Here is a 57671-nt window from a genome sequence, read left to right on the forward strand (position 1 = left end):
GAGGCGCTCGACGATGCCGGAATCGGTTACCTGGCACCGGGTTCCGGTGCGGCGGTGCTGTTCGGCGCGAGCGCGGGGACCGCGGATCGGCTCTCCGCCGCGCTGGAACTGCACGGGCCGAGCCTGACCCTCGACGGCGCGCGATCGTCGTTCCCGACCGCGCTCGGCCTGGCCGTGCGACTGCTCGACGACGCGACGGTGCCGTTCGCCGTCGTGGGTGCCGTCGCGCCGAACCCGCCCGCCCCCAACGACATTCCCGCGGACGGCGCCCGCGACACGGCCGAGCAGTGCGCGGTGTTCGTCCTGCAGCGCACCGCGGACGCGGCCCAGGACGGCAATCGGCAGTACGCGCAGATCGTCGAGGTGGCCTTCGGTTCGAACGGACACCCCGCCGGCCAGCCGCAGCAGACGCCCGCCGCGCCACCGTCGGCCACGAGCATCGGTGCGTTGGTCGAGGCGGTGCTCGGGGTCTACCACCGCGATGCGGCGGTCGAGCCCGACCCGACCGCCGAATCGGCGCTGGTCCGGGTGAGCGTCCGCGCGGACGGAAGCACCTACGCCGACGTGGTGCTGCGGCGTGCCGAGGCGACGACCACGGCGCGAGGCTGCCAGCCGCCGGTCCTGATCCCGGTGACCGGCCGGGACAATGCCGAACTCCGGGCGCAGGCCCAGCGTTTCGCGCTGCATCTCGAACGCGCGGCGGGTGGCGATGCACCGGGCTCACCCGCTCTCGTGCGTGAGTTCGCCGCGGCCACCGCGCGATTGATCCCAGAGCGGGCACGCGCGGTGGTGCTCGCGCAGGACCACGACGACGCGATGACGCAGCTGCGGGCGCTGGCGCACGGCGAGGCCAGCACCGCGGTGTTCGGCCCGACCTCGCTGCGGCGTCCGGGCGGACTGCTGTTCCTGTTCTCCGGGCGCGGCGCACAGCATCACTCGATGGGCCGCGCGCTCGCCGCCCGGCACCGGATCTTCGCGGCGGCGCTGGCCGAGACCGCCGAGGCGATCGTTGCGGCGGGCGGCCCACGCCCCTGGACACCGAAGCACGGCTTCGCACTCACCGCGGGCGGCGGCGCCGACGCCGCGTACGCGAGCGGGCTGGTCGCGGCCGCGCTGTTCACCTTCCAGGTGGCGGTGGCGAAATTGCTGGCAGCCTGGGGTGTTCGGCCCGATGCCGTCGCCGGGCACGGGCTCGGCGAGCTCGCGGCCGCCGCGGTCAGCGGCGCGCTCTCCCTCACCGATGCCGCGCTGATCGTGGTGCGGCACAGCACATTGCCCGCGCCGACCGGTGCCGCGGCGGCATTGCTGAGCGCCTCCCAGGCCGACGCGGTGAAGCTGGTCGAGCCGCTGCGCGGTCAGGTCCGGATCGCGGCGGTGGACGGTCCGCGCTCGGTGCTCGTCACCGGGAGCGCCCGCTATATCGAGACGGTGATCCGGCGGGCCAAGCGCCGCAACATGTTCGCGCGCCGGCTCACCGCCGGCACCAGCCCGTTCGGCCAGAGCGGCAGTGTGCCCGCGGGTTTCCTCGACGCGCTCGCGCAGGTGCGTCCAGCCGCGCCGCACACGCCCATGTACTCGACGGTCCGCAACGGCGCGGTGCTGACCGGGCCGAGCACCGACGCACGGTACTGGGCCGAGAACGCCTCGGGCACCGTGCAGCTTGCGGCCGCGCTGGCACACGCGGCGGTGGACGGCATGACCACGGTGGTGGAGATCGCCCCGCAGCCCGTGCTGCTTTCCGCGGTCCGGGCGTACCCCGACTTCCGGGACGCGGCGTACCCGGTGGCGACCAGCACCGACGAAGCCGGCGAGTTCCTCGCCTGCCTGGCGCGGCTGCATCTGGACGGACGGCCGATCGACTGGTCCGCGCAGGGCCCGTTCGTCGCGCCGCCGCGCCGGATCTGGCGCAGGTCGCGCGCGCTGCCCGCAGCGCGCGGCACCGAATCGGCGCCGCCCGCCGACGATCTCGTGGTCCACGGAACACCCGCCGTGCCTGCGTCCTACTGGCTGTGGTCCCTATTTCGGCACGCGGGCTCTGGCACCACAGTACTGACCGACTTCGCGGTGCACGAACCGGCCGATCCGGCGCTGCTCTCGCTCGTCGGCTACCACGGCGTCGACGGCGAGGGGAGTCTGCGGGCGGAGGTCACCGACGGCGGAGCGCTGGCTTCGGCCCGGCCGGTCGGTGACCCCACACCCGCGGATATCGTCGCATGGATGCGGGTGGTCGATGCGAACCGGGCCGGGCGACACCGGATGCGGGCCGTCGCGCCCGCCGCCTTCTATGACGAACTACGGTGCAGGCGGGTGGCCTACGGACCGCGACTGCGCGTGCTGCGCGGCATCGCGCTCGGGCCGGAGCAGGCCATCGGGCTGTTCGACGCCGCCGAATTGCACAGCCCCACAACGATCGAGGGGTGCCTGCAGCTGCTCGCCGCGACCGGGTACGCGGACGCACCCGCCGAGGCCATCGCGCTGCCGATCGGCATCGAGTCGGCCTGGCTGTCCGCCGAGCCACGCCGGACCGTGTTGGAGGCGCACGCGTTCCTGCACACCCGGACCGCGACCGCGCTGCTCGGCGACGTGATCGGCACCGACCAGCACGGCGTTCCGTGCCTGGCGCTCTCCGGCGTCCGGATCCACCTCGCGGCACCGGATGCCGCGGCGCCCATGACGAGTACGCCGCAGCCCGTCGAGCGCCCGTTCTCGTTTCGGCAGGAAACATGGGCGCCCGGCGAACTCCCCGATCTGGTCCAGGACCCACTTGTCGTGCGTGCCTTGGTCATCGGCGACTCGGAACTGGCCGTCCGGCTGGCCACCGCGCTCGAGGCTGTGGCGCCGACCGACCGCGTACCGCACGCCTCGTTGCCGCAGGTAGCGTCCGCGCTCGACCGGGATTCCCGCGGTGGGCACACGGCATTCGTGCTGGTGTGCGCCGAACTCGTCTCGACCACAGCCGAATTCGAGCAGTCCACGGCGACCGGCGAGATCGCGGCGGCGGTCGGAGGTGCGCTCTTACTGCTCCAACAGCTGCTCGCCACGCAGGCACCCGGACCCGTGTCGATCGTGCTGCCCGCACAGGCCGAACCGGCTACGGAGACAACGCGGCTCGGCGAACTCGCGACCGCGCTCGGGATCGCGGGCCTGGTGCGATCACTGCAACACGAGTGCGCCCGGACGGTGCGGCTGGTGTGGGCCGATGCCGCGGACGCGGCGACGCTGGGCAGGCTGGTCGTCGCGGGTGCGGCCGACCTGCCGACCGAGTTGCGGGTGTCCGCGGACACTTTGCGCCTGCGCCGGTTCGCGCATGCCCGCCGCCGCACGCTGCCCGCCACCGTGGACATCGGCGGAACCTATGTGGTCACCGGCGGCCTCGGCGCGCTCGGCTCGATCGCCGTGCGCTGGCTGCTCGATGCCGGGGCCCGCGATGTCGTGGTACTCACCAGGTCGCCGCGCCCCGTCCCCGCGCTGCTCGACGGATGGGAGGATCGGATCGTGGTCGTACGCTGCGACGCCGCCGATCGCGGCGATCTCGCCAACGCGCTCAACGACATCCGGGCCTGCGGTTCCACCATCCGCGGCGTGGTGCACGCGGCCGCCGACGGCACCGACGCGGCGTTCGACGCCGTCACCATCGCCCAGCTCACCAGGATGTTCGCGCCGAAACTGCAGGCGGCGCGCAACCTGATCGAGCTCACCGCCGCCGACCCGACGGACTTCGTCCTGCTGTGCTCGGCCACCAGCAGCGCGCTCGGCGCGGCCGGGCACGCCGCGGACGCGGCCGCCAACGCGGCGATGGACGCCCTGGCCGCGAGTTGCCCCGGGCGCGGGGTGCTCAGCATCGGCTGGGACCGGTCGACGGCCGACGGCGACGATGCCGCGCTGTCGCGCACCGGCGCCGCCCGGCGCGGCGCGGGCCTGCTCACGCAGGTACTGCGCTACAGCGACACCTACCTCCTCACCCTCGACGAGGTCGCACCGGAACCGGTCGGTGAGGCCCCGTGACCGCGAGCCCGCCGCGCAACTGTCTCGCCGTTCGGGTCGCCGAACGGGCCGCGTCGCAGCCGGACACCGTCGCGTACACCGAACTGCGCTACCGGTTGCACGAGCGGCTGCCGAACTCGATCACCTACGCCCGCTTGCACATCGCGGCGGGCGAGCTCGCCGAGCGGCTGCGCGACGCGAGCGCGCCGGGGGACCGGGTCACCATCCTCTGCGGCCACGGACTCGACTACGTCGTCGCGTTTCTCGCCTGTCTGTACAGCGATCGCATTGCGGTACCGCTGTTTCCGGCGGCGGGCACGCGCAACCGAGAACGCTTGCACGCGGTCCTCGCCGACGCCCGGCCCACGGCCGCCCTGCTCTCGCACAGCGACGTGACCAGCCCGGCGGTGCTCGGGCCCGGCCTCGGGCAGGTGGTGCGACTACCACCGGACGTCACCGCCCCGGTATCCGGCGGTGCGTCACCCGAGGAACCCCGAATCGACCCGGTGCGCGGCACACCGGCTTATCTGCAATACACCTCAGGATCGACGCAGTCGCCGACCGGGGTCCAGGTCACCCACGCCAATATGGCCGCCGCACTGGAACAGCTGTGCCACGCCCTCGCGCCAACGCCGGACAAACCCATCCTGACCTGGTTACCGTTCTTCCACGACATGGGCCTGATCCTGGGCCTGTCGCTACCGCTCTACTGCGGGGTGCCCGGCTACACGATGGCGCCCGCCGAGTTCGTCAAGCGGCCGATCCGTTGGCTGCGCGCGGTCAGCGACTATCGTGCCGGCATCACCGGCGGGCCCAATTTCGGTCTTTCCCTTACTGTTTCGGGCACGACGCCGCAGGAGCGAGCGGGCCTCGACCTGTCCGGGCTCGATCTGCTGCTCAACGGGTCCGAGCCGGTGCGCGCCGAGGCGCTCGACGAATTCAGCACGGCCTTCCTCGATTACGGTTTCCGGCACCAGGCGCACACGCCGGGCTTCGGCCTCGCCGAGGCCACGCTGACGGTCACCGTCTGCGCGCGGGACGAGCAACCGGTGGCCCAGCGCTTCGACCGGGCCGCGCTGTCGGAGGGCCGGGTGGTCGCGCTGGTGCCCGGGGACGAACCGGTCGGCGCGGCGCTGGTCGGGTGCGGTGTGCCCGCCGGGCAGGACGTGCGCATCGTGCATCCGCTCACCCGGGTCGAATTGCCCACCGGTCGAGTCGGTGAGATCTGGGTGGCGGGCGCCAACGTCTGCGACGGCTATTTCGGCAGGCCCGACGCCACCGCCGAGACCTTCCACGCCGCCCTGGTCGGCAGCGACCTGCGTTGGCTGCGCACCGGTGACCTGGGCTTCTGGTTCGACGATCAGCTCTATATCGCCGGACGCCGCAAGGATGTCGTCGTGGTCGACGGCCGCAACCACTATCCGCCCGACATCGAGGCGACGGTGGAGACGTGCGCGCCGGAGGTCAGGCCGGGGCACGTGACGGTGTTCGGGCACGACGACGGTCGCCGGGAGGATCTGGTGGTGGTCGCCGAACTCGGCACGGTCGACGCGGTCGAACCCGCCGAGTTCACCGTGCTCGCCCGGCGCATTCGAGCGGCGGTCGCGGCCGCGCACGAGGTGCTGCCCGGCGCGGTGCTGCTGGTCGAACCGGGTCGCATTCCCAAGACCACCAGCGGCAAGCTCCGGCGCGGCGAGTGCAGGGCCCGCTACCTCGCGGGCCGCCTCGACCCCGTCGCGATGATCTGACCTGCCGCAACACCGGCGAGGTCCCACCGATCGGCGCCCACGGCCGCGAAGATGTGGACATGGCTACCGAGTCCGCCGAGATCGCCGCCCTGCCATGACCTTCTCCACCCTCGCGCTGGTGCTCGCGCTCGGGCTGTGCGGGCCGCTGCTCGCGCTGCGCGGCACCTGGCACCCGCCCGTGGTACTCGGCGAGGTGACGGCCGGAATCGTGTTCGGCGCCACCGGATTCGGCGTGCTGCACAGCGCCGACCCGATCTTCACGTTTCTGGCGGATATCGGCTTCTCCGTCGTCATGTTCGTCGCGGGCACCCACGTTCCGGTGCGCGATCCGACGGTACGCGCCGCCCTCGGGGTGGGCGCGGTGCGCGCGGTGCTGGTCGGATTGCTCTCGGTGCCAGCGGGTTTCGGTATCGCCCGAGGGTTCGATACCGGGCACGGCGCGATGTACGCCGTGCTGCTCGCGTCCTCCTCGGCGGCGTTGGTGCTGCCCATCGTCGACTCGCTCGGTCTGCGCGGACAGCCGGTGCTGGCGTTGACGGCGCAGGTCGCGATCGCCGACACGGTCTGCGTGGTCGCGCTGCCGCTGGCCATCGATCCGGCGCACGCGGGGCGGGCGGCACTCGGCGCGCTCGCGGTATCCGCCTGCGCGGTAGCGCTTTTCGTAGTACTGCGCTGGGTGGAGCAGTCGGGGCTGCGTCAGCGGGCACACCGGATCTCCGAGCAGCGCGGGCTCGCCCTGGAGCTTCGCGTCAGCCTCGCCGTACTGTTCGCGCTGTGCGCGGTCGCCACCCAGACTCGCGTCTCGATCATGCTGGCCGGCTTCGCCGCCGGGCTGGCCGTGGCCGCGGTCGGCGAGCCGCGGCGGGTGGCACGCCAGCTCTTCGCGATCAGCGACGGCTTCCTCGCGCCGCTGTTCTTCGTCTGGCTCGGCGCCCGGCTCGATCTGCGCGACTTCGGCGCGAACCCGCGACTGATCGCCCTTGGCGCGGCACTCGGCGTCGGCGCGCTGGTGGTGCACCTCGCACCGCGACTGGTCGGGCAACCGGTTGGCTACGGCGCGCTCGCGGCCGCGCAGATCGGCGTGCCGGTCGCCGCGGTCACCGTCGGTACCGAGTTGCGCGTGCTGGTGACCGGGGAGGCCGCGGCGCTGATGCTCGGGGCCCTCTGCACGATCGCCATCGCCGCGACGGCCGCGAGTCGACTCGCGGCGCGCGCGCCGTGAACAGCGCCGGGCGCGCGGGGACCGTGCTCAGTCGCCGGTATCGAACCCGTCGGCACGGCCCGGAGCTTCGGTGCGGCCGAGCAGCCGGTCGGTCTCGCGCCGTTCGCGCTTGGTGGGCCGGCCCGAGCCGCGGTCGCGGCTGGGCATAGCCGCGAGCAGCTCGCGGGCGGGCGGTGGCGGGCTGCGGTCGATCAGGCACTGTGCGGCGATCGGAGCACCGACTCGTTTGGTGACGATGCGCTCGACGATCACGATGCGTTCGATGCCGCCGACGCGGATGCGCACCTCGTCGCCCGGTTTGACCGGCTGGGCCGGTTTGGCCGTGCTGCCGTTGACCCGGACGTGTCCACCGCGGCACGCTTCGGCGGCGGCGGATCTCGTCTTGAACAGGCGCACGGCCCAAGTCCATGAATCGACTCGGGCCTGCGTCGCGGTGTTCGTGTTTGCGTGGGTACGGATGCCGTTGTCGGCGCGGGGCACGCTCTAGACGATACGGCGTGCGGTGACGACCTGGTCGGCGTGCAGCGGGGTGTAGGACACCGGCTGGCCGGACTGCACCGCGTTGAGCAGCTTGCCGTCGCCGGCGTAGATGCCGACGTGGCCGCCGCCGTTGGTCACGACGATGTCGCCGGGCTGCAGGTTGTGGAAGGCCACCGGAGCGCCGACGTGCGACTGCTCGAAGCTGGTGCGGGGGAGCTCGACGCCCGCCTGACGGTAGGCCCACTGGACCAGACCCGAGCAGTCGAAGTTGGAGGGACCCGCGGCGCCCCAGGAGTACATGGCGCCGACCTTGGTCTTGGCGGCGTCGAGTGCGATATCGCTGGCGCTGGGCGCGGGGTTGAACATGCCGGGCATGTTCGGCGCGAAGTTCGGCACGCCGGGGGCGGCCTGCTGCTGGGCGCCGGGGGCCTGCGCGTTCGGCATGGCCGAGACGGCCTGCTGGATCTGCTGGTTGAGCTGCTGGACGGGCGCCTCGTATTCCTGCGGGACAGGAACATCGAAGTTCCCGACGCCGGGAATGTTGATGGTCGCGGCCATCGCCGGAATCGCGGGCATCGCCCCGGTCGTTGCGGCCAGCGCGCCCATCACGACGGCACCCTTGACGGAATTCGGCAAGCGAGAATCCCGCTGCAAGCTGTGTTTACCCACCGAGCTACGTCTCCGATCTTCGTGCTCTCCCGCCGACCGGGCAGCTGACCAGAACATGGCCGCAAGGCATCACCGTCAACCAACATTCGGGCGATCCCGGCACGACAGCCGGGTAGATGGCCCCGACAGCCGATAAGGCGGTAACTCCGTGGCGCCGCTTCTCTTTCGAAACGACAGGACTCCACTAAGTCACGAAGAGATTACGATGCCTGCGCGGTGTTGTCCAGCGCACAGACCGCCACGTTTTAAGCGGAACTGAAAGTGCCTGGATGATCGCCCGAAATCACGACACGCCCAGCCGGTCACGACACGATATCGCGCCGAGCGCCGGTGTCACGGAATGACCCGCGACAGGACGAATCGGACAGGGGCAGCTCAGGATTCGCGCGCGCCGTCGCGGCCGCCGAGCGCCTGCTCCAACTCGACGATGCGCCGCTGCGCGTCGGCGAGGCCGACCTCGAGCTGACCCAGCGCCATGACCAGCGGCCCCACCGCCAGGTCGGCGACCAGCTGCGGATCGTCATAGCCGCGTTCGATCGCGACCAGGATGTTGGACCGGATGCGCCGCGCCACCGTGGCGCCGGCCGGTACGTTCCAGGATTCGACCACCTCGGCGGTGGTCGGGGTGGGTTCGTCGGACATGCCCCTCCGATACTCGCTGGAATCGCCCTCAGCGTAGTGACTTCCGCAGTACAAGGACAATCGTGCAATACCCGCCGCTAGGCGTATCTAGGACACGCCGTAGATGTCGGCAGATTTCCAGGACCGGACGGGCTACGGTGTGCGGGTATGGACCCCGTGCGGAATCCGTATGCTCCCGGAGCCGGACAGCGCCCACCCGAATTAGCCGGGCGCGCCAAGCAACTCACCGCCTTCGACATCGTGCTCGAGCGCATCGCACGGGGCCGCCCGGAACGCAGCGTGATGCTCACCGGGCTGCGCGGTGTCGGAAAAACGGTGCTGCTCAACCAACTTCGCTCGGCCGCCATCTCGCGCGGCTGGGGCACCGGCAAGATCGAGGCGCGCCCGGATCAGGAACTGCGCCGCCCACTGTCCTCCGCGCTGCACATGGCGGTCCGGGCGATCGCGATGGCGCACCGCAATCCCGAGCGGGTGGACGACTTCCTCGGCATCCTCAAGGCCTTCGCGCTGCGCGCCACCGCGGACAAGGGCATGCGGGAACGCTGGCAGCCCGGCATCGACGTCCCCGCGGTCACCGGCCGCGCCGATTCCGGCGACATCGAGATCGATCTGGTCGAACTGCTCGTCGAGGCCGCGGCACTGGCGAGCGAGATCGGTGTCGGCATCGCGATTTTCATCGACGAGATGCAGGATCTCGGCGCCGCCGACATCTCCGCGATCTGCGGCGCGTGCCACGAGTTGAGCCAGGACGCGGCGCCGCTCATCGTGGTCGGCGCCGGCCTACCGCACCTGCCCGCGGTGCTGTCCGCCTCGAAGAGCTACTCGGAGCGACTGTTCAGCTATCACCGCATCGATCGGCTCGATCGCGAGGCCGCCGACCTGGCCCTGATCGCGCCCGCGCAGCGCGAAGCGGTGAAGTTCACCGACGAGGCCTTGGACGCGCTGTATCAGCGGGCCGACGGCTACCCGTACTTCGTCCAGGCCTATGGCAAGGCGGCGTGGGACCAGGCGCCGGAGAGTCCCATCACCGCCGAGGACGTGGCGGTGGCCTCGCCGAGCGCGGAGGAGGAGCTCGCGGTCGGATTCTTCGGATCCCGCTACGAACGGGCGACACCGGCCGAGCGAGAGTACATGCGCGCCATGGCCGATCTGGCCGGCGACGACGGCCCGGTCGCCACCGCGGCGGTGGCCAGCGAACTAGGCCGCAAGCCCGCCTCGCTCTCGCCTGCCAGGGACGGGTTGATCAAGAAGGGGCTGATCTATTCGGCCGAGCGCGGCACGATCGGTTTCACGGTCCCGCACTTCGGCCGCTACCTGCGCAGCGTGTGAGGTCGGCGGTGAGCGCCGAATCAGGCTGTCTATCAAGATCATTAGAGATCGGTAGACACCAATCGACGCGAAGGCCTACCGGCGGGTAACTAAAGTTCTTACACTCGAATGTGATCCTGATCACGTCCGAGGAGGACATCATGGCGACTGCCGCGAAAGTCGACGCCACCGAAGAACAGGCCCGCGCCCTGGTCGAGGAATCCCGCGAAACCACCTGGGCCAAACCATCGTTCGCCAAGGAGATGTTTCTCGGCCGGTTCCGGCTCGACCTGATCCACCCCTACCCGCGGCCCAGCGCGGAGGACACCGCGCGTACCGACGCCTACCTGGCCCGGCTGCGGCCGTTCTGCGAGTCCATCGACGGCCGGGTGATCGAAACCGAGGGGCGGATCCCGGACGAATACGTCAAGGGGCTGGCCGAACTCGGTTGCTTCGGCCTCAAAATCCCGCAATCCCATGGTGGACAAGGGCTTTCCCAGTTCGGCTACAACCGCGCGTTGATGCTCGTCGGCTCCGCGCACCCCAGCCTCGGCGTGTTGCTCTCGGCGCACCAATCGATCGGCGTCCCCGAACCGCTCAAGCTCGCGGGCACCGCCGAGCAGAAGGCCGAATTCCTGCCCCGCTGCGCCGCGGGCGCGGTGAGCGCGTTCCTGCTCACCGAACCCGACGTCGGATCCGACCCCGCCAGAATGGCCAGCACCGCGGTGCCGACCGATGACGGCGAGGCGTACCTGCTCAACGGCGTGAAACTGTGGACGACCAATGGTGTTGTCGCCGAACTGCTCGTGGTGATGGCGCGGGTGCCCAAGAGCGAGGGCCACCGCGGCGGCATCTCCGCCTTCGTCGTCGAGGCCGACTCGCCGGGCATCACGGTGGAGCGGCGCAACGCCTTCATGGGTCTGCGCGGCATCGAGAACGGCGTCACCAGGATGCACGACGTGCGGGTGCCTAAGGCCAACCTGATCGGCCGCGAGGGCGAGGGCCTCAAGATCGCGCTCACCACCCTGAACGCGGGCCGCCTTGCCATTCCCGCGCTGTGCACCGCCTCGGCGAAATGGTCGCTGAAGATCGCCAGGGAGTGGAGCGCGGCGCGGGTGCAATGGGGCAAGCCGGTCGGCGAGCACGAGGCGGTCGGACAGAAGATATCCTTCATCGCCGCAACGACTTACGCGCTGGAGGCGGCACTCGACCTGTCCGCGGCCATGTGCGACGAGGCGCGCAACGACATCCGGATCGAGGCGGCACTCGCCAAACTGTGGGCCAGCGAGATGAGCTGCGCCATCGCCGACGAGCTGGTGCAGATTCGGGGCGGACGCGGGTACGAGACGGCGGCCTCACTCGCGGCACGTGGCGAACGCGCCGTCGGCGCCGAACAACTCGTCCGCGATCTGCGCATCAACCGCATCTTCGAAGGCTCGAGCGAGATCATGCGGCTACTGATCGCCAGGGAAATGGCCGACGCGCACATGAGCGCCGCCGGCGCGCTGGTCGACCGCAAAGCCGAGTTCAAGGACAAGGCGAAGGCGGCGGTCGGCGCGGCGGGGTTCTACGCCAAGTGGTTCCCGCAGTTGGCGGTCGGCGCGGGCAGCACACCGGCGACGTTCTCCGAATTCGGTGTTCTGGCAAAGCATTTGCGCTTTGTCGAGCGCAGCTCGCGCAAGCAGGCGCGGTCGCTGATGTACGCCATGGGCCGCTGGCAGGCCGGGCTGGAGTACAAGCAGAACTTCCTCGGCCGCATCGTCGACATCGCGGCCGAGCTGTTCGCCATCTCGGCATCCTGCGTGCGGGCGCACGCCCTGCGCGCCGCGGCCGCCCCCGAGGCCGCGGCCGCCGAGGAACTCGCCGACGTCTTCGCCAAACAGTCCCGCGTCCGCGTGCGCAAACTGTTCGACTCCCTCTGGGACAACACCGACGCCGAAGACCACACCCTCACCCGCGCGGTCCTCGACGGCCGCTACACCTGGCTCGAAGCGGGCGTCTTCGACCCGAGCGAAGGCACCGGCCCCTGGATCGCCGAATGGCAGGTAGGCCCCTCCACCGAACAAAACCTCCTGCGCCCCTTCCTCCCCTCCACCCGCACCCCCCACCAAACCACCTGACCCCCACCCCGGGGCCGCGCTCACCACGGCGTACCCGACCGCGACCCCGGGGCAGGCGTTTCGTCGGTAGGTCGATGTGCGCGTCAGCAGGGGATTATCTGGCGATCTTTTGGAATTGCTAGAGAGCTGTAGATATTGATGGCTGGTGGAAGTAGGGGTTTCTAAGGCAATCTAGATTTGGGGGTATAGAGATGTAGATTTTGGGGAGGAGGGGGTGGGGGTGGGGGTACGTGTCGGCTTCAGTTGGACAACTTGTGCATAACGCCTGGTATGTGGGGGTAACGGGGCGGAAATATCTATCGACAACCGGGCAAGAACGATCCGCTTGGATGCACCCTCCACAGGAGGTCGTCATGTCCATGACTATTTCGCGCTGTGCGGCCGACTACGACGGCCATCGCGTCACGGTGACGGCCGCGGACGGCGTCCCACTGTCGGTCCGCGTGTTCGGCGCGGATACCGCGCCGGTGACCATCGTGTTCGCGCACGGACACTGCTTACGCACCGAATCCTGGGCGTTCCTGCGCGAGCAGCTGCTGCGTCAGTGGGGCACGGCAGGCGGCTCGGCGGTCAAGATGGTGTTCTACGACCACCGCGGGCACGGGGAGTCCGGCGAGGCCCACCCCTCGACGTACACCATCGACCAGCTCGGACACGACCTCGACACCGTGCTGCGCACGGTCGCCCCGACCGGTCCGGTCGTGCTGATCGGGCATTCGATGGGGGCGATGGTCGTGCTGGCCTACGCGCGGCTGTTCCCGGCGGCGATCGGCACCCGCATCGTCGGTGTCGGGCTGATCGCCGGCGCCGCCAACGGCCTCACCGAGGTCGGTCTCGGCCGCTTCCTCAAGCGCCGCGCGGTGCGCTCGCTGCAGGTGGCGGTGGTGCGCGCGCCCCGGGTGATGCAGGGCTCCAAGCGGATGTCGCGGCGGATCTTCGAGCCGATCATGCGCGCGGCGAATTCCGGGACGCGGCGGGTCAATCCGCGCATGGTCGCGGTCGCGACCGCCATGCTGAACGACACGCCGCTGCTGACCATGTCGAGCTTCCTCGCCTCGCTGATGACCTTCGACGAGACGGCGACCCTGCACCGGCTCGGCAGCATCCCGGCGCTGGTACTCGCGGGCACTGCGGACATCGTAGTGCCGTTCGCACACTCGGTGGTGCTGGCCTCGCAATTGGCGGGATCGCAGCTGGTTCCGCTGGAGGGCGCGGGACACAGCGTGATCTTCGAACGCGCCGAAGAGGTGGCGCTGTCCATCGTCGGGCTGGTCGATCAGGTCGTCGGCCATCTGCGCGGGCAGGGCCCGGAATACGCGGTCGCCGGCTGACACACCGGCCCGTCGGCGTTTCCCACCAGCGCCGACGGCCGGTCACGGGCAACGTTTGGGCGAACTACCGAAATTCAGCTCTCGACGAGCCAGAACCCGATTCCTTCTGTACTGTGTTAGAGATCACGTTGTGTGGTGAGTCACACGACTCGGTGTCGCGCGTTTCCTGGCAGACCATGGAACAAACCGCTACCCACCGAGTTCGCATGTGCCGCCAGGAACACAGGAGGTATCGATGACACGCAGCGAAATCGCGGAACTCCGCTATGCGGTCGGCCAGCTCCGGCAATCCATCGGCGCACTGCGGACGCACTATGGCGACGCGAACATGGTGCGCCGGTTGGAGAACGACCTCGAACGGCTCGTCATCGACGCCGACGAGATCGAGCAGGCGCCGCCGCCGGAGGTGAAGCGCCGGGCGCAGGACACCATCTACGTCCCGGACAGCAAGTCCGACGAGGCGGCCTGGATGGGCGCGCAGGACGAGGGCCTGGGCTTCCACTCCCGCCCGCGCACCAAGTAGCCGGCAGCGACTTCGCGGGCCCGTTCCGTGCCGGTGGGCCCGCGTAGTGCGGTGTGCTCAGGCCCGGTGCCTGCCGAAACGACGGTTCGGCCGCGCACCGTGGAACCTCGCGCCGCGGGGGACATCCGCCACCGGCGTCGACCCGGCCGCTTCGAACAGGGCCGCGATGCCGTGATCATGGCCGAGCGCGATCGCCTCCAGCCCGTAACTACCGTTGGTCCGGGCGAGTTCGTGCAGCATCGTGGTCATGATGCGCAGGCCGGTCGCGCCGACCGGATGCCCGAGCGCGATGGCCGAGCCGTTCACATTCAGCCGTTCCCGGTGGTCGAAATCCCACGCTCGCGCCAGGGCCAGCACCTCCACCGCGAAACCCTCGTTGACCTCGACCAGGTCGATGTCGTCGAGCCGCAGCCCGGTGCGGCCGAGCAGTTTGGCCACCGCCGGTGCGGCGCCGAGCGTCGCCGGGCCCGCGTCACTGCCCGCCGCCGCCCACCCCACCAGGTAGGCCATCGGGGTCAGGCCGAGATCGGCGAGCCGGTCCTCGGCGACCACCAGGCAGGCCGCCGCCCCGCGCCGGTGTGCGCTCATGTTGCCCGCGGTCACCACGCCGTCGGACAGCAGCGGACGCAACGCGGCCAGGGTGTAGGTGGACACCTCGTCGTCGACCCCCTCATCGCGCAGAATCCGGTGTCCCCCAGTGTCTTCCACGCCGGAGTCGACGCCGTGGCCCGGTTCGGCGCGAACCCCGACCGGGATCACCTCCGCGGCGAAGTTGCCCTGTCGCCAGGCCCGCGCCGCCTTGCGATGGCTGGCCACCGCGAACTCGTCGGCGTCGGCGCGGCCGATGCCGTAATAGCGGGCCAGGCCCTCGGCATTGCTCAGATCGGACGCGTCCACCGCTTCGCCCTGGCGGCCCGCGGCTCCCGCGGCGCACTCCACCCCGCCCGCCACCACGACATCGGCCGCCCCGGTCTGCACCATCATCGCCGCGGTGAGCACCGCCTGCAGGCCGCTGCCGCAGCGCCGATCGGTGAGCACGCCCGGCACCGCGAACGGCAAACCCGCACTGCGCGCGGCCAACCTGCTCAGTTCCGCACCGCCGGGCAGACTGCCGTCGACGCAGGCCAGCACGATGTCTTCGATGCGGGCCGGGTCGACCCCGGAGCGTTCGACCACCGCGGCGAGCACGGTCGAGGCCAGCCATCCGGCCGGCATGCCGGTCAATGCGCCCCCTTCGATCCCGCTGGGTGTGCGGACCGGCGCGACGATCGCGGCTCTTCTCACGTGGTTCTCCTTCCCCCGGCCGCGTGCGCGCCGATCGGGCGCGCTCGCGGCCGCTGTCGTGACATCAGTGCACGTCAGCGGGTACATCTCGGGGAAAGGTGACCACAGATTTGTTGCCGCCGTGTGACGATCGGCGCGTCGTGATTTCAACCCGCGGTTTTGTTCCGGCCGAGCTTGCTCGAATCCTGTTCCGTTTTAGTCGAGTTCGAAGTGTTTGCGGTCCGTTCACCGCTCAGCGCTGTCTTTTGCGGCGACATCGAATGTGGCGCAAATCACGGGCATCCCGGCGGGTCCGGAATGCCAGGACCCCGCTCGAGCGATAGCAGGGGTGTCGTATGGTGCTGGGCATCACATTCGATTGCAGAGGGAATCGATCCCCCCGCACAGCAGAGCGAGGCATCCACCTGTGAGTGCCGCACCTACCGCCACCCCGGAGACGGGGACGGGCGTCTTCAGCAAGACCAGGGCCCGAATCTCCGAACGCACACTGCGTACCGATCGATGGTGGGTACCACCGTTGATCACGGTGCTCGGGCTCGGCGCGTTCGTCATCTACGCGACGATCAGATCCTATGTGCGAACGGCATATTGGGTACCGGACTATCACTACCTGACGCCGTTCTATTCGCCGTGTCTGAGCACCTCGTGCGTCGAGGGGTCCAGTCACTTCGGCACGCCGTTCGGCGAGCTGCCCGCGATTCTGCCGCTCGGCTTCGTGGTGCTGCCGTTCCTGCTCGGCTTCCGGCTGACCTGCTACTACTACCGCAAGGCCTACTACCGGGCCGTGTGGTTCTCCCCGCCGGCCTGCGCGGTCGCCGAGCCGCACGCCAAGTACACCGGTGAAACCCGGTTGCCGCTGATCATCCAGAACGCGCACCGCTACTTCTTCTATGTGGCGCTGCTCGTTTCGGTGATCAACACCTATGACGCGGCCGTCTCGTTCCACGGTAAAGACGGCGGCTTCGGCCTCGGCCTCGGCAATTTCGTGCTGTGGGGCAACGTGCTGCTGCTGTGGGCCTACACCCTGTCCTGCCATTCGTGCCGGCATATCGCGGGCGGCCGGCTCAAGAACTTCTCGGCGCACCCGGTGCGCTACTGGTTCTGGACCCAGGTCTCCAAGCTGAACACCCGGCACATGGCGCTGGCCTGGACCACTCTCGGCACGCTCGTGCTGACCGACTTCTACGTCATGTTGGTGGCCAGCGGGACGATTTCGGACTTGCGGTTCATCAACTGATCCGCCTCAACCCCAGGAGTATTCGCGGCCATGCCAGAAGTGGAACGGCACAAGTACGACGTCGTCGTGATCGGAGCCGGTGGCGCCGGATTGCGCGCGGTCATCGAGGCCAGAGAACACGGCCATTCCGTCGCGGTGGTGTGCAAATCCTTGTTCGGCAAGGCACACACCGTGATGGCCGAAGGCGGCTGCGCCGCGTCGATGGGTAATGCCAACGAGAAGGACAACTGGCAAACCCATTTCAAGGACACGATGCGCGGCGGCAAGTTCCTGAACAACTGGCGCATGGCCGAATTGCATGCCCAGGAGGCGCCCGACCGGGTGTGGGAGCTGGAAACCTATGGGGCGCTGTTCGATCGGACCGCCGACGGCCGGATCAGCCAGCGCAACTTCGGCGGCCACACCTACCCCAGGCTCGCCCACGTCGGCGACCGCACCGGCCTCGAGATCATCCGCACCATGCAGCAGAAGATCGTCTCGCTGCAGCAGGAGGATTTCGCGGCGACCGGGGACTACGAGGCGCGGATCAAGGTCTTCTCCGAGTGCACCATCACCGAGCTGCTCAAGGACGGTGACCGGATCTCCGGCGCCTTCGGCTACTGGCGCGAATCCGGCCGCTTCATCCTGTTCGAAACGCCCGCAGTGGTTTTGGCGACCGGCGGCATCGGCAAGTCGTACAAGGTGACCTCGAACTCCTGGGAGTACACCGGCGACGGTCACGCGCTCGCGCTGCGCGCCGGGGCGACCCTGATCAACATGGAGTTCCTGCAGTTCCACCCCACCGGCATGGTCTGGCCGCCCAGCGTCAAGGGCATCCTGGTCACCGAGGGGGTGCGCGGCGACGGCGGCGTGCTCAAGAACACCGACGGCAAGCGCTTCATGTTCGACTACATCCCCCCGGTCTTCAAGGGGCAGTATGCCGAGACCGAGGAGGAGGCCGATCAGTGGTTGCGCGACAACGATTCCGCGCGACGCACACCGGACCTGCTGCCGAGGGACGAGGTCGCCCGCGCGATCAACGAGGAGGTCAAGGCCGGACGCGGCACCCCGCACGGCGGCGTCTTCCTCGATATCGCCTCGCGGATGCCCGCCGAGGAGATCGTGCGTCGGCTGCCCTCGATGCACCACCAGTTCAAAGAGCTCGCGGACGTGGACATCACGAAGGAGCCGATGGAGGTCGGCCCGACCTGTCACTACGTGATGGGCGGCATCGAGGTCGATCCCGACTCCGGCGCGGCCACCGTGCCCGGATTGTTCGCGGCCGGTGAGTGTTCCGGCGGCATGCACGGCTCCAACCGGCTCGGCGGCAACTCCCTGTCGGACCTGCTGGTGTTCGGCCGTCGGGCCGGACTCGGCGCGGCCGCCTACGTCGAGCGGCTCACCGAGCGCCCCGCGGTCTCCGACGCCGATGTCGACGCCGCCGCCAAGGTGGCGCTCGCGCCGTTCGATCCGCCTGCCGACGGCGCGGGGGAGAACCCGTACACCCTGCACACCGATCTGCAGCAGACGATGAACGACCTGGTCGGCATCATCCGCAAGGAACACGAGGTGCGCGAGGCGCTCACCAAGCTCGACGAGCTGCGCACCCGGTTCAAGCAGGTCACCGTCGAGGGGCACCGGCAGTTCAACCCGGGGTGGCACCTCGCGCTCGACCTGGAGAACATGCTGCTGGTCAGCGAGTGCGTGGCGAAGGCGGCACTGCTGCGCACCGAGAGCCGCGGCGGGCACACGCGCGACGATCATCCCTCGATGGATCCCGATTGGCGCAACAAGCTGCTGGTCTGCGCGGTGGATCCGAAGACGGCGGACCAGGCCATCCCCGACGTCACAGTGACGCCGAAGGACCAGGTGCCGATGCGGCCGGAGCTGCTCGCCCTTTTCGATCTCGGCGAGCTCGAAAAGTACTACACCCCGGCCGAACTCGCCGGGCACCCGGCCACCGCCGGGAATTCGACAGAGCGAGAGGCGTAGCGATGGGTTACGACGCCAAGTTCCGCGTATGGCGCGGCGATCTCGAGGGCGGCGAGCTGCACGACTTCACCGTGCCCGTGAACGAGGGCGAGGTGGTGCTCGACATCATCCACCGGCTGCAGGCGACGCAGGCGCCGGATCTGGCCGTGCGCTGGAACTGCAAGGCGGGCAAGTGCGGATCGTGCTCGGCCGAGGTGAACGGACGGCCGCGGCTGCTGTGTATGACCCGCATGTCCACCTTCACCGAGGCCGAGGTCATCACGGTGACCCCGATGCGCACCTTCCCGGTGATCAAGGACCTGGTCACCGACGTCTCGTTCAACTACGAGAAGGCGCGCGAGATCCCCTCGTTCACCCCACCCGCGGACCTGAAGCCGGGCGACTACCGGATGAAGCAGGTCGACGTCGAGCGCTCGCAGGAGTTCCGCAAGTGCATCGAATGCTTCCTCTGCCAGAACACCTGCCACGTGGTGCGTGACCACGAGGAGAACAAGCAGTCCTTCGCCGGTCCGCGGTTCCTGATGCGGATCGCCGAGCTGGAGATGCATCCCCTCGATGTCGCCGACCGGCGCGACCTGGCCCAGGACGAGCAGGGCCTCGGACTCTGCAATATCACCAAATGCTGTACCGAGGTCTGCCCGGAACACATCAAGATCACCGACAATGCGTTGATCCCGATGAAGGAGCGCGTCGCCGATCGCAAATACGATCCGCTGGTGTGGTTGGGCAACAAGCTCTTCCGACGCTGAAACAACCAGATGCGCACCGGCCGAGGCATTCTCGGCCGGTGCGCATTGCTATTTCCAGACCACCAATTACAAGATCGCGACCACGCCGAGGGCAACCACCCACACCAGTGCCCCGACCAGTAACGACTGCACCAGCGAACCGGTGAGGAGGAACACGCCGACCGACGTCACGGCAAAGAGCAATGCGACGATCAGCCATTCCACCCAATCGCCCGGACGCAATTTCTTGTACGGGGAGTGGGAGTTCTTCAACCCACGGTCCATAAAGGATGGGCTACCCAAATGTTATCCAAGCGAAACGCTTCGCTCCGGCGCGCCGTGGAATAGTGCCCGTGACCGGGCAGATCCGGGCTGGCTACCGCGGCCGGTCGAACTCGCCGTCCTGCACCCCCGCGGTGAACGCCGCCCACTCGGCGGGCGTGAAGACCAGCACGGGGCCGTCCGGGTTCTTGCCGTCACGTAGGCCGACGTGCCCCTGCGCCAGCAGCGCCACCTCGACGCTGGCGTTACCCGCCCCCGCACCCGCCGTGCGCCAGGTCGCGCCGGACAGGTCCACATTCGCACCACTGTTGACACTCACGAATCGAACTCCTTGATCGGCACAGCGCACTCAGGCACGGGTGAATTCGCCGTCCGCGACACCGGAGGTGAATGTGTCCCATTCCGCGGGGGTGAAAACCAGGGCCGGGCCGCCGGGATTCTTGCTGTCCCGCACGCCGACCCGTCCGCCGCCGAGGAAGGCCACCTCGACGCAATCCTTACTGCCGCTGCGGGAGCTCGTAAACCACTGAGCCCCAGCCAGATCGATACTCATGCCGCAAACTCCTTCGCTACCTGCCGAAGCAGGTGTCTACTGGTTTGAATATCCAGCGCGGCGCGCTGGAGGCACGCGTGTGCCCGATGGTACCGCTGCACATCGACCGGTCTTTCGAGGTAGAGATCCCCGGTGAAGCCTTCTACATACACAACTGGGGGCTCTACCGGATGCCCCTTGCTATCTGTGCCGAACTCGAGCACGGTGAAAGGACCCGTGGAATCTCCGAGCGGAATGCCGGCCGCGAACGGCAGGATACGCACAGCAACATTGTCGTTGGTACTCAAATCCGCAAGATGTCTTAGCTGCGCCGCCATCACTTTCGCGCCACCGACGACGCGACGCAGGACCGACTCGTGCAACACGACGGCGACCGTCGCGGGGGAGGCACGGCGCGAGATGAGCGCCTGCCGTTGTAATCGCAACTGCACCCGGCGTTCCAGCTCGGCGTCGGAATCGTCCGGATAGCCGAGGCGATGCAGGGCCTTCGCGTAGTCCGCGGTTTGCAGCAGACCCAGTACCAGTTCCGATTGGTAGGAACTGAGTTGCTGGGCCGATGCCTCCAAACCCACATAGACATCGAAGTTTTCGGGGATCAGGTCACCGTAGGCGTGCCACCAGCTTTTCACCGCGGCCTGCTGGGCCAGTCCCTTGAGGCCGTCGGCCAGGTCGTCGGGAATGCCATAGATGCGGCACAGCTCTTGGATATCTATGGTGCGGATGCGGTCGGCCTGCCCCTTCTCCAACCGCTGCAAAGTGCTTGCGCCCCACTCCATCAGGCGCGAGGCCTCGGCGATGGTCAGGCCCGCCTGAGTGCGCCAATCGCGCAGGTACCGCCCCAACTGCCGACGCGGTAGGGTAGAAGAAGCACTCTCGATACCGGACGGTCTGTCGTGATTTCCGGACACTCGCACCGAACTCGTTGACGCTCTTACCGAACTCGCTGACACAGCACGCTCCGTTCTGTGTTCGGCTGCTCACCCGCGCGCGGACAGGGGCAACCAGCAAGCTCGGTTCCCCGTCACTTCGCTTGGGCAGCGGGCTCTTTCGTCCACTATGGAGAATCCTGCCCTCCCTGCTGGTTTTCGTGCTGGGAATTCGCGCGAAATTCTTGGATATCCATCGCGGGCGTTGTTTCACACCCCCGGCAATGGTGTGCTGGAAGTATGCCCGGCACCGTCCGGGCACTCGCCAGGAGTCGCCACGCAGGAACGAGGAGTCATGGCTGTACATGTCATTGCGTCGTCCTTGATCACCAGCGATCTCACTACGCGCCGCGCACGCGGCGTCGGACCCGGAAGCTGGGTGGTGTCTTGCCTGCCGGGACACCCGCCGACGGGCGCGCAAACCGTTGCCGCGCCGCGGGTTGCCGAGCCGATGCCGACGCGACATCCGATGCCATCGCGGCAGCGCCGGCACACCACCGCAACCTCGGTGGGAGCCGCCTGATGCAACTCACCAACCTGAACATGCATGTGGCCGCGATGCTGGCCTGCGGTGCCGACCCGGGCATCATGTCCGTCGAACAGGCCCACGCGGCAATGCAATTGCACCTCGACTGCACCGTCGACCGCTGCCGGGTGCGGCGGCGCGCCAGGACCACCCTCGTCGAGGAGGGACGGTGCGTGCTGGACGAGCGCGCGCTGCCCTGCTGAGCGTCGCGGGCCTGAGCGCCGTCGTCACCTGAGCCGAACCCGCGCCGATCCGTTACCGTTGCCTGCGCGATGAGGTGTGTGTGGGAGAGGCGAACCCTGGTGGTGGCGCGGCAGTTCCGGCGTTCGTTGACAGTTCTGACAGTTTCGCTGCTGGCCGCCGTACCGGTCGCCGGGTACAGCGGTGCCGCGCCGGACACGGAGTCCGGCGGCATGGCCCGGTTCTATGCGCAGCGGCTGGACTGGAAGCCGTGCGGCATCGCAAATCTGGACAAAGCAGGCGGCGAATGCGCGGACGTGCTGGTCCCGCTCGATTACGGCAAGCTCGACGGCCGCACCATGACGGTGGCCATCTCGCGGGTCAAGGCGACCGAACCCGCTCGGCGGCAGGGGATTCTGCTGGCCAACCCGGGCGGGCCCGGCGCCGAAGGCCTGGACACCATCGATCTGCTGGGCGACGTGCTGTCCCCGCAGGTGCTGGCCACCCACGACCTGATCGGGATGGATCCCCGCGGCGTCGGCGCGTCCGGGCGCGGCGAACGTTGCGGCTGGCCGGTCGGGGAGATGATCCGATCGGCGGGCCTTGATCTCGCGGGCTTCGCGCACGACACCGTCCAGTCGGCGGGCATGGCCGTCGGCTGCCTGGTGCACGACCCGGAAAAAATGCGGCAGTTCACCACCCGCAACACCGCGCGCGACATCGACGTGGTGCGCGGCGTGCTCGGCGAGCCGACGCTCGACTATTACGGCACGTCCTACGGTACTTACCTCGGCGCGGTGTTCACCCAGCTGTTTCCGGACCGCAGCGGACGGATCGTGCTCGACAGCGCCATCGACCCGGATCGGTATTGGACAGGGCTGGTACAGGATTGGGGCCCGGCCGACGAGATCGCCCTGGACGACTGGGCCGCCTGGGCGGCGACGAAGGACGAGACATATCGGTTCGGCAGCACGCCGCAGCAGGTGCGGGCCACGATCGAGCAGCTGATTCGCACGGCGGCGCGCACACCGATCGTTATCGACGATTTCGCCGTCGACGATCACTGGCTGCCGTTCGTGCTGCACGGCATGCTGATGAACTTCCGGCTGAACGACGCTCTGGCCCAGACTCTCCGGGAGATCGCCGACGCGGCGGGCGGCCCGCCCGCCAAGGCGCGCACGCCCCGGCTCGCCGCGATCCTGACCGCGCTGCGCGACGGCGAGAATTCGACGCTGGCGCAGATCGCCTGTGGCGATGCCGGGGTGCCGCGCGATCCGGGCTGGTACTGGCGCACCATCGAGGAAAACCGCGCCACGCAACCGGTTTTCGGCGCGATGGCGAGCAATATCCAACCGTGCGCGTTCTGGCCAGGTCCGGTCGAAGCGCCGACCGTGGTGCGCAACGCGGTGCCCGCGCTGATCGTGCAGTCCACCGGTGACCCGCGCACGCCCTATCGGCACGCGCAGCGGCTGCACCAGCAGCTGAGCGCCTCGAAACTGGTGACGCTGCGAGATGTCCGGATCCACCTGACTTTTCGGCCAGATCTGAGCAGCTGCGTGAACGACGCGATCAACGCATATTTCGCCGCGGGCACGCTGCCCGACACCGACGTGGACTGCTACGCGGACAAGACCCCGGTCGAGTAGACCCCGACGGCATTCGGCCCCGATGACCCCTCAGGCATCGGGGCCGAATGTCCTCAGGCCGCGACCGTCGCCGGTTCCTCGGCGAACTGGGTCCGGTACAGCTCGGCGTACCGGCCCTCGGCGGCCAGCAACTGGGTGTGGTCGCCGCGCTCGATGATTCGGCCATCCTCCAGCACCAGGATCTGGTCGGCGGCGCGAATGGTGGACAGCCGGTGCGCGATCACCAGCGCGGTCCGGCCCGCGAGCGCCTCCGTCAGCGCCTCCTGCACAGCGGCTTCGGAGGTGGAGTCGAGCGAGGCGGTCGCCTCGTCCAGGATGACAACGCGCGGCTGCTTCAACAGCAGGCGGGCGATGGTCAACCGCTGACGCTCGCCGCCGGAGAGACGGTAGCCGCGCTCACCGACCACGGTGTCGAGCCCATCGGGCAGCGACTCGACCAGCTCGCGTAACCGGGCGCGCCGCAGGGCATCCCAGAGTTCGGCCTCGGTCGCCTCCGGGCGGGCCAGCGCCAGGTTCGCCCGGATCGTGGTGTGGAACAGGTGCCCGTCCTGGGTCACCAGGCCGACCGTGTCCCGCAGCGACGTGGTGGTCAGCTCTCTGACGTCGGTGCCGTTCAGTCGCACCGCGCCGCTGTCCACGTCGTACAGGCGCGAAACCAGCTGCGCGACCGTGGACTTGCCCGCACCCGACGAGCCGACCAGCGCGATCAGCTGACCGGGCTCGGCCCGCAGCGAGACATTGTGCAGGACCTCGACGCCGCCGCGGGTGTCGAGCGTCGCGACGTCTTCCAGCGAGGCGAGCGAGACCTTGTCGGCGGCGGGATAGCCGAAGCAGACATTGTCCAGTTCCACCGCGACCGGCCCCTCGGGCACCGCGACCGCGCCCGGAGCATCCTCGATCAGCGGCTTCAGATCCAGCACCTCGAACACCCGCTCGAAGCTCACCAGCGCGGCCATGATCTCCATCCGGGCGCTGGCCAGCGCGGTCAGCGGGGTGTAGAGCCGGGTCAGCAACAGCGACAGCGAGACGACCGCACCCGCGTCCAGCTGACCGCGCAGTGCGTACCACCCGCCGAGGCCGTAGACCAGGGCGAGCGCGAGCGCCGACACCAGGGTCAGCGAGGTGACGAAGACGGTCTGCAGCATCGCGGTCCGGACGCCGATATCGCGGACCCGGCGGGCGCGCAGCTCGAACTCCTCGGACTCCTGCCGCGGCCTGCCGAACAGCTTCACCAGCGTCGCGCCCGGTGCGGAGAACCGCTCGGTCATCTGCGTGCTCATCGCCGCGTTGAGGCCGGCCGCCTCACGCTGCAGCCCGGCCAGCCGATTGCCCATCCGACGCGCGGGCACCACGAACACCGGCAACAAGACCAGGGCCAGCACGGTGATCTGCCACGAGATCCGCACCATCACCGCCAGCGTGAGCGCCAAGGTCACCAGGTTCGTGATGACGCCGGACAGCGTGTCGCTGAACGCGCGCTGCGCGCCGATGACGTCGTTGTTCAGCCTGCTGACCAGCGCGCCCGTCCTGGTCCGCGTGAAGAACGCGACCGGCATCCGCTGCACGTGATCGAACACCGCGGTCCGCAGGTCCAGGATCAGCCCCTCGCCGATGCGCGAGGACAGCCACCGGATCAGCACGCCGAGCACGGCATCGACCACGGCGATCACGCCGATCGCGACGGCCAGGGTGACGACGACGCGGGGCGCGGCCCCGCCGACGATGTCGTTGACCACCCGCCCGGCCAGCACCGGCGTCGCCACGCCGAGCAGCGCGGCCAGCACGCTGAACAGCAGAAACGCCCCGATCCGGCGCCGATGCGGCGCGGCGAACCGCAGAATGCGGCGCGCGGTGGCGAGGCGGAACGGCCGCTGCTCCTCCGGCGCGTTGGCCCGCCGGTACATCTGGCTCCACGCCACCGATTCGATACTCACCGTCTGCTTCCTTTCACTCCCCACCCATCCAAGCCTTCGGCACCGACACTAAGACCTCAACAAAGGTTGAGAGCAAGCCCTTCCCGCCACCGTTCGCGATGGTTCGTCACCTCGGGCCGCGGCACGCGTCGCGTGCGGAACCGGGCCTAGGCTGGCGTGGTGACCGAGGATCGGATGCCGGCCGCGTTGGCGGGACGCCTCGCGGGTGAAGTCGACACGTCCGAGCGGCGGCGGGCGGAGTACTCGTCGGACGCGTCGAACTATCGCGTGCCGCCGCGGGCGGTGATCTTTCCGCGCACCGACGAGGACGTGCGGACCACGCTCGAGTTCGCTCGCGCGGAAGGCCTGCCGGTGACCGCGCGCGGCGGCGGGACCTCGGTGGCGGGCAATGCCATCGGCGCCGGGCTGGTGCTCGACTTCAGCAGGCACATGCGACAGATCATCGAGCTGGATCCGCAGGCCCGCACCGCGCGGGTGCAACCGGGCGTGGTGCTCGCGCAACTGCAAAGCGCGGCAAAGCGATACGGCCTGCGGTTCGGTCCGGACCCGTCCACCCAGAACCGGTGCACGCTCGGCGGGATGATCGGCAACAACGCCTGCGGACCGCGCGCGGTGGCCTGGGGACGCACCTCGGATACGGTGCGGGAGCTGCGCATTCTCGACGGCACCGGAACCGAGCGGCGACTGGCGAACGACCTCACCGTGCTGCCCGGTCTGCCCGAGTTCACCACGGCCAACCTCGCGGTGCTGCGCACCGACCTCGGCCGCTTCGACCGGCAGGCCTCCGGCTACGGGCTGGAACACCTACTGCCGGAACGCGGTTCGTCGATCGCGAAGGCGTTCGTCGGGTCGGAAGGCACCTGCGGCCTGCTGCTGGACGCGACGGTCGAGCTGGTCCGGCTGCCGCGCGCGAGCGTGCTCACGGTGCTCGGCTACCCCGATATCGCCACCGCCGCAGACGATGTCGCCGCGGTGATGGCCGGCAAACCGACGGCCGTCGAAGGCATCGATGCCCGGCTGGTCGACGCGGTCCGCGCGCATCGTGGCACGGTGCCCGAGCTGCCGCGTGGCGGGGGCTGGCTGTTCGTCGAGACCACCGGCGACACCGAGGACGAGGCCATGGCCGCCGCAGACCAACTGCGCCGTGGCGTCGGCGCGCTGGACGCGCGCATCGTCACCGATCCGGTTGCCGCGGCGGCGCTGTGGCAGATCCGCGCGGACGGCGCCGGGCTGGCGGGCCGTACGCCGGACGGGCGCCCGGCCTGGCCCGGCTGGGAGGACGCGGCGGTGCCGCCGGAGCGCCTCGGCGCCTACCTGCGTGAGTTCGCCGAGCTCACCGCCGCCCATGGCGTGGAAGGATTGCTGTACGGCCATATCGGCGACGGGTGCATCCATGTGCGCCTCGATCTCCCGATCGCCGAAGCCCCGCAACGCTTCCGGCGGTTCCTCTTCGACGCCGCCGAATTGGTGGTGCGCCACGGCGGCTCGCTCTCGGGCGAGCACGGCGACGGTCGCGCGCGCTCGGAGTTGCTCGCGCTCATGTACTCCCGGCCGGTGCTCGATGTATTCGCCGGGTACAAGGCGCTTTTCGACCCCGACGACGTGCTCAACCCCGGCGTGCTGGTGGCGCCGCGGCCACTGGACGCCGATCTGCGGGTGGCCGGACTCGCGCCGCTGCCCAGCGCGGGCGGGTTCGCCTTCCCGCACGACGACGGGGACCTGAGTACCGCGGTGCACCGCTGCGTCGGTGTCGGGAAGTGCCGGGCGGACACCCGCGCGAGCGGCGGCTTCATGTGCCCGTCCTACCTGGCCACCGGGGACGAGAAGGACAGCACGCGGGGCCGGGCGCGCGTGCTGCAGGAGGTGGCCCGCGGCGCGCTGGCTTGGTCTTCCGACGCGGTGGCCGAGTCCTTGGACCTGTGCCTGTCCTGCAAGGCGTGCGCATCGGACTGTCCGGCCGGAGTCGATGTCGCCACCTACAAGTCCGAGGCACTGCATCGACGTTATCGGCGCAGGCCGCGGCCGATCGATCACTACTCGCTCGGCTGGCTACCGCGCTGGCTGCGGTTGGCCACCATGGTCCCGCGCGCCGCCAACGCACTGGCCGAGATCGGGGTCCTGCGGCGCATCGGCTTGCGCGCGGCCGGGATCGATCCGCGCAGGCCGGTGCCGCGACTGGCCGCCCGTAGCTTCCGCCGGATCTGGCGCGACCACGGCGGCGAGCCCCCCGCGCTCGACCCGGCGCACCTCGACCAAGCACATTTGGACACAGCACATTTGGACACTGCGCACCACGACCAAGGCAACGCACCCGCGGCACGACCCGAGGTGATGCTGTGGGTGGACACCTTCACCGACGCGTTCGATCCCGAGATAGCCATGGCCGCAGCGCGATTGGTGCAGTCGCTCGGCTATCGGGTGCGCATTCCCGCGCGCCGGGTGTGCTGCGGGCTCACCTGGATCAGCACCGGGCAATTGGACGGTGCGCGGGCGCGGCTGCGCGCCACGCTCAACGCGCTCGACGAACATGTTCGCGGCGGCGGCGTCGTGGTGGGCCTGGAGCCGTCGTGCACCGCCGTGCTGCGGTCCGACCTGCCCGAACTGCTTCCGGACGACCCGCGCGCGGCGCCGACCGCACGGGCGGTGCGCACACTCGCGGAATTCCTGGCCGAACAACCGCGGTGGCGCCCACCGCGCCGACCGGACCTTTCGGTGGTGGTGCAGCCGCATTGTCATCACCATGCGGTGCTCGGCTTCGAGGCCGATCGCCAACTGTTAGCCGCAATGGGAATAACGGTGACCGAAATCACCGGATGTTGCGGTCTTGCCGGAAACTTCGGAATGCGGCGCGGCCATTACGACATTTCGGTCGCGGTGGCCGAGAACGGCCTGCTGCCCGCGCTGCGCAGCGCGGACGCGGAGACGATATTGCTGGCCGACGGTTTCTCCTGCCGCACCCAGGCGGGGCAACTGGCCGGTCGGCCCGCCCGTCATCTGGCGCAATTCCTGGTGCGGGAGTGAGGCTTTCGCGCCCACATCGGCGATCGTCACGACGCGGGCGCCACCCCGATCAGCTGCCGAAGGGCAGGGTGCCCGGCGGGATCTGGTAGCCCGAGCTGCCCGCGGAAACGCCACCCCAGGCGTTGAGCAACCAGTTGAGCACGTTGGTGATCATGCGATACCTCCATAAGGCGACCGGGGACGATAATCGGCGCGCCGAGCGACAGAGCACACAACTCTGCCAGCTGTTTGCCGATCGCTCGAATATCGCGACCCCCATTACTCGCGTTACAAAATACCGACACGCTGTGGTGATGCCGCATCGGCATGACCGAAACGCCGAATACCGTTGCGCACGCACGATTTCCCGAGCCGCGGCGGGCCGATCACGGGCGAGCGCGGCGATCGGGCAGAATATGGCGATGCACATCGCGACGGTCGAGGCGGGCAACGGCCGGGCCAGGACCGTCACCTCGGACCGCCCGATCGACCTGGCCGGCACCATCGCCCCGCTGCGCCGGGGCAGCGCGGATCCATGCCATCGCACGACCAAGGACGGCGCGCACTGGCACGCCTCGCGCATGGCGTCCGGACCGGTCACCTACCGGCTGACCCAGTCGGGTCCGTGCGCGGTAGCGGCCAAAGCCTGGGGCCCCGGTGCCGAGGAATTCCTGGACGGCCTCGCGCACATGCTCTGTCTGGACGAGAACTTGGACGGCTTCGCGCCGGATCATCCCAAGCTCGTCGAGGCCCATCGCCGGTTTCCCGGATTGCGCATGCTGCGCACCGGTTTGGTCTTCGAGGCGCTGGTACCGGCGGTGCTGGAACAGAAGGTGCACACCGTCGCGGCGCGCGCCTCGTGGCGAAAGCTGGTGCGCCAGTTCGGCGAACCGGCGCCGGGGCCGGCGCCGGATGGCATGCGGCTTGCCCCGGACGCCGAAACCTGGCGGCGGGTGCCGTCCTGGGCGTTCCACCGGGCCAACGTCGGCCCGCAACGCGCGCAGACCATCGTGCGCGCGGCCAGGGTGGCGAGTTCGCTGGAACGCGCGGCCGACGTCGACCCGGTCGAGGCGGCGCGCAGGCTCCGCAGCATCAGCGGCATCGGCGAGTGGACCGCCGCCGAGGTCGCCCAGCGCGCGTTCGGCGACGCGGACGCGCTGTCGGTCGGCGACTTCCACCTCGCCGCCGTCATCGGCTGGACCCTGCTCGGCCACGCGATCGACGACGACACCATGGTCGAATACCTGGAACCGCTACGGCCACACCGGTATCGGGCGGTCCGACTGCTGGAGATCAGCGGTCAGGCGCACAGGCCCAAGTTCGGGCCGCGCACCCCGATCACCGATCACACCTGGCACTGACCGCTCAGAATTCGCCGAGCACGCCGAAGACCGTGCGGCCCGTGTGCGCTCCGCTCTGAATGCTGTGCAGCACCTTCTCCGCCTCGGTGATCGGCGCGACCTGGGTCAGCGCCGAAAGATGCTGCGGGCGCAGCTCCTTGCCGAGCCGGGCCCACAGTGCGCGGCGCTTGTCGATCGGCAAGTTGACCGAGTCGATGCCGAGCAGGGCGACATTGCGCAGGATGAACGGCAGCACCGTGGTCGGCAGTTCCGCGCCACCGGTCAGGCCACTGGCCGCGACCGCGCCGCCGTAGCTGACGGTGCTGAGGATGTGCGCGAGCGACTTGCCGCCGACGCTGTCCACCGCACTCGCCCAGCGCGCCTTGCCCAGCGGCCGCGGCTTGGCGTCGGGGTCCTCGGGCAGCCTGCCGATCACCTCGTTGGCGCCGAGCTCGCTGAGCAGGTCACCGGCGTCGGTCTTGCCGGTGGACGCGACGATCTCGTAGCCGAGCCCGGACAGGATATCGATGGCGACGCTGCCGACACCTCCGGTCGCGCCGGTGACCAGCACCGGTCCGTCGTCCACGGTGAGACCGCGGTCGATCAGCGCCTGCACGCTGAGCGCCGCGGTGAAACCGGCGGTGCCGAGCGCGGCCGCGTCCCGCGGGCTCAGTCCGTCGAGCTTCACCACCCATTCGGCGGGCACCCGCGCGTATTCGGCGAACCCGCCGTGGTGCGAGACACCGATCTCGTAGCCGTGCGCCACCACCAGATCGCCGGGCGTGAAGGCGTCGTCCGCGGAGGAGACCACCTCGCCGGTGAGATCGATGCCCGGAATGATCGGGTACTTGCGCACCACGCCGCCACCGGGGGTGATGGCGAGTCCGTCCTTGAAGTTCGCACTGGAGTAGTGCACCTTGATCGTCACGTCACCAGGCCCGAGGAATTCCTCGCCCACCTCCTGCTTGGTGAGAACGATCCCGCTATCCGATTCATGCGCCACCATCGCCCAGAACTCCATGCGGACGAGCTTAATGGGACAGCGCGTCCGGAGCCCGGCTTCGCACCGCGCCGATCTCAATTGGTGAAACGGCCCGAGCGGCCTACTCCTGGGCCAGCTCCAGCCGCACGCCGAGCAGCCGCACCGGGCGGGTGAGGTCGAAGCGATCGATGATGCGCAGGGCGGTTTCGCTGATCTCGGCGGGGTCGATGGTGGGCACGCGCAGCTTCTCCTGCTTGCTACGGGTGTAGAAGGTGCTGGTCCGCACGGTGACCGAGACCCGGGTGCCGATCCGGCCCGCCTCGGCCATCTCCTCGGCGACCTCGGTGGCAAGGCGCGCGACCTGGGCGCGGATCTCACCGGGTTCGGTGAGGTCGCGCGGAAAGGTCTCGGATTTGCTGCGGCCCACCGGAACCCGGGGTTCGGTGGTCACGTCGGTGTCGCCCTTGCCGTGGCCGAGCACCCACAGGTACGGGCCGGTGGTGGGGCCGAACTCGGCGGCAAGGCGCTGCCGGTCGGCGGCCATGAGGTCGGCGACGGTCTCGATGCCGAGGTCGACGAGGCGGGCGGCGATCCGCGCGCCGATGCCCCACAGCGCGGTCGTCGGCCGGTGCGCCATCACCTCGGTCCAGTTGGCGGCGGTGAGCCGGAAGACACCGGTGGCCGCGCCCGCGCCCGGCTCCGGGGCCGCGTCGGTCTTGCCAGTGGATTTGGCGAAGCCGGTGGCGAGCTTGGCGGTGAGCTTGTTGTCCCCGATGCCGACCGCGCAGGTGAGCGCCAATCCCTCGATGGCGGCGCGGATTTCAGCTGCCAGCCGCTCCGGGTCGTCGGTGTCGGCGGCGAGAAAGGCCTCGTCCCAGCCCCACACCTCGACCCGGCCGGGAAAGCCGCGCAGCAGTGACATGACCTCGTCCGAGGCCGCCTCGTAGGTGGCCATGTCCAACGGCAGGAACACCCCCTCCGGGCATTTGCGCTGCGCGCTGCGCAGCGCCATGCCTGCCCGGACCCCGAACGCGCGTGCCGGATAGGACGCGCAGGTGACCACCTTGCGCGGCTCGGTCGGGTCGCCGTTGCCCCCGACGATGACCGGCAGGCCGCGCAGTTCCGGGTGACGGCGGAACTCCACCGCCGCCTGGAACTGATCGAGATCGACGTGCAACAGCCATCTGGCCATAGCTCCGTCTTACCGCACAGGGGCGACAAGCAGCGGATTTCCGCGCGATCAGCCGCCGACGACGGCCCAGAGCAGGCCACGGACGTACCATCTTCCTGAGCCGAAGCAAGGGGGCATCGATGACCGAGCACCGCGGCAGCGATCCAACCGGCCGCGGCCGGACACCGGGTGCGTCCGACGCGGGGGACAAGCCCGCCACCCTGCCCGTGATCCGCGTGGGGGATGTGGACCGGGAGACCACCGCGCGGCTGCTGCATCTCGCGGTCGAGGAGGGCAGGCTGGATCTGCCCGAGCTGGACCGCAGATTGGTGGCGGTCTACGCCGCGCGGACCAGCGCCGATCTGATGGCCGTCACCTCGGATCTGCCGAGCGCCGCGGTGGCGGGCGTACCGATCGACCTGCGTACGGGCAGCGGCACCCGCAAAAAGGCCGGGCAGTGGATCGTCCCGGCCGAACTCAACGCCGAATGCGCCTCCGGCAGCATCGTCATCGACTTCACGCGCGCCATCTGCCCGCATCCCGAGGTCACGGTGCACGCCTCGGTCGGGTCGGGCAGGATCACGCTGGTCGTGCCGCGGGGCTGGTGGGTGGACCTGGACCGGGTGCGGAGCAAGAGCGGCAGCGTGCGGAACAAGGCGATCGGGACCGTGCGGCCGGGCGCGCCGCTGCTGCGGGTCGATGGGCAGGTCCGCTCCGGCACCCTGGTCGCGAAGTATCCGCGCAGGCCGCGACGGTCGTTCGCGGACTGGTTGCGCGGCCGTCCACGCCCCGTGGACTGAGCTCTTTCCGACCTCCCTTTCACACCTGACCATTGCCGTGCCGGAAAAACAGAACTAAATTCTGGTTGTGAAGATTCGAGATCGGTTGCTGTTGGCGGCCGAGCGGCAGTTCGCGGAGCGGGGGGCGCTGGAGACGACGCTGGCCCAGATCCGCGAGGCCGCGGGGGCCAGTGTCGGCGCGCTCTATCACCACTTCCCGGACAAAGCAGAGCTGTACCGACAGGTGTGGGCGCACGCGCTGGCCGACTACCAGCAGCACTTCTGGGCGGTGGTGGGCGAGAGCGCCGACGCGCGCGCCGGCGTCACCGCCGGGGTGCGCGCGCACTTGCGCTGGGTGGCCGAAAACCAGTACCGGGCACAGGTTCTCACCGCCGCTCGACCGCCCGGCGTGCGCGAGAGCGAGAGCAATCGGGAGTTCCTGCGCAACGTCGCCCGCTGGTGGCGCACCCACGCGGGCTACGGCGCGGTCCGCGACCTGCCGCTGGATCTGGTGTACGCGCTGTGGCTCGGTGCGGCGCAAGAGTATTCGCGCCAGTGGCTCAGCGGCGCCGTCCCCGCCGGCCCGCTCGAAGTCGCCGACGATCTCGCCGACGCGGCCTGGCTGAGCCTGGCCGCCGCCCCCTCCGACGCCGCGCGGCCGAGCACCGCGGCGCGCACGAAAGGCAGCCCATGACCTCGATGATCGACCTGGACCTCGCCAAACAGGTCCTCGCCGCACAACCTTTCGCCGAGCTGGTCGGCACCGAGATCACCGGTTTCGGTCCGGGCACGGTGACCTTGACCATCCCCATCCGCCCGGAACTGGCTCAGCAGTTCGGGTTCGTGCACGGCGGCGTGCTGTCCTACGCGGCAGACAACGCGCTCACCTTCGCGGCGGGCACCGCGCTCGGCGCCAACGTGCTCACCGGCGGATTCACCATCACCTATCTGCGCCCGGCCGCGGGTGTGCGGCTGCGCGCCGAGGCGACGGTCACCGACGCGACCCGCCGCCAGGCGGTGGTCCGCTGCGAGATCTACGCCGAGAGCGCCGACGGTGCGGCGGTGCTGTGCGCGGTGGCGCAGGGCACCACCCGCGCGGTCGACCGCGCGCTCGCGACACAGGACTCGTGAACGCTTGCCGGTCCGTCGCGGATGGGCCGGACCGTTAGTCGTTCAGGTATTCGCCGACGCATCCACTTCGGCGGGTGCACCATCGAAACCCGCTGTGCCGTACGCGTTCTCGGTATCGACCGACGTACCGGCGAGGCGCCGCAGCACGGCCGCGAGCAGCGTGGGACGCAGCCCGGCGTCGGAGCGGCCCGCGACGATTCCGTCCGGGCGGACCAGCAGCGCACCGCCCTCGGGCAGACCGGTGCGCTCGGCCCACGCCGCGGTCGGGATCGCGTGCACGGTGATGTCGATACCGGTGACCCACTGCGCATCCCACACCGCGTCGCGCCACGCCGCCGACGTGCCCGTGGCGAGCAGCGCGAAGCCGGGCCCGCTCAGGTCCAGGGTCGAAATCCGCTGTGCCCGATCGATCCACTCGTGCGGCACCCTGGTACCGACCTGGCCGGTGAGCCTTTCCACGTGCGCCTCGCCCGCGTCACCGCCGAATAGGGCGGCAGAGGCGTACCGATACCTGGTCATCACCGTGTCATTGGTCAGCTGACGGGCGAGATCGGCGGCGTTGTCCGCGGTGGGTACGGCGTAGCGGGTGTCGAAATCGGTACCGAGCCGGGCCTGCTCGGCGGCGACGAGCGCACGCGGGCGGCGCTCGTCCTGATAGCTGTCGAGCAGATCCGGGCCCGCGGTACCGGACAGCACCGCGGCGAGCTTCCAGATCAGGTTGTGCGCGTCGGCGATTCCGGTGTTGGCGCCGTAGCCACCCCACGGGGCGTGCCGGTGTGCGGCGTCACCGGTGAGGAACACTCGGCCCCTGCGGTACTCGTCGGCGACGAAAACTCCGGTGTCCCAGGCGGTCCGGCCGAGCACCTCGACATCGATGTCCGGCATGCCGATCGCGGCACGCACCAATTCGACACACCGTCGCGGGGTGTAGTCGGCCAGACCTGCTGTGGTCGGGTCGTATTCGAGGTGGAACGACCACTCGTCGGTGTTGTTCTTGCTGAGCACCAGGCAGCGCACCGCGTCGTTGTCGATGGCGCACTGACTGAAGGTCCGTCCCCGCAGCACGCCGGTGAGGTCGGTGCGGACGAAGGCGTTGATGTAGTGCTGGGTTGGGGGCAATGTCGAGCCGCTGATGCCGAGTCGCCGCCGGATCGGACTGCCGCCCCCGTCGGCCGCGATCAGGTAGTCGGCCCGGACGACGGTGCTGGCGTCGTGCTTGTCCCGCAGCGTCGCGGTGACGCCGTCGCCGTCGGCGACGAAGTCCACCAGCTCCACCCCGAAACGCAGGTCACAGCCGCGCTCCCGGGCCAGCTCGGCGAGCAGCGGCTGTAGCTCGTCCTGTGGCAGGAAACAGAACGACGACGGACTCGGTTCGCGCTGTGCCATGGTGCGCATGAGGGCGGTGAGGTCCAACGGCTCGGCCGTGGTCAGCGTCGCGCCCCGGCTCGCGCCGCCGAAGTGCCCCGCCTGCAGCACCCGCGCCGCAGCCTGCTGCACCCTGGTTTCGATGCCGAGCTGGCGGAACAACTCGACGGTGCGCGTGTGCACGCCGCGGGAGCGCGGCAGCACCGAGGCGTCGGTGCGCTTCTCGACGAGAATGGCAGGCACGCCGTGGTATTCGAGAAAGAGCGCGGCGCACAACCCGACCAGGCCGCCGCCGGCGATGAGGACCGGTGTGTGCTGGGTGGATGTCATGTATTCAGGCTCCGCGCAGCCGCTTGCACCACACTTGCGTCCCGGTGACACAGCGCGGGGCCGGGCACGCTCGGTGCCCGGCCCCGCGGCTGCTCGATCAGGCGGTGGCGGCCAAGGTCCGTCCGTCCAGCGCCGGTTCGGCGACCGGCTCGATGGCGTAGGCCAGGATCTCGGCCACGTCGGCGACGGGGCGAACATCCAGTGCGGCAAGCACTTCGGCCGGGACATCGTCCAGGTCCGGCTCGTTGCGCGCCGGAATGAACACCGTCTTCAAGCCGGCCCGCTGGGCCGCGAGCAACTTCTGCTTGACGCCGCCGATCGGCAGCACCCGTCCGTTCAGCGTGACCTCACCGGTCATGCCGACATCGGCGCGCACCTGCCGGTCCAGGGCCAGCGACACCAGGGCCGTGACCATGGTGACACCCGCGGACGGTCCGTCCTTGGGCACCGCGCCCGCCGGGAAGTGCACGTGGATATTGCGATCGAGCACCGACGGCTCGATGCCGATCTCTTCCAGGTGCGAACGGACGTAGGTCAGCGCGATCTGCGCGGACTCCTTCATCACGTCGCCGAGCTGACCGGTCAGGGTCAGCGACCGCTCGCCCTCGGCGGCATTGGCCTCGATGTAGAGGACGTCGCCGCCGAGCCCGGTGACCGCCAGTCCGGTGGCCACACCGGGAACGGCGGTGCGTTCCACCGAATCCGGGGTGAACCGCGGCCTGCCCAGGTAGTCCTTCAGGTTGCCGAGGTCGATCGTCAGCGACGCCACCGGCACGTCGTACCCGAGGTCGGCGCCGTAGCCGAGCTCGACCACCTCGGATTCGGCTGCCGCCGTGGCGGTCGCGTCCTCGGACAGCCGAGTCGCGGCCTTGCGCAACGCCTTCGCGATGAGTCGTTCCATCTGGCGCACGCCGGCTTCCCTGGTGTAGTTCGCCGCGATCTCGCGCAGCGCCGCGTCGGTGACGCGCACCTCGTCGGCGGTCAGCGCGTTGCGTTCCAGCTGCCGCGGCACCAGGAACTCGCGCGCGATGGCGACCTTGTCGTCCTCGGTGTAGCCGTCGACGGTGATCAGCTCCATCCGGTCCAGCAGCGGGCCGGGGATGGTCTCCATGACGTTGGCGGTCGCGATGAACAGCACGTCGGACAGGTCGAGGTCCAGATCGAGGTAGTGGTCGCGGAACGTGTGGTTCTGCGCCGGATCCAGCACCTCGAGCAGCGCGGCCGCCGGGTCACCACGGAAGTCCGAACCGACCTTGTCGATCTCGTCCAGCAGGACAACGGGATTCATCGATCCCGCTTCTTTGATCGCGCGCACGATGCGGCCGGGCAGCGCGCCGACGTAGGTGCGCCGGTGCCCGCGGATCTCGGCCTCGTCGCGCACGCCGCCGAGCGCGACCCGCACGAACTCGCGGCCCATGGCCCGCGCCACGGATTCACCGAGCGAGGTCTTGCCGACACCGGGCGGGCCGACCAACGCGAGCACCGCGCCGGAGCCGCGGCCGCCGACGACCTCCAGGCCGCGTGCGGCCCGCCGGGAACGCACGGCCAGGTATTCGACCATGCGGTCCTTGACCTCGTCCAGGCCGTGGTGATCGGCGTCGAGGACCGCGCGAGCGGCCGAGACATCGGTGCGGTCGGTGGTTTTCACCGTCCACGGCAGCTCGAGCACGGTGTCCAGCCAGGTCCGGATCCAGCCGGATTCCGGGCTCTGATCGCTGGCCCGCTCCAGCCTGCCGACCTCGCGCAGGGCCTCCGCACGCACGTTGTCGGGCAGGTCGGCCTGCTCGATCCTGGTGCGGTAATCGTCGGCGCCGTCAGGTTCGTCCTCGCCGAGTTCCTTGCGGATCGCGTTGAGTTGCTGCCGCAGCAGGAACTCGCGCTGGCTCTTCTCCAGACCCTCGCGCACGTCGTCACTGATCTTCTCGGTGATCTCGGCCTCGGCGATGTGGTCCTTGGTCCACTCGATCAGCGTGTGCAGCCGCTGGGTGACATCCGGGGTCTCCAGCAGTTCGCGTTTCTGCTCGTTGCTCAGGTACGGCGCGTAGCCCGCGGTGTCGGCGATCGCGGACGGGTCGCTGAGCTGGTTGACCGCGTCGATGATCTGCCAGGCCTCGCGGCGCTGCAGCACGGAGACGACGAGCTTCTTGTATTCGGCGGCAAGCTCTTTGGTCCGGCCGTCCGCGGCGGGTGTCTGGACCGGCTCGGCCTCGACCCACAGCGCGGCACCCGGCCCGGTAACCCCGTGACCGATCTTGGCGCGCCGTTCCGCCTTCAACACGGCCGCGGGCGCGCCACCGCGCATCCGGCCGACCTGCTCGATAGTGGCGACCACGCCGTAGGAGGCGTAGCCCTCGGTCAGGCGCGGCGCGAGCAGCACGGCGTCGGTCTTGGCGGCCCGCGCGGCATCGATCGCGGCCTGCGCCGATTCGTCCAGTTCGATGGGCACGACCATGCCCGGCAGCACGATCGGATCGGTCAGGAACAGCACCGGCAGGTTCTGAGGTGTAGTCACGTGTTCGACCCTTCCAAAAGTTGAGCGATACCAACTCAACCCCACCCCCTCCGGCTTTGTTCCACCACCTCCCCGCTGTTCGCTGAGGGCGAATCGGGGCACCTAACCGGGCGCGGGTCGACGCGGCCCGGTCTGCGCTCACCCGGGCTCGGGGTGGGCAGGGCTCACGAACGCCGCGGCTCGAAGTGCAGCGCGATGATGCCGCAGTCGAAGGGGGTGGCGCCGACCGCGCGCAGGCGCTGGTAGGCGCCGGGGGCGAAGACCGGCATGCCGGCGCCGATGGCGGTGGCGTTGACGAACAGGTGGATCTCGTCGACGAGTTCGGCGGCGAGCAGGGCGGCGACGAGGGTGCCGCCGCCGTAAACGATGAGGTCGCCGCCGGGCTGCGACTTCAGCTCGGTGATGATCTTCGTGAGGTCACCGCCCGCCACCGTGGCGTTCTCCCAAGGCGATTCGGTGAGCGAGTTCGAGATGACGACCTTGGGGGTGTTGTTCATCCAGTCGATGGTCTCCTGGTCCTCGCCGTCCTCGGGGGTCCGGCCCGCCCAGGTGGGGATGAAGCCCTCGGCGAGGTTGCGGCCGAGCACGATGGTGTCGACCGGCCGCATGATCTCGGCGATGTAGGCGCCGACATCGGCGGTCCACGGGAAGGTCATCCAGTCCATCTCCCCGTTCGTGCCCGCCATGTAACCGTCGACGGTGGTCTGGACCTGGAGCTTGAGCTTGCGCATCGCATTTTCCTTTCGGGGCCGGGCCCGGTGCGGGCCCGCTGTTCTGGCGTGCGTTCACAGTGCCGGAGGGGGCTTACGGATTGTTTACGGTCGCTTCGAGCCGGCCCACAGTCCGCACCGCGACGCGAACTGGCCGACCATCGCCATCACCCGGTCGTGTCGATGCCGATCCGCAAACCACGACCCCAACTCCAGCTCTGCCGCCGCCACTTCCGTCGAGTCACGCTGACAAGCGGGTTCCTGACCCGGGATTTGCCGGGCTCGTTGCTGGCCAGGCAAATCACCGCAGCCTCAGGATCGGCGCGGCGGTATCTGGAACGGCGAGGATTTACGAGGAGTTCGTAGCGGCGCTGCGCACCTCGATGACCGATAGCGAAGTAGCCGAGCACCTCGGCGGTAGCCTGTCCGGGATCCGGCGGCGCGCGACGCTGCTGCTGTTGGATGCCTACGGTGAGACCGTGGCACTGGCTACGCCGCCGCTGATGAACCTTGTCTCCACGTCGGCGCTATTGCCCACGGCGGCGCAGGGCTTCGAACTCGGCGAGGCGCGCCATCAGCTGACGGAAGTCAGATGGTCACATCCTCGATCGAATACGCGAAAGTAGTCGACCGGGCCGAGTGGAGGTCAGCTCCTTGGCCGGCGCACGTTGTCGTCGTACCCGTCCAAATAGTTGCCTGCCGGGTCGTAGTCGGTGACGGTGTACATCTGCATCCCATGATTCGGATTAGGTTTGCAGGCCACACCGACGCCCAGCTTTTTGGTGGCCGCCCACACGAGCTGGGTGAAGTTCTCGGTGCTGCCTCGACCGGGTTGAACACCCGGATTGTCGAAGTTGTAGTTGTTGATCTCGCTGTACCAGGACCCAGCCACTGCCTCAGCGGTCGGCAGCCTCTGACCAGCTATCCATGAAATGTTTTGGCCGTAGCGACCCGGATCGCCGCCCCCTGGCTTCTCCTGCCCACCATGTTTCACTTGGCCGTCGGGACCGACGGCCAAGTGGTCGGCCCATTTCTGTGCGGCGTTGCTCGCGTCCTTGTCCAGCACCAAGGGCGGAGAGCCATGCCTGGCCCGCAGCATGTTGTGAGCACGCAGCATGTCTTGGCTGAATGCCTGTATATCCGGACACCCCTTGACCGGAGCCGCAGTGGCTGAACTCGCAGCTGGAACGGTCAATAGCGTCACCGCAGCCGCTGCGAGAACCACCCGCCCGCTCAACCGGATACCAGTCACAGTTGGCTGCCCTCTCCTCATGTCCCGCTGCGCTTCAGCTGGGAACTTGCGAGAAGTAATCGTTCCGCAGGCGGTTTCGGATGGGGACATTCTCGGTCACGATCGCGAGTCGCGCTGCTAACGCTTGATTGCCGAGCATCGACTCGCAGATCGACGGCAGTGTCTCTTCGCGCCCTCGCGCAACTCGCCCGACGTCGGCCTCGACGGTCGGCCACGGCCCATGTCCCGCCCCTGCCGGGTGCGCCGGGCCGCGTTGACACTCGCTCCGGCGCAATGACAATGTTGGAGCCTCGATACCTCATACCGGCGGTTCCGCCGGCTCGGCCTAGGGAGATCCATCGATGAGTTCGCTCGCCGCAGGCGTGTTCATCGATTGGGAGGAGTTGACCGGTCAGTCCAAGTTCGTGGTCGATCTGATCACGTTCCCGATCTTCAGCGCGCTCGCGGGCTGGCTGACCAACTGGACCGGCGTGCTGATGCTGTTCTGGCCGGTGCGATTTCGCGGCGTCCGGATTCCCGGGCTGCACGTGCTGTACCCCTATTTTCCGCGCCGGGTACAGGTGCTGCCGACGTTCTCCGGGGACGGCCGCAGGCTCGGCTTCCAGGGTTTCATTCCGGCCAGGGCCGAGAAGATGGCCAGCATCTGTGTGGACAAGGCGCTGATGCGGATCGGCAGCCCACGCGATTTCATTCACGAGCTCGATCTCGACGGCATCGCCGACTACGTGGCGGTGCTGGCACGCAAACAGGTACAGCCGCTGGTCGACGAGCTGATGTACCGGGAGAATCCGGACCTGTGGCGCACGGTCCCCCGCGCGGCCAAGCAGATCATCTACCAGCGGGTGGACCGGGAACTGCCCGCGCTCTCGCGCCGCGCGTTCGAATCGCTGGGCGACAACGTCGATCAGCTGATCGATATCAAGAGCTTCGTCATCAGGTATCTGCAGGACAACCCGGACATCCTCAAGGACCTGACCACCACGATCGCGGCCCCCGAGCTGCGGTTCATGGTGCGGATCGGGCTGCTCGGCGCTCCGTTCGGGCTCGCGCTGGCGCTGTATATGCATGTGCACCACCGGGTTCCGGTGCTCGGCTGGGTGCCCGGTTGGGTGATCGTCCTGCTCGCCTCGGCGGCGATCGGCGTGATCGTGAACGTCATCGCGGTGAAGATGGTGTTCGAGCCCGGCGATCCGCAGCCCTGGTACAAGTACCTGTGGCAGCAGGCGCTGCTGGCCAAGCGGCAGCCGCAGGCGGCCACCGACCTCGCGCACATCCTGGCCTACCAGGTGCTCACCCTGCCTAACCTGTCCAGGGAGTTGCTGGACGGACCCAACGGTGACAAGACCCGCCAGCTCCTGGAACGGCTCATCTCCGACGAGATCCATCGTCAGCTCGGCCCGACCACCTCGATCGTGCGCGCCGCGCTCGGACGACGTCAGTTCGCCAATCTCAAGGCGGGCGCGGCCGGCGCGGCGGTCGGCCTGGCGCCGACGCTGGTCGAGGACGAGGAGTTCACCCTCGAACAGGCGAAGACGATCGATGTCTTCGCGGCCCGCAAGCTGCGGCAGCTGACACCGGGGGAGTTCATGGAGATGTTCTATGCCTCGGTGGAGCAGGACGCGTGGCTGCTCTATCTGCACGGCGCGGTGCTCGGCCTCGCGGTCGGCGCCTCGCATCTGATCATCTTCGGCTGGTGAGCGCCGGAGCTCGATTATCCGCCCGGCGTAAATACAAGCACGCATGCTTGCATTTTTCTGGGGGCGCTGCGATGCTGAACCGGCGCGACACCCGAGGCGGTGTCCCGGCCGGTAAGGAGCAGGGGAAAGATGGCTGACCTCGAAGCACTGCTCGGCGATTTCGCCGAGGAATGCGCCGACCTGGAACGAATCGTCGCCCCGCTGGCGGCCACCGAGTGGACCCGCGCGACCCCGGCACCCGGCTGGACCATCGCCCATCAGATCGGCCATCTGGCCTGGACCGACGAGGTCGCGACGGTCGCGGCGACCGATGCCGCGGAATTCCAGCGGCTGGTGACCGAGGCCGGGCCGAAGGTGCTGACCTTCGTCGACGACGCGGCCGCCGCGGCGGCGAGCGCGCCCGCGGCCGAGCTGCTCGAGCGCTGGCACCGTGGCCGCAAGGCACTGACCGACGCGCTGCGCGCGGTACCGGCGGGCACGAAACTGCCGTGGTTCGGTCCGCCGATGAGCGCCGCCTCGATGATCACCGCCCGCATCATGGAGACCTGGGCGCACGGCCAGGACGTCGCCGACGCCCTCGGCGTGACCAGGGAGCCGACCGCCCGGCTGCGCACGGTCGCCCATATCGGCGTGCGCACCAGGAACTTCGCCTACACCGTGCACGGCAAGACCGCGCCCGCCGAGGAATTCCGAGTGGAGCTGACCGCACCCGACGACACGACCTGGTCGTGGGGGCCCGAGGCCGCCGCACAGCGGGTGAGCGGGCCCGCGCTCGACTTCTGCCTGCTGGTGACCCAGCGCAGGCACCCGGACGATCTGGCGATCGTCGCGACGGGCCAGGACGCGGCCGAATGGCTCACCCTCGCACAGGCTTTCGCCGGACCCACGGGCGCGGGCCGCACACCGGGGCAGTTCGCCTGACCCGGAGACGACAACGACGGCCGGATGCGCGCATTCGGCCGTCGTCGGCACCCGACCAATCCGAGGATTCGGGAGCCGGCGAGCGCCACACTTGGGTGCGCCGTTCGTATCGGCCGGACGCCATTGGCCGGGTGTCTCGATGTGGCAGTCGAGAATGACGCTCGCCAGCTGAATTACTGTTTACCCGCGCTAGACCTGGTGGAAACATAAACCACCCCGAAGTTTCGAGCGCGACCGTACCGACCGGACCCGGCCCGACTGTGATCCTGCTCTCCCGCCCCCGGCGCCTCCTCGCCCGCGCCCGTAACCTGGAGAACCGTACGGCTTTCAACGATGCGGGCCGCTGCCGGGTAACTGAGCGGACGGAAGGAACGCATCGTGAGAACACACAAGCCTGCCCACATCGCGCGGCATGCCGCGATCGTGCTCGCCGGTGCCGCGAGCCTCAGTCTCACCGTGGTCGCGGGCGCCTACATCGTGCACCAGATCGCCGACACCCAACGGCCCAGCGGCCCGGTCGCCGCCCCGATCGCCGCGCCCGCAACGGAATTCGAGCACGAGACCGTGCGCGTCGAGCCGGTACTGACCAGCGGCCGCCACGCGCTGCCCGCGCCGCGGCTGCCACGACTGGACGACAGCGCCGATCCGGCGTCGAAACCGGCTGGACCGCAGACCGATTCGACACGCACCGCGCGAGACCCCGGGATCGGCGGACGGTTGCTGTTCGGCGAGACCTACCTCGGTGCGCGGTTGGCCGCAGGCCCCGCCGAGTCGATCTCGTTCACCGTGGACACCAACGCGGTCACCGTGCTCGCCGGCTTCTTGCCGTCGGACCCCCGGCGGGCGACGACCGGCGACACCCGGCTGTGCACCGAATTCGACACGCGCAGTGGCGCGGTCGTATTCCTGCTGACCGATCCGACGCTCGGTGCGCACGATCTGCGCCTCGACGACGCGACACAGCCGGACCCCGAGCAATCGATCGACGCGTGAATCCCACCAGGGACAACAGTGCGAGCACGTATGGGACTTCGGGACAGGGCCTAGGGTGCTCGATATGCCGCACAGCATGTACGACTTCTGCGTGATCGGCGGTGGCATCGTGGGGGTGGCGACCGCGCACCGCATTCTGCGCGAACACCCCGGTGCGAGCCTGGTGCTGCTGGAAAAGGCCGCGACCCTGGCCACGCACCAAACCGGACACAACAGCGGGGTCATCCACTCGGGTATCTACTACCCGCCCGACAGCCTGAAGGCGCGACTGTGCAGGCAGGGCGCGCGCTGGACCAAGGAATTCGCGGCGGCGCAGGGGATCGCGTTCGAGGTCTGCGGCAAGCTGCTGGTCGCGACGGACGCGGCCGAGCACCGGCGGATGCTCGCGCTGCACGAGCGTTCGGTGACCAACGGCGTGGCGGTCGAGCTGATCGATGCCGCCGAGTTGCGCAGGCGAGAACCGCGGGTACGCGGCGTCGGCGCGCTGTTCGTGCCCGACACCGGCATCGTCGACTACACCCGGATCACCGCGGCGCTGGCCGCCGAGGTGACGGCCGCGGGCGGGCGTCTGGTGTTCGGCGCCGAGGTCACCGCGCTCGCCGAGACCGACAGCGCGGTCACCGCTAGCGGACCTGCCGGATCGTGGTCGGCGCGAACCCTGGTGGTGTGCGCCGGTCTGCAGGCCGATCGCCTGGCGCGGATGGCCGGTCTGCGCAACGACTTTCGGATCGTGCCCTTCCGCGGCGAGTACTACCAGCTGCCGCCGGAGCGGGCCGGGCTGGTGCGCACGCTGATCTATCCGATCCCCGACCCGGAGCTGCCGTTCCTCGGCGTCCACCTGAGCCCGACCATCGACGGCACGCTGACCGTCGGCCCGAACGCGGTGCTCGGACTGGCCAGGGAGGGCTATCGCAAGGGCAGCTTCGACGCCAGGGACGCCGGCGCGGTGCTCGGATTTCCCGGCGTGCACCGGGTGGCCAAGGCCAATATCCGGACCGGTTTGCGGGAGTTGCGCAACTCGGTGTTCAAGCGCGGGTACCTGGCCGAGTGCCGCAAGTACTGCCCCGAGCTGACCATGGCGGACCTTCGACCGCGCGAGGCGGGCATCCGCGCGCAGGCGGTGCTGCGGGACGGCACCCTGGTGCACGACTTCATGATCGAGCGCACGCCGCGCTCGATCCATGTGCTCAACGCGCCGTCACCCGCGGCCACCTCGGCCATGCCGATCGCCGAGCACATCGTCGCTCAGCTCTGACGAACAGAACAAACCAGACGGTTCGATAGCCACGCTGACCGGCGCGCAACGCGTAAGCAACCGCCCGGTCGTCATGGGAGAAAGGCGCGTGCCGAATCCGGCGCAACCTCTCCAATAAAGAGGAGAGCTGTAGTACTTTTAACGCCAGTCGTGGAAATGGGAGGGCCCGTGGGCCACATCAAGTACGCGAGTGACGTCGGAGCGCCTGTCGAGGTCGCCTTCACCTATACGGACAACCACCTGTTCGTCCCGGATTGGATGTTCGGGGTCGCCGGCTTCGAACCCGCCGGGGAACTGGACCACGGTCTCGGCGCGACATTCACCACCACCACTCGACTACTGATGCTCTGGCGCCCGACCATGACATGCGAGGTCACCGAATATCGCCGCAACGTCGTGATCGGGTATACGCTGCGTGGGCGTTTATCCGGGACCTTGACGCTGCGCTTCGACCCACTCGGTTACGGGAGGTCGGTGCTGACGTCGGAGGCACACTACAGTCCACCGCGCGGCTTCGCGGGGCGTCTGTGTGCCGGTCTGGTGGACTCCGCCGTGAAATCGGCGCTCCGCCGCACCGAGTCCCAATTGCGAAGGGAGATAGAAGAATTCCACGGTACCGATCTTGTCGGTCGGATTGCGTAGGGTGCCAGCCATGATCATCGTGAGCACCGACGGATCCTGCCTGCGCAACCCCGGCGGCGCCATCGGCTGGGCGTGGGTCAATCATCAGGGCTCCTCGTCCAGCGGCGGCGGCGCGTCCGGCACGAACCAGGTCGCCGAGCTGCGCGCGGTACTGGAGGCGATTCTCGCCCATCCCGGCTCGGAACCCCTACTGATCGAAAGTGATTCGCTCTACGCGATCAAGTGCGCGTCGGAGTGGATCTCCAGCTGGCGGCTCAACGGCTGGCGCACCTCGACCGGTGGCGCCGTGAAGAACGTCGAACTCATCCGGCAGATCGACAAAGCAATCGCCAGCAGACCGGGCCCGGTTCGATTCCGTTGGGTCCGTGGCCATGTCGGCAACTACTTCAACGAGCAGGCCGACGCGCTTGCCGGAGAAGCGGCTCGGAAGGCGGCCGTCTCGGCGGCCGTTTCCGAGGCGAACACCGCGGAAATCCCCGCGGTGACTGTGGAAGAGGCGCCGGCGGTGCCGGAGGTGTTGCCGCACAAGCCCGAACGGCTACCCAAACCGGCTGCCGTCTCGGGACAGGCCGCGGGGAAGGCGGCCGCGCCGTCGGCGCCACAGGCATTGACGCTGTTCTGATCGGAAGAACAGCCGCCCGAATGACCTCCGGCGGTGGTGGCTCGGCCCACCGCCGGAGGCGCTCGGCGAACTAGGATCCCGGGCTCAGTTGCCCGGGGCCGGGGTGGGCTGCTCGTTCGGAGCGGGCTGGCCCTCCGGCGCGGCGGGCACGTTCGGCGCGGGCGCACCGGGCAGGCCGGTGCCCGCCCCCTTCAGCATCGGCGAATCGAGCTTCTCGACCAGCCACTTGTCGCCGGACTTGGTCAGCTGCGCGATCACCACGACGAACTGACGCTCCGGATTCGACTGGGTGAAGTTGGTCCGGTACTGCGTCAACGTGACGAGCACGTTCGCCGAGGTCTTGTCGCCGGACTGGTAGCCGCACTGCACGTCGTCGACCCAGGACTTCACCTTCGCCTGCACCATGGCGTCCTTGAGCGCCTTGGTCGCGTCGTCGAACTCCTTGAGGAATTCGCCGCTCGCGCCGGACTTCACCTTGGTGAAGTAGCCGTCGAGGTCCTTCGAGTAGTCATAGATCGAGACGTCCTTGCCGAACGAGCACGCGGTGTTGGTGGCCTCGCGGATCGCGTCGAGTTTGTCGCCGCGATCCTTGCCCTGCAGGAAGAACACCACCACCGCGGTGATCGCCGCGACCGCGAGCACGCCCGCGACGAAGGCCGCGATCAACGGCGTCGAGCTGGACCGGTTCGAGCCGCTGGGCTGGGCCGCGGCCGTGCCGGGATCGGCCTTCGGTGTCGTGACCGGCTCGGTCTTGGCGACCTGCTCGGTCGGCTGCGCATCCTTCTTGGTCAGATCGGTCGCGGCGGCCGCGGTCTCGGACTTCGCTGCCGCACCGCCCTCATCCGTCGTGGCATCGGCCACGGTCTCGGCATCCTTGTTGGTGTCGGCATCGTCGGTGGACATCGATACAAACCTGCACTTTCCCGGCGCGCGGGCGCACCGATCGACTGACGGGCCCGCATCTCGGGCGAACCGTACGCGTTCTACCGGCGAGTATGCCCGGACCCGCGCGGTATACGCGGGGCCGGGGCCACTCACCGCACCGGGGGCATGGTCCGTTCGTTCGGATCGACACCCGGCGGCATGTGCGCGCCGTTGTTCGGCACATCTGGACGCGGCGCGTTGGCGGCGCCGCGAATGTACATGCCAGGAGGCGGATTCTCGCAGTAGTTCCACTTCGGAATCGAGCCGTCCTGCACGGTCTCGTTACGGATCTGCGGGGTGTCGTAGGTGCAGAACGGGCGCGGCCACAGATCCAGGATCGCGTGGAACTCACCGTCGTGCGCCGGCACACCGAGCGCCTCGGCACCCGCCGCGAGCGACGGGAACAGCGCACGCAGCGCGGGCAAGCGCAGCTGCGCGGCCTTGGTCATGGCCGAGAAATTGGCGGCCAAGCTGGTGATCGGGTCGCTGGTCTTGTCGAGCACCGCACCGAGACCGGCCAGCTGCCCCGGTGCCCGCTCCAGCACCCCCTGCAGCTCGGCGTTCGCATTGTTGAACTGCTCGAACAGCGTGCCGGAGTTGCGGGTCAGCGTCGCGAGATCGGGCTGGGCGTTGGAGGTGGTCTCGGCGATCGTGCGCAGGTTGGTGATCAGGTTGGTGGTCTGCGGCAGCAAGCTGTCGAAACCGGCCATGGCCAGGCTGATGCCATTGACCATGCCGCGCAACTGATCCGGCCCGCCGCTCAGCGCGGTGTCGAGCTCGCTGAGGATCACACCGAACTTCTCCGGGTCGACCTGCGCGATCAGCGCGCTGGAGTTGTCCAGCACCGACCACACCGGGGTCGGCGTCTTGATCTTCGCCGCGTCGAACGCGATCACCGCGCCGTCACCGAGATACGGCCCCTGCTCGGTGCCAGGGCGGAAGTCGATGTACTGCTCGCCCGCGCCGGAGAGCGCCTGCACCGAGATGTCGGTGTCGACCGGGATCTTGAACTTGCTCTCGATCTGGGCCGCCGCGGCGATGGCCTGGCCGCGATCGGTCAGCTTGATCGAGGTCACCTTGCCGATGCGGTAGCCGCGCAACGTCACGTCGTTGCCCGGCTGCAGCCCGCCGGAACGATCCAGGTTCACAGTGACGGTGTAGCTGGAGCGCAGCGGATTGACCCGCATGACGCTCACCATCAGATAGGCGGCGCCGATGACGAACACCAGCACCAGGCCGAGCGAGGACAGCACCAGCTTGTGCTCTTTCAGCTTCGCGATCACCGGTGACCCCCCTGCACTCGGGACTGCACGATCTGCAGCACCTGGATCAGGCTGCCCGCGAAGTCCTGGAAGTCCTGCAGGTCTTGCAGCCTGCCGTGCTCCGGGTCGGTCAGCGCGCTGAGGTCGAGGTTGGTCGCGGTCGCGTAGACCGCGAAGCTCTTGCCCTTGAAGGTCGCGTCGAGCTTGGGGCGCAACGTATGTGCCCGGTCGAGCAGGATCTCGAGGTTGTCGCCGGTGGCCGAGAGCGCGTCCATCAACTGCCGGGTGTTGTCCAGCAGGCTGGCGAGCTGCTCGCCGGAGCTGTCGGCGTAGTCGCCGAGCGCGGCGCTGGTGGTCGAGACCTTGGTCAGCAGATCACCGATGGCGCGGTTGTTCTCCGCGATCGCGCCGATCATTTGCGGCAAGGTGTCGGCCACCTGGCCGAGCTCGTTGCGCCGGGTCTCGATGGTGTTGGCCAGCGCGCTGAATTCGTTCAGCACCCCGTCGACCTTGGCGCTGTTGTCGTTCAAACTGCCGACCACGCCGGTCATTTCGGTGATCAGGTGCGACAGCTGGCCGCCGCGGCCGCCGACGATGGAGTCCAGCTCCGAGGTCAGCCTGCTCAGGCTGGCGACGCCGCCGCCGTTGAACAGCATGGAGATCGAGATCAGCAGCTGCTCGACCGTCGCGCCCGCCGAGGTCTTGTCCAGGCCGAGGGTGGCGCCGTCGCGTAGCAGGGCCGCGCCCGGTTCGGTCTTCGGCTTGGACACCGCGATGAACACGTCACCGAGCGGGGTCGCCTGGCGCAACTCGGCCGTGCTGCCCTCCGGCAGCTCGATGTCCTTGTTGATCTGCAGATCGACGACCGCCTGGAAGTTCTTGGTCGTGATCTTGGAGACCACGCCGACATCCGAGCCGCCGATCTTCACCTTCGCCTGGTCGGGCAGGTTCAGCGCGTTCTCGAATACCGCGTGCACGGTATAGGTTTCGTTGCCGACGCCCGGTTTGGGCAGCGGCAGCTTCTCCACCGTGAGACCACACCCTGAGGTGACCGACACGGCGGCCACCGCCGCCACCGCCATCAGCGCCCGTCGTGCCTTGATCGTCATTCGATACGTCATTTCGTCAGTCCGAGCAGCGCTGCCGTGAGGCCGTAATCCGGCCCGAAGTCCTGGCCGTAACCGGTACGGCACCCCTGCGCCTTCATCTGCACGCGTTCGCAGAACAGGCTCAGGATGTCGCCGGTCAATGCCGTGCCGATGATCGCGTGCAGCCGGACGTAGCCGTGCTCGCGATTCATGATGCGGTCCACGTTCTGGAAGGCCAGCGGTGCCACATCGACGACCTCGGTGATGCCGTAGGCGTTGTCGCGCAGCTGCTGGGTGACGTTGGTCAGCCCGGCCATCGAGCCCGCCAGCTGGTCCTGGTACTGGACCAGGGTCGTGCTGGTGTTGGCCAGGAAGTCGTTGATCTGGTCCAACGTCGCCTGCAGACCGGGGGACTGCTCCGCGAGCAGCCCGGTGAGCTGGGTCATCCGGTTGCTGAAGTCGCGCACCGACTGATCGTTGTCGGCCAGCATCGTGGTCAGCTCGTTCAGCTTCACGATGATGTTGGACACCGCGTCCTTGTTGTCGACGCCGACCTTCAACGCGCCGGACAACGCGTTGAGCGTGTCCCGCATCTTCTCGCCGTTGCCGTTCACCATCGGGTACAGCACCCGGCCCGAAAGCGGGCCGATGCCCTCGCTGCCGGGCTCCGGCTTGAGCGCGGCGGCGAACTGATCAATGGTCTTGATCATCGTGTCCAGCTCGACCGGCGTCTTGGTCTTGGCCAGCGGCAGATGCGCGCCGTCGGCCAGCGTCTCGCCCTTGGTGTAGACCGGCGTGAGCTCGACGTGCCGGTCGGTCACGATGGACGGCGAAATGATCGCCGCCATCGCGTCTTTCGGGATCTTCACGTCGTTGTCGATCGACATGTGCACCTCGACGAGGGTGCCCTTCGGCACGATCTTGTCGACCTTGCCGACGTCGAGGCCGAGCACGGTGATCGGGTTGCCCTCGTAGATGCCCGCGATGTTCTCGAAGTCGGCGGTGATCCGAATCGTCTGGCCCAGTGCGTCGTTCACCGAGGTCGGCACCAGCGAGCAGCTTCCCACGGTCAGCGCGGCCGCGCTGACCAGCACCAGCTTGGCGAGGGAACGGAGTTTGACGGTCTCGGCGAAGCTCATCCCTGGCACCCCTCGATCGCATTGGCGAAGCACAACCAGTTGTCCGGGAACAGCCACGGGAGACCGACGTCGCCGTACGGTCCGCTGCCGCCCCAGGAGTTCGCCAGATAGCGCACCGTCGGCGGCATCAGCGAGAGCAACCGGTCCAGATTGTCCTTGTTCTTCTGTAGGCCCTCGGCCATGGTGTTCAACTGCTGGATGGTCGGGCCGAGCTGGTTGTCGTTCTCCGCGCCGATCGCCTGCAGCTGCTTGGTGAGCTGGGCGACGTTGTCGAGCAGCTGCCGCAGCAGCCCCTGCCGCTCCATCACCCGGTTCGCGATGGCCTCGCCCTGGGTGATCACCAGCAGCACGCTGTTGCGGTTGTCGCCGAGGATCTGGGTGACCCGGTTCAGGTCCTTGAGCAGGCTGTCGACCTCGTCGCGGCGGGTGTCCATCACCTTGGCCAGCGCGCCGACGCTGTCGAGCGCCTGCGCCATCAGCTGCGGAGAATCGCCCATCTGCTGATTGATCAGGTTCAGCGACTCGGACAGCTTCTTGGTGTCGAGCGCCTCGAACTTGGGCGTGCCGACCTGCACCACATCGGCCAGGTTGTACGGAACGGCGGTGTTGGACACCGGGATTCGCCCACCCTTGAGCCCGGTGCCGTCACCGGGCTCGAGATCGACGTACCTGGCGCCGAGCAGCGTGGCCATCTTGATCGACGCGCGTGCGTCCGGGCCGAGCTTGACGTCGTTGTCGACGCTCAGCGTCAGCAGCACGTGGTCGCCCTCGAGCTTCGCGCCGTCCACCCGGCCGCTCGTCACGCCCGCGATGGCCACCCGGTCACCGACCTTGATGCCCGCGGCCTGCACGAACTCCGCCTTGATCGACTGCTCGCCGACGCCGAGCAGCTTGATCGCGCTGGAGGCGAGCAGCAGCGCGACGATCAGCGCGCCGCCGATGATGCCGAGCCAGAAGTGGCGATTGTTGTCGAACCTGGTCTTGAGCTTGGTCATCATGGGCGGCACACCGCCGAGTGCGAAGTGCCACCGATCTGGGAGAACAGTCCGCGCGGGAACAGCACTCCGTACAGCGAAACGTCCAAGCCGCACAGGTAGGCGTTGGCGTAGCCGCCCTCGGAGGTGTGCTTGCCACCGATCGAGACGATGTTGGGCAGATCGATCGCCATCTGGTCGAGCTTGGCGCCGTTGGCCAGCAGCAGCGTCAGTGCCGCGCTGGTGGAGTTCTGGGCGGTCTGCAGCTTCGGCTGGATGTTGCCGACCATGTCCACCAGCGAGCTGGTGGCATTGGCGATCTGCACCGTCGAGGACTGCAACGACTGCCCCTGCTCGTACAAACCACCGATCAAGGCCCGGGTCTGGGTCACCAGGGTCTCCAATTCATCACCTCGCTTGGCCAACCCCGCCATCACACCGGAAAGGTTGACGATCACATCGGACAGGATCGCGTCCCGCCGCTGGAAATCGGTGGCCAGCTGCGCGGCCTGAACAATGAACGCGCTCAACGAGACTCCGTCACCCTGCAAAGCCTGGATGAAGGTCTCCGACAACCGGTTCACCTGCTCGGGCTGCAACGCCTGGAACAGCGGCTGAAAACCGTTGAGCAGCCCCGACACATCGAACGACGGCTCGGTGCGCTCGAGCGGGATCGAACCGTTGTTCTTCAGCTGCGCCGGATTCGGCTCCTTGCCCGGTGCCAGCGCCACGTACCGCTGACCGATCAGGTTCTGGTAGCGCACAAGGGCTTTGGTGTCGTCGAACAGCGTCTGATCCCGCTGCACGACGAAGGTCACCTTCGCCACCTGCTTCTTGGACTTCGGATCGCGATTCAGCTCGATCTTCTCGACCTTGCCCACCCGCACACCGGCCATCCGGACATCGTCACCGGTGTGCAAGCCGAGCACATCGGAGAACGTCGCGGAGTAGGTGTTGGTGTCACCCTGGACAATTCGCGCCAGCGTGTTCCAGACGACGACCGTCACCAGGATGGAGACGATCGCGAAGATGCCGAACCCGATCAGCGGCTTCTTGATGCTCATGACGGCACCTCGCTGGATGGCGCCTCGCTGGCGCTCGGCCCCGTCATGCGCACGGCGCGCGGTGACATGATTCGCTCACTCATTTGCTCGCCTCACTCTGGGCCACGTGCATGGTCCCGCCCTTCAGGATCGAGCTCAACAGCAGATATTCGGCGGTGGTCGGCTGGCGGCCGAGCAGCGTGGTGATCGCCGCGTCGCCTCGGTAGGAGATCTCACCGGCCTTCGGCGTGCCCTCGGTCGCGGCGGCGGGCGCCACCGGCCCCGGTGCCTCGGGTGCGGGCGCGGGCTGCGGGCCGAGCAGGTTCGGCAGCATCGGGAACAGGCCCTCCAGCGGCGTCCCCGCGAACGGCCGCGGCTCACCGGCCACCGGGCCGGGCACGGTCGCCGGGTTGGGCATGGTGACGCCGGGAATCAGCGGCAGGCCCGGCATCGGCACCACCGGCGGGAGGCCTGCGGCCGACTCGAGCGCCCGCGGCTTCAGGTTGTCCGGCAGCGGCGGCAGCTCGTTCACCGCGGGGGCGGTGGCACAGCTCGGCCCGGCCATGTCGCCGTAGCGGGGGCAGTCGGCCACGGTGTACGGCTTGTACGGGGTGAGCGTGATGCCCGCGTTCCAGCGCTGCTGCTGTTGCGGGCCCCAGGTGAAGGTGGTGTCCATTTTGCGGACCATCTCACTGAGATTCAGGATCGTATTGGTGATCGCGGCCGGATCGGCGGCCACCGCGCCGAACATGTCGCTCGTGCCCACGGTCACCTGCTTGCCCACGTCGCCGTTGCGCGCGAACAGATCGTTCACGGTGTCGACCGTGTTGCTGGTGCCGGTGATCAACGCGACGAGATCGGTGCGCCGATCGGCGATGGTCCGCGCGGTGTCCACGGAAGTGCCGAGCACATCGAGCAATTCGGGCGCCGACTGGTTCAGCGCGTGCATCGACGCGGACAGATCACCGAGCATCACGCCGAGATCGGGGATGGAGTCGTCCACCGACTGCAGCCAGCGATCGAACCGCTCGACGGTGGAGCCGGGCATCCGGCCGCTGCCGTCGAGCGCCTGCGACAGCGTGCCGAGCACCCGCCCGAACTGCATCGGGTCGATCCGGTCCAGGATGTTGCGCACCGTGGTCAGGGTGTCCTGCAGCGCCAGCGTGCCCGCGCTGCGGTCCTCCTCGATGACCGAGCCCTCGTGCAGGTACTGATCGGCGGGCCCGTTGAAGACCAGCTCGACCGAGGTGACCGCGAACAGGTTGCTCGGCACCACCCGCGCGGTGACGTTCGACGGAACGCCCTTCGCGAACTCGGGCTTCATCTCGATCTGCACCTTCTGCAGCTCGCCCTTGGCCGCGACCTCCACGTCGGCGACCTCGCCGACGAGCACGCCGCGGAACTTGACGTCGGCCTTCTCCGGCAGCCCGTCCCCCGTGGTGGTCAGGTTCGCGACGACGTTCACCTTGTCGACGAAGTAGCCGGTGTAGCGGCCCATCAGAAAGGCGAGCACGACGGCGAAGACGACCAGCCCGCCGACACCCGCGAGGAGCAGCTGGCGCATGGTGGGACCACGCCCACTCGGATCAATGATCATCTCGTCCTACCCTGAGATCCGGATTCCGGCGGTGACGCCCCAGATCGCCAATGTCATGAACAGATTCGCGAAGACGACCGCGATGATGCACACCTTGATCGCCCGGCCGGCCGCGACGCCGACGCCCTCCGGCCCGCCGGAGGCGAAGAAGCCGTAGTAGCACTGGATGAAGGTGGTGATCGCGACGAACAGGATCGCCTTGACCAGCGAGTAGACCACATCGCCCGGTACCAGGAATTGATAGAAGTAGTGCTGGTAGGTGCCGCTCGCGGTGCCGCCGATCAGTTGCACGGTCAGCGAGCAGGAGATGTAGGCCATCGCCAGGCCGAGGCAGTACAGCGGGATGATGGCGACCATCGCCGCGAACATCCTGGTGCTGATCAGGTAGGGCAGCGGACGGATCGCGATGGACTCCAGCGCGTCGATCTCCTCCGAGATCCGCATGGCGCCCAGTTGCGCGGTGAACCGGCAGCCCGCCTGCGCGGCGAAGGCGATCGTGGCGAGCAGCGGGCCGATCTCGCGGGTGGTGGCGAAGGCGGAGATCGCGCCGGTGATCGGGCTCAGGCCGAGCAGGTTCAGCGAGTTGTAGCCCTGGATGCCGACGGTCATCCCGCCGAAGGCGCTGAGGATGACCACGACCCCGATGGTGCCGCCGCCGACGACCAGGTTCCCGTTGCCCCAGGTGACATCGGAGAGCAGCCGCCACACTTCCTTCGGATAGTGCTTGAGCGCCAACGGAATCGAGCCGATCGAGCGCAACAGGAAGAACACCTGATGGCCCAGTCGGGCGAGCAGATTCGCCGGCGCCTGCGCGCCCTTGCGAAGCTGTTGGAACGGCCGCAGCAGCGGGGGAACGTATGTCGACGACACTCAGACCACCTGTGACGGGAACAGTGCGTTGTACACCTGAGTGATTATCAGGTTCACGCCGAACAGCATGATGGCCGAACTCACCACCGCGGAATTGACCGCGTTGGCCACACCGCCGGGGCCGCCACGGGCATTCAGTCCGTTGTCGCAGGCGATGATCGCCGCGAGCAAACCGAATATCAGCGATTTCACCAGTGCGACAAGAAGATCACGGGTGACCGCGAACGACGAGAACGTCCCGATATATGAACCGGGCGTTCCGTTCTGCGCGAAAATATTGAAGATGTAACCAGTCAGAAAACCGACAAAGACGACGAATCCGCACAGCAGGACACTGACCAGCATCGCCGCGCCGAGCCGGGGGGCAACCAGCCTGCGCATCGGGTCGACGCCCATCACCTTCATCGCGTCGATCTCTTCGCGGATGGTGCGCGAGCCGAGGTCGGCGCACACCGCGGAACCGACCGCGCCCGCGATCATCAGCGAGGTGACCAGGGGCGCACCCTGCTGGATGATGCCGAGGCCGTTGGCAGCGCCGATGAACGAGGTCGCACCGACCTGCCCGGCGATCGAGCCGACCTGGATCGATACGATGACACCGATAGGAATGGCGACGAGCAGCGTGGGCGCCGCCGAGACGCTCGACATGAACGCGCACTGGCGAATGAACTCACGAAAAGGGAAGCGGCGACGGAAGATCGAGACGAAAAGTTCGGCAACCGCCGCGATCCCCATGGTGATCTGGCGACCGAAGGTTTCCAGCGAAGCCTTCGGATGGTCTGCCCAGTAACCCTTGGTCCAATCGACCGCATCACTCATCCGTGACCCTGTTGGTGGACTCTCGGTCGACTGCACTGGCTAACCCCTCTCGACGCCGGTTGCCTGCCCCGACGACTTGTTTGCTTGACGCACCTTACTACGTAGTAAGCGGGAACACACCACCCTCTTGTGATTGCAGTCATAGAGCTTCGCCACAGTGCACGTAACGCTATGACGTGGGACATCGACATTGGGGCATAGCCCAAAGGCGCGGCCGTCGACGTTGGCACAAGTGACAGGTCAGCCGGGGAATCGACGGCGCGGATCACGCCGTCTCGGCAATTTGTTCGGACAAAATTCATACAAAATCGCATTTGATTCCGGAACCGCGCGAAACGGACCGCACTACTACTCGAGTGTGAACAGGAACCGAACAAAGGGCTTTTCCATAGCGTGTCGCTATCGACATCAATATGAGACAAAAGGAAGGATTTGCCCAAAATAGGGTGGAAGCGCACCCCGCCGCGAACACCCGGCAGTAGATGACGCGCCCGGACAGAAATACTGACACGATGGGTGCGACAGATTGATATCGTGCGGGCTTCCGACGTCTGGAGGGACATGTTCAGCAAACTCGCCAAGGTGGCCAACGCCGCCTTCGCCGTAGCCTTGGGCGCGGCGCTGCTGGGGACGGGCGCGGGGGCCGCGCAGGCCGACCCCGGCCCACCGGTCGTGGGCGGCGGCTCCGGCATCATCATCTCCGACACGCCGGGAGCCCTCAGCGACCAGTTGTTCGAGTGCACGGTCACCACGGTCGGCCGCGACAGCGCGGGCCGCCTCGTCGGCTTCACCGCGGGCCACTGCGGCGAGCCGGGGTACGAGGTGTACGCCGAGGCGAACCGCGACGCGGGCGTGATCGGCAGGTTCGTCTACTCCAATCACGACCTGGACTACGCCGTCCTGCAATTCAACGAGGGCAAGATCGTCCCGGTGAACCGGATCGGCAACGTCACCATCACCGGGCTCGGCGGACCCGCCCAGTTCCCGACGATCGTCTGCAAGGAGGGCCGGACCACCGGCAACACCTGCGGCATCAGCTGGGGTGACGTCTTCGGGTCGAACACCGAGACCTGGAGTCAGATGTGTGTCGTGGAGGGCGATTCCGGCGCACCGGTCGTCGTCGGCTCCACGCTGGTCGGCATGGTGAACGCCTATCTCGCGCTCGCCTGCTTCGGCCCCGAGGTGGGCACCAACATGTCCACGATCACCGACGACGTCAACGCCCGCGGCGGCGTCGGCGCGGGATTCCAACCGATCTGAATCTGCTCGAACCGAACGGCGGCGCACCACTACACACGGTGGCGCGCCGCCGTTTTCGTGTCACCGATGCGCCGGACTCACTGGGCCGTGCGATCGGTCGGGTCGGTCGGGGCGAGGGCCGGGCCGGACGCGGCGGGGCATTGGGGCAGGCAGTCGACGTTGTCCAGGCTCGGCTCGTGCCGCGGCGGCCGCAGCAGCACCCCGGCGAGCACCGCCCCCGCGAACAGCAGCCCGACGCAGATCCACACGGCCTTGCTGAAGCCGTGATCGAACGCGACCGGATCGCCGAGCGCACCGGAGATGCCCGCCAGGCCGGGCAGGGCGGCGACGGCGAGCAATTGCGCGGTGCGCGCGACGGCGTTGTTCACCCCGGAGGCGATACCTGCCTCGCCCGCGGGTACCGCGCCGAGCACGGCCCCGGTCAGCGGGGCGACCAGCGCGGTGAGACCGAGCCCGAAGACGAGCACGCCGGGCAGCACATCGGTGAAATACGTGGTGTCCGGCCCGATCCGCAGGAGCAGCACCAGACCGCCCGCGGCCAGCAGCGGCCCGAGCGTCATCGGAATGCGCGGCCCGTGCACCTGTGCCCACCGGCCCGCACGCGCGGACAGCAGCAGCATGATCAGGGTGACGGGCACGGTCGCGACGCCCGACATCAGCGGTGAATACCCCGCCACCAGTTGCAATTGCAGCACCAGC

Annotated in this window: 50 protein-coding genes (2 of these 50 cut by a window edge); 25 read left to right on the forward strand and 25 right to left on the reverse strand. The window is 68.6% G+C overall.

Going from position 1 to position 57671, the window contains the following annotated elements:
* From F5X71_RS35980 to F5X71_RS35990, 3 genes are all read left to right on the forward strand, one after another.
* Positions 1 to 4005, forward strand: the 3' portion of a protein-coding gene (locus F5X71_RS35980; RefSeq protein ID WP_167465989.1) for a KR domain-containing protein. It extends 204 nt beyond the left edge of the window; only the last 4005 of its 4209 coding nucleotides appear in the window; its start codon lies beyond the left edge, outside the window; its stop codon occupies positions 4003 to 4005.
* Positions 4002 to 5732, forward strand: coding sequence for a fatty acyl-AMP ligase (locus F5X71_RS35985; protein ID WP_167465990.1), 1731 nt, complete (start codon positions 4002 to 4004; stop codon positions 5730 to 5732). Before F5X71_RS35980 ends, F5X71_RS35985 begins: the two co-directional genes overlap by 4 nt.
* 94 nt (positions 5733 to 5826) lie before the next feature.
* Positions 5827 to 6954, forward strand: a complete 1128-nt coding sequence (locus F5X71_RS35990; RefSeq protein ID WP_167465991.1) for a cation:proton antiporter — start codon at positions 5827 to 5829, stop codon at positions 6952 to 6954.
* A 27-nt stretch (positions 6955 to 6981) separates the two neighbouring features.
* On the opposite strand, the gene F5X71_RS35995 is transcribed toward F5X71_RS35990, so the two are convergent.
* The 3 genes from F5X71_RS35995 to F5X71_RS36005 form a co-directional block, all read right to left on the reverse strand.
* Positions 6982 to 7434, reverse strand: a complete 453-nt coding sequence (locus F5X71_RS35995; protein WP_174817204.1) for an RNA-binding S4 domain-containing protein — start codon at positions 7432 to 7434, stop codon at positions 6982 to 6984.
* A gap of 3 nt (positions 7435 to 7437) precedes the next feature.
* Positions 7438 to 8040 (reverse strand): C40 family peptidase, encoded by a 603-nt coding sequence (locus F5X71_RS36000; protein WP_167466999.1) that lies wholly within the window; start codon positions 8038 to 8040, stop codon positions 7438 to 7440.
* Positions 8041 to 8478: 438 nt separating this feature from the next.
* Positions 8479 to 8745 carry a hypothetical protein gene (locus tag F5X71_RS36005; RefSeq protein WP_167465992.1) on the reverse strand — a complete coding sequence of 89 codons (267 nt, stop codon included), beginning with the start codon at positions 8743 to 8745 and terminating at the stop codon, positions 8479 to 8481.
* 147 nt (positions 8746 to 8892) lie between these two features.
* Here F5X71_RS36005 and F5X71_RS36010 point away from each other — a divergent pair, with 147 nt between their 5' ends.
* From F5X71_RS36010 to F5X71_RS36025, 4 genes are all read left to right on the forward strand, one after another.
* Positions 8893 to 10074, forward strand: a complete 1182-nt coding sequence (locus F5X71_RS36010; RefSeq protein WP_167465993.1) for an ATP-binding protein — start codon at positions 8893 to 8895, stop codon at positions 10072 to 10074.
* Positions 10075 to 10214: 140 nt separating this feature from the next.
* Positions 10215 to 12173: an acyl-CoA dehydrogenase family protein gene (locus tag F5X71_RS36015; RefSeq protein ID WP_167465994.1), complete on the forward strand. Its 1959-nt coding sequence runs from the start codon at positions 10215 to 10217 to the stop codon at positions 12171 to 12173.
* Between the two features lie 359 nt (positions 12174 to 12532).
* Entirely contained in the window at positions 12533 to 13504 is a 972-nt protein-coding gene (locus F5X71_RS36020) for an alpha/beta fold hydrolase (protein ID WP_167467000.1), read from the forward strand.
* Positions 13505 to 13739: 235 nt separating this feature from the next.
* Positions 13740 to 14027, forward strand: coding sequence for a hypothetical protein (locus F5X71_RS36025; protein ID WP_167465995.1), 288 nt, complete (start codon positions 13740 to 13742; stop codon positions 14025 to 14027).
* Positions 14028 to 14084: 57 nt separating this feature from the next.
* Here the strand turns inward: F5X71_RS36025 and F5X71_RS36030 are convergent, their stop codons facing one another.
* Positions 14085 to 15311 (reverse strand): acetyl-CoA C-acyltransferase, encoded by a 1227-nt coding sequence (locus F5X71_RS36030; RefSeq protein ID WP_167465996.1) that lies wholly within the window; start codon positions 15309 to 15311, stop codon positions 14085 to 14087.
* A gap of 406 nt (positions 15312 to 15717) precedes the next feature.
* Here F5X71_RS36030 and F5X71_RS36035 point away from each other — a divergent pair, with 406 nt between their 5' ends.
* From F5X71_RS36035 to F5X71_RS36045, 3 genes are read left to right on the forward strand one after another with little or no spacing between them, the layout of a single operon-like run.
* The gene (locus tag F5X71_RS36035; protein WP_167465997.1) at positions 15718 to 16548 is read left to right on the forward strand and encodes a hypothetical protein; all 831 of its coding nucleotides are present in this window, start codon (positions 15718 to 15720) and stop codon (positions 16546 to 16548) included.
* Positions 16549 to 16578: 30 nt separating this feature from the next.
* Positions 16579 to 18519 (forward strand): fumarate reductase/succinate dehydrogenase flavoprotein subunit, encoded by a 1941-nt coding sequence (locus F5X71_RS36040; RefSeq protein WP_167465998.1) that lies wholly within the window; start codon positions 16579 to 16581, stop codon positions 18517 to 18519.
* Between the two features lie 2 nt (positions 18520 to 18521).
* Positions 18522 to 19268 (forward strand): succinate dehydrogenase/fumarate reductase iron-sulfur subunit, encoded by a 747-nt coding sequence (locus F5X71_RS36045; RefSeq protein ID WP_167465999.1) that lies wholly within the window; start codon positions 18522 to 18524, stop codon positions 19266 to 19268.
* A gap of 66 nt (positions 19269 to 19334) precedes the next feature.
* Here the strand turns inward: F5X71_RS36045 and F5X71_RS36050 are convergent, their stop codons facing one another.
* The 4 genes from F5X71_RS36050 to F5X71_RS36065 all read right to left on the reverse strand — a co-directional run bounded on the left by F5X71_RS36050 (position 19335) and on the right by F5X71_RS36065 (position 20990).
* A complete protein-coding gene (locus F5X71_RS36050; RefSeq protein ID WP_238815638.1) occupies positions 19335 to 19520 on the reverse strand; it encodes a hypothetical protein in 186 nt (61 codons plus the stop codon).
* 103 nt (positions 19521 to 19623) lie between these two features.
* The gene (locus F5X71_RS36055; RefSeq protein WP_167466001.1) at positions 19624 to 19848 is read right to left on the reverse strand and encodes a DUF397 domain-containing protein; all 225 of its coding nucleotides are present in this window, start codon (positions 19846 to 19848) and stop codon (positions 19624 to 19626) included.
* A gap of 30 nt (positions 19849 to 19878) precedes the next feature.
* Positions 19879 to 20082: a DUF397 domain-containing protein gene (locus F5X71_RS36060; protein ID WP_167466002.1), complete on the reverse strand. Its 204-nt coding sequence runs from the start codon at positions 20080 to 20082 to the stop codon at positions 19879 to 19881.
* Positions 20079 to 20990 carry a helix-turn-helix domain-containing protein gene (locus F5X71_RS36065; RefSeq protein ID WP_167466003.1) on the reverse strand — a complete coding sequence of 304 codons (912 nt, stop codon included), beginning with the start codon at positions 20988 to 20990 and terminating at the stop codon, positions 20079 to 20081. Before F5X71_RS36065 ends, F5X71_RS36060 begins: the two co-directional genes overlap by 4 nt.
* A 540-nt stretch (positions 20991 to 21530) precedes the next feature.
* Here F5X71_RS36065 and F5X71_RS36070 point away from each other — a divergent pair.
* Complete coding sequence (locus F5X71_RS36070) at positions 21531 to 21737, forward strand: hypothetical protein (protein ID WP_167466004.1); 207 nt, start codon at positions 21531 to 21533, stop codon at positions 21735 to 21737.
* A gap of 126 nt (positions 21738 to 21863) precedes the next feature.
* Positions 21864 to 23360, forward strand: a complete 1497-nt coding sequence (locus F5X71_RS36075; RefSeq protein WP_203218249.1) for an alpha/beta hydrolase — start codon at positions 21864 to 21866, stop codon at positions 23358 to 23360.
* 53 nt (positions 23361 to 23413) lie between these two features.
* Here F5X71_RS36075 and F5X71_RS36080 read toward each other — a convergent pair whose 3' ends face one another.
* Positions 23414 to 25294, reverse strand: a complete 1881-nt coding sequence (locus tag F5X71_RS36080) for an ABC transporter ATP-binding protein (RefSeq protein ID WP_167466006.1) — start codon at positions 25292 to 25294, stop codon at positions 23414 to 23416.
* A gap of 174 nt (positions 25295 to 25468) precedes the next feature.
* Between F5X71_RS36080 and F5X71_RS36085 the strand changes: the two genes are divergently transcribed.
* The gene (locus tag F5X71_RS36085; RefSeq protein ID WP_167467001.1) at positions 25469 to 28315 is read left to right on the forward strand and encodes an FAD-binding and (Fe-S)-binding domain-containing protein; all 2847 of its coding nucleotides are present in this window, start codon (positions 25469 to 25471) and stop codon (positions 28313 to 28315) included.
* 401 nt (positions 28316 to 28716) lie between these two features.
* Positions 28717 to 29655 carry a DNA-3-methyladenine glycosylase family protein gene (locus tag F5X71_RS36090; RefSeq protein WP_167466007.1) on the forward strand — a complete coding sequence of 313 codons (939 nt, stop codon included), beginning with the start codon at positions 28717 to 28719 and terminating at the stop codon, positions 29653 to 29655.
* Between the two features lie 4 nt (positions 29656 to 29659).
* On the opposite strand, the gene F5X71_RS36095 is transcribed toward F5X71_RS36090, so the two are convergent.
* Together F5X71_RS36095 and F5X71_RS36100 are read right to left on the reverse strand one after the other, a co-directional pair.
* Positions 29660 to 30655: an oxidoreductase gene (locus F5X71_RS36095; protein WP_167466008.1), complete on the reverse strand. Its 996-nt coding sequence runs from the start codon at positions 30653 to 30655 to the stop codon at positions 29660 to 29662.
* 82 nt (positions 30656 to 30737) lie between these two features.
* Entirely contained in the window at positions 30738 to 31808 is a 1071-nt protein-coding gene (locus tag F5X71_RS36100; protein ID WP_167466009.1) for a DNA polymerase IV, read from the reverse strand.
* 119 nt (positions 31809 to 31927) lie between these two features.
* Here F5X71_RS36100 and F5X71_RS36105 point away from each other — a divergent pair, with 119 nt between their 5' ends.
* From F5X71_RS36105 to F5X71_RS36115, 3 genes are all read left to right on the forward strand, one after another.
* Entirely contained in the window at positions 31928 to 32587 is a 660-nt protein-coding gene (locus tag F5X71_RS36105) for a DUF1707 domain-containing protein (protein ID WP_167466010.1), read from the forward strand.
* A gap of 67 nt (positions 32588 to 32654) precedes the next feature.
* Positions 32655 to 33260 (forward strand): TetR/AcrR family transcriptional regulator, encoded by a 606-nt coding sequence (locus F5X71_RS36110; RefSeq protein ID WP_167466011.1) that lies wholly within the window; start codon positions 32655 to 32657, stop codon positions 33258 to 33260.
* Positions 33257 to 33697, forward strand: coding sequence for a PaaI family thioesterase (locus tag F5X71_RS36115; RefSeq protein ID WP_167466012.1), 441 nt, complete (start codon positions 33257 to 33259; stop codon positions 33695 to 33697). The genes F5X71_RS36110 and F5X71_RS36115 overlap by 4 nt, the downstream gene beginning before the upstream one ends.
* Before the next feature lie 42 nt (positions 33698 to 33739).
* Here the strand turns inward: F5X71_RS36115 and F5X71_RS36120 are convergent, their stop codons facing one another.
* The 3 genes from F5X71_RS36120 to F5X71_RS36130 all read right to left on the reverse strand — a co-directional run bounded on the left by F5X71_RS36120 (position 33740) and on the right by F5X71_RS36130 (position 38635).
* The gene (locus F5X71_RS36120; protein WP_167466013.1) at positions 33740 to 35392 is read right to left on the reverse strand and encodes an FAD-dependent monooxygenase; all 1653 of its coding nucleotides are present in this window, start codon (positions 35390 to 35392) and stop codon (positions 33740 to 33742) included.
* Positions 35393 to 35489: 97 nt separating this feature from the next.
* Positions 35490 to 37844, reverse strand: a complete 2355-nt coding sequence (gene lon, locus F5X71_RS36125) for an endopeptidase La (protein ID WP_238816086.1) — start codon at positions 37842 to 37844, stop codon at positions 35490 to 35492.
* A 224-nt stretch (positions 37845 to 38068) separates the two neighbouring features.
* Positions 38069 to 38635, reverse strand: coding sequence for a dihydrofolate reductase family protein (locus tag F5X71_RS36130; RefSeq protein WP_167466014.1), 567 nt, complete (start codon positions 38633 to 38635; stop codon positions 38069 to 38071).
* 362 nt (positions 38636 to 38997) lie between these two features.
* On the opposite strand from F5X71_RS36130, the gene F5X71_RS36135 reads away from it, so the two are divergent.
* Positions 38998 to 39240 (forward strand): hypothetical protein, encoded by a 243-nt coding sequence (locus F5X71_RS36135; RefSeq protein WP_167466015.1) that lies wholly within the window; start codon positions 38998 to 39000, stop codon positions 39238 to 39240.
* A gap of 20 nt (positions 39241 to 39260) precedes the next feature.
* Here the strand turns inward: F5X71_RS36135 and F5X71_RS36140 are convergent, their stop codons facing one another.
* Positions 39261 to 39866 carry a CAP family protein gene (locus F5X71_RS36140; RefSeq protein ID WP_167466016.1) on the reverse strand — a complete coding sequence of 202 codons (606 nt, stop codon included), beginning with the start codon at positions 39864 to 39866 and terminating at the stop codon, positions 39261 to 39263.
* Positions 39867 to 40207: 341 nt separating this feature from the next.
* On the opposite strand from F5X71_RS36140, the gene F5X71_RS36145 reads away from it, so the two are divergent.
* From F5X71_RS36145 to F5X71_RS36170, 6 genes are all read left to right on the forward strand, one after another.
* The gene (locus F5X71_RS36145; protein ID WP_167466017.1) at positions 40208 to 41563 is read left to right on the forward strand and encodes a hypothetical protein; all 1356 of its coding nucleotides are present in this window, start codon (positions 40208 to 40210) and stop codon (positions 41561 to 41563) included.
* 129 nt (positions 41564 to 41692) lie between these two features.
* A complete protein-coding gene (locus tag F5X71_RS36150; RefSeq protein WP_167466018.1) occupies positions 41693 to 42484 on the forward strand; it encodes a TIGR03084 family metal-binding protein in 792 nt (263 codons plus the stop codon).
* Positions 42485 to 42862: 378 nt separating this feature from the next.
* On the forward strand, positions 42863 to 43477 hold the full coding sequence (locus F5X71_RS36155) for a hypothetical protein (protein ID WP_167466019.1): 615 nt from the start codon (positions 42863 to 42865) through the stop codon (positions 43475 to 43477).
* A 64-nt stretch (positions 43478 to 43541) separates the two neighbouring features.
* Complete coding sequence (gene lhgO, locus F5X71_RS36160) at positions 43542 to 44732, forward strand: L-2-hydroxyglutarate oxidase (RefSeq protein WP_167466020.1); 1191 nt, start codon at positions 43542 to 43544, stop codon at positions 44730 to 44732.
* Between the two features lie 168 nt (positions 44733 to 44900).
* Positions 44901 to 45374, forward strand: a complete 474-nt coding sequence (locus tag F5X71_RS36165; protein ID WP_167466021.1) for an SRPBCC family protein — start codon at positions 44901 to 44903, stop codon at positions 45372 to 45374.
* A gap of 10 nt (positions 45375 to 45384) precedes the next feature.
* Positions 45385 to 45996 (forward strand): ribonuclease H family protein, encoded by a 612-nt coding sequence (locus F5X71_RS36170; protein WP_167466022.1) that lies wholly within the window; start codon positions 45385 to 45387, stop codon positions 45994 to 45996.
* An 84-nt stretch (positions 45997 to 46080) separates the two neighbouring features.
* On the opposite strand, the gene F5X71_RS36175 is transcribed toward F5X71_RS36170, so the two are convergent.
* The 9 genes from F5X71_RS36175 to F5X71_RS36215 form a co-directional block, all read right to left on the reverse strand.
* On the reverse strand, positions 46081 to 46899 hold the full coding sequence (locus F5X71_RS36175; RefSeq protein WP_167466023.1) for a hypothetical protein: 819 nt from the start codon (positions 46897 to 46899) through the stop codon (positions 46081 to 46083).
* A gap of 131 nt (positions 46900 to 47030) precedes the next feature.
* The gene (locus tag F5X71_RS36180) at positions 47031 to 48203 is read right to left on the reverse strand and encodes an MlaD family protein (RefSeq protein WP_167466024.1); all 1173 of its coding nucleotides are present in this window, start codon (positions 48201 to 48203) and stop codon (positions 47031 to 47033) included.
* Positions 48200 to 49291 carry an MCE family protein gene (locus F5X71_RS36185; protein ID WP_167466025.1) on the reverse strand — a complete coding sequence of 364 codons (1092 nt, stop codon included), beginning with the start codon at positions 49289 to 49291 and terminating at the stop codon, positions 48200 to 48202. Before F5X71_RS36185 ends, F5X71_RS36180 begins: the two co-directional genes overlap by 4 nt.
* An 8-nt stretch (positions 49292 to 49299) precedes the next feature.
* On the reverse strand, positions 49300 to 50409 hold the full coding sequence (locus F5X71_RS36190; protein ID WP_167466026.1) for an MCE family protein: 1110 nt from the start codon (positions 50407 to 50409) through the stop codon (positions 49300 to 49302).
* Positions 50406 to 51404: an MCE family protein gene (locus F5X71_RS36195; protein WP_167467003.1), complete on the reverse strand. Its 999-nt coding sequence runs from the start codon at positions 51402 to 51404 to the stop codon at positions 50406 to 50408. The genes F5X71_RS36190 and F5X71_RS36195 overlap by 4 nt, the downstream gene beginning before the upstream one ends.
* Positions 51404 to 52447, reverse strand: coding sequence for an MCE family protein (locus F5X71_RS36200; protein ID WP_167466027.1), 1044 nt, complete (start codon positions 52445 to 52447; stop codon positions 51404 to 51406). Before F5X71_RS36200 ends, F5X71_RS36195 begins: the two co-directional genes overlap by 1 nt.
* Positions 52448 to 52526: 79 nt before the next feature.
* The gene (locus tag F5X71_RS36205) at positions 52527 to 54023 is read right to left on the reverse strand and encodes an MlaD family protein (protein WP_167466028.1); all 1497 of its coding nucleotides are present in this window, start codon (positions 54021 to 54023) and stop codon (positions 52527 to 52529) included.
* 6 nt (positions 54024 to 54029) lie between these two features.
* Positions 54030 to 54893, reverse strand: coding sequence for an ABC transporter permease (locus F5X71_RS36210; protein WP_167466029.1), 864 nt, complete (start codon positions 54891 to 54893; stop codon positions 54030 to 54032).
* Entirely contained in the window at positions 54894 to 55712 is an 819-nt protein-coding gene (locus F5X71_RS36215) for an ABC transporter permease (RefSeq protein WP_014989178.1), read from the reverse strand.
* Between the two features lie 561 nt (positions 55713 to 56273).
* Here F5X71_RS36215 and F5X71_RS36220 point away from each other — a divergent pair.
* Positions 56274 to 56972 (forward strand): serine protease, encoded by a 699-nt coding sequence (locus F5X71_RS36220; protein ID WP_167466030.1) that lies wholly within the window; start codon positions 56274 to 56276, stop codon positions 56970 to 56972.
* 77 nt (positions 56973 to 57049) lie between these two features.
* On the opposite strand, the gene F5X71_RS36225 is transcribed toward F5X71_RS36220, so the two are convergent.
* A protein-coding gene (locus tag F5X71_RS36225; RefSeq protein ID WP_167466031.1) for an MFS transporter crosses the window boundary here: on the reverse strand, positions 57050 to 57671 show its final stretch. The gene runs 845 nt beyond the window's last position; only the last 622 of its 1467 coding nucleotides appear in the window; its start codon lies off the right edge, out of view; its stop codon occupies positions 57050 to 57052.

It is taken from the genome of Nocardia brasiliensis (genome assembly GCF_011801125.1).
Lineage (GTDB): Bacteria > Actinomycetota > Actinomycetes > Mycobacteriales > Mycobacteriaceae > Nocardia > Nocardia brasiliensis_C.

Bases quoted from the DNA above. Each gene is read 5' to 3' on its own strand.
- F5X71_RS36085 (WP_167467001.1), top strand. From the start codon at position 25,469: ATGCCGGCCGCGTTGGCGGGACGCCTCGCGGGTGAAGTCGACACGTCC.
- F5X71_RS36100 (WP_167466009.1), bottom strand. From the start codon at position 31,808: ATGGCCAGATGGCTGTTGCACGTCGATCTCGATCAGTTCCAGGCGGCG.
- F5X71_RS36120 (WP_167466013.1), bottom strand. From the start codon at position 35,392: ATGACATCCACCCAGCACACACCGGTCCTCATCGCCGGCGGCGGCCTG.
- F5X71_RS36000 (WP_167466999.1), bottom strand. From the start codon at position 8,040: ATGGGCGCGCTGGCCGCAACGACCGGGGCGATGCCCGCGATTCCGGCG.
- F5X71_RS36135 (WP_167466015.1), top strand. From the start codon at position 38,998: ATGACCGATAGCGAAGTAGCCGAGCACCTCGGCGGTAGCCTGTCCGGG.
- lhgO (WP_167466020.1), top strand. From the start codon at position 43,542: ATGCCGCACAGCATGTACGACTTCTGCGTGATCGGCGGTGGCATCGTG.
- F5X71_RS36045 (WP_167465999.1), top strand. From the start codon at position 18,522: ATGGGTTACGACGCCAAGTTCCGCGTATGGCGCGGCGATCTCGAGGGC.
- F5X71_RS36145 (WP_167466017.1), top strand. From the start codon at position 40,208: ATGAGTTCGCTCGCCGCAGGCGTGTTCATCGATTGGGAGGAGTTGACC.
- F5X71_RS36015 (WP_167465994.1), top strand. From the start codon at position 10,215: ATGGCGACTGCCGCGAAAGTCGACGCCACCGAAGAACAGGCCCGCGCC.
- F5X71_RS36150 (WP_167466018.1), top strand. From the start codon at position 41,693: ATGGCTGACCTCGAAGCACTGCTCGGCGATTTCGCCGAGGAATGCGCC.
- F5X71_RS36130 (WP_167466014.1), bottom strand. From the start codon at position 38,635: ATGCGCAAGCTCAAGCTCCAGGTCCAGACCACCGTCGACGGTTACATG.
- F5X71_RS36200 (WP_167466027.1), bottom strand. From the start codon at position 52,447: ATGAGCATCAAGAAGCCGCTGATCGGGTTCGGCATCTTCGCGATCGTC.
- F5X71_RS36170 (WP_167466022.1), top strand. From the start codon at position 45,385: ATGATCATCGTGAGCACCGACGGATCCTGCCTGCGCAACCCCGGCGGC.
- F5X71_RS36215 (WP_014989178.1), bottom strand. From the start codon at position 55,712: ATGAGTGATGCGGTCGATTGGACCAAGGGTTACTGGGCAGACCATCCG.
- F5X71_RS36185 (WP_167466025.1), bottom strand. From the start codon at position 49,291: ATGACGATCAAGGCACGACGGGCGCTGATGGCGGTGGCGGCGGTGGCC.
- F5X71_RS36205 (WP_167466028.1), bottom strand. From the start codon at position 54,023: ATGATCATTGATCCGAGTGGGCGTGGTCCCACCATGCGCCAGCTGCTC.
- F5X71_RS36175 (WP_167466023.1), bottom strand. From the start codon at position 46,899: ATGTCCACCGACGATGCCGACACCAACAAGGATGCCGAGACCGTGGCC.
- F5X71_RS36040 (WP_167465998.1), top strand. From the start codon at position 16,579: ATGCCAGAAGTGGAACGGCACAAGTACGACGTCGTCGTGATCGGAGCC.
- lon (WP_238816086.1), bottom strand. From the start codon at position 37,844: ATGGTCGTGCCCATCGAACTGGACGAATCGGCGCAGGCCGCGATCGAT.
- F5X71_RS36095 (WP_167466008.1), bottom strand. From the start codon at position 30,655: ATGGAGTTCTGGGCGATGGTGGCGCATGAATCGGATAGCGGGATCGTT.
- F5X71_RS36010 (WP_167465993.1), top strand. From the start codon at position 8,893: ATGGACCCCGTGCGGAATCCGTATGCTCCCGGAGCCGGACAGCGCCCA.
- F5X71_RS36060 (WP_167466002.1), bottom strand. From the start codon at position 20,082: ATGAGTATCGATCTGGCTGGGGCTCAGTGGTTTACGAGCTCCCGCAGC.
- F5X71_RS36220 (WP_167466030.1), top strand. From the start codon at position 56,274: ATGTTCAGCAAACTCGCCAAGGTGGCCAACGCCGCCTTCGCCGTAGCC.
- F5X71_RS35990 (WP_167465991.1), top strand. From the start codon at position 5,827: ATGACCTTCTCCACCCTCGCGCTGGTGCTCGCGCTCGGGCTGTGCGGG.
- F5X71_RS36020 (WP_167467000.1), top strand. From the start codon at position 12,533: ATGACTATTTCGCGCTGTGCGGCCGACTACGACGGCCATCGCGTCACG.
- F5X71_RS36115 (WP_167466012.1), top strand. From the start codon at position 33,257: ATGACCTCGATGATCGACCTGGACCTCGCCAAACAGGTCCTCGCCGCA.
- F5X71_RS36195 (WP_167467003.1), bottom strand. From the start codon at position 51,404: ATGACCAAGCTCAAGACCAGGTTCGACAACAATCGCCACTTCTGGCTC.
- F5X71_RS36005 (WP_167465992.1), bottom strand. From the start codon at position 8,745: ATGTCCGACGAACCCACCCCGACCACCGCCGAGGTGGTCGAATCCTGG.
- F5X71_RS36025 (WP_167465995.1), top strand. From the start codon at position 13,740: ATGACACGCAGCGAAATCGCGGAACTCCGCTATGCGGTCGGCCAGCTC.
- F5X71_RS36105 (WP_167466010.1), top strand. From the start codon at position 31,928: ATGACCGAGCACCGCGGCAGCGATCCAACCGGCCGCGGCCGGACACCG.
- F5X71_RS36070 (WP_167466004.1), top strand. From the start codon at position 21,531: ATGCAACTCACCAACCTGAACATGCATGTGGCCGCGATGCTGGCCTGC.
- F5X71_RS36190 (WP_167466026.1), bottom strand. From the start codon at position 50,409: ATGAGCTTCGCCGAGACCGTCAAACTCCGTTCCCTCGCCAAGCTGGTG.
- F5X71_RS36090 (WP_167466007.1), top strand. From the start codon at position 28,717: ATGCACATCGCGACGGTCGAGGCGGGCAACGGCCGGGCCAGGACCGTC.